Raw genomic sequence first — 57235 nt, forward strand, 5'->3', positions numbered from 1 at the left:
ACCATCCCGCAGGCCGAGTGGGTGATGTTCTCCAAGAACGGCACCGACGCCACCACCCAGGCCCTGATGATCGCCCGGGCCGCCACCGGCCGGACCAAGGTGCTCATGGCCCACGGCTCCTACCACGGGGCCGACCCCTGGTGCACGCCCAGCCTCTCGGGCACCACGCCCAACGAGCGCGCCGACCTGATCGAATACACCTACAACGACCTGGCCAGCGCCGAGGCCGCCGCGGCCCAGGCGGAGGGCGACGTCGCCGCGATCATCGTGACGCCGTTCAAGCATGACTCCTTCGAGGACCAGGAACTCGCCGCCGGCGAGTTCGCCCGGGGCCTGCGGGCCCTGGCCGACCGGATCGGCGCCGCGCTGGTGATCGACGACGTGCGCGGCGGCTGGCGGCTCGACCTCGGCGGCTCCTGGGAGACCCTGGGCGTCCGCCCCGACCTCTACGCCTTCAGCAAGGCCATGGCCAACGGCTATCCGATCGCCGCGGTCACCGGTGTGGACTCCCTCCGGGGCCCGGCCCAGACGATCTACTCCACCGGCTCGTTCTGGTTCAACGCCGCCCCGATGGCCGCCGCCAAGGCCACCATCGAGACCCTGCGCGACATCGGCGGCGTCGCCCTGATGGAGCGCGCGGGCACCCGCCTCAGAGAAGGTCTCGCGGCCCAGGCCGCCTCGCACGGCTTCGTGGTCAACCAGACGGGTCCCGTACAGATCCCGTGGCTCTCCTTCGAGGGTGACGCCACCCTGGAGAAGGCCATGTTCTGGTCCTCGGCCTGCCTGCGGGAGGGCGTCTACCTCCACCCCTGGCACAACTGGTTCCTGTCGGCGGCCCACACCGACGCCGACATCGACCGCGCGCTCCAGGGCACCGACGCCGCCTACGCCAAGCTCAGGGCCGCGTTCGGCGCGGACTGACCCGGGAAGCGGGGGAGACATCCGGTAAGAGCTGCCTGATATCTGCCGGAAGCGTCGGGTTTTCTATGCGCCCCGGTTCCTTGTCGATCCTTGACCGGAACCGGGCGCCGCCGTACGCCGATAACCTTGCGGGCATGGGTTTTCGCAGGCATGGGCCGTTTCAGGCCGGGGATCAGGTTCAGCTCACCGACCCCAAGAACAAGCGTCACACGGTGACGCTGAAGGAAGACGGCGTGTTCCACACGCACAAGGGCGGAATCCCGCACAGTGAGCTGATCGGTCAGCCCGAGGGTTCGGTGGTGCGTTCGTCCGGCGGCACCCAGTATCTCGCGTTCAGGCATCTGCTCTCCGACTACACGCTCTCCATGCCGCGCGGCGCGGCGGTAATCTACCCGAAGGACTCGGCGCAGATCGTCGGAATGGCCGACATCTTCCCCGGCGCGCGCGTCGTGGAGGCGGGGGTCGGCTCCGGGGCTCTCACCTGTTTCCTGCTCCGTGCCGTGGGGTCCGAGGGAACGGTGACCTCCTATGAGCGGCGCGAGGATTTCGCCGAGGTCGCCACCAAGAACGTGGAAAAGTTCTACGGCGGCCCGATGGATCAGTGGCGCCTGGTGGTCGGTGACTTCGTGGAGTCCCTCGACGAGAGCGACGTCGACCGCATCATCCTCGACATGCTGGCTCCGTGGGAGTGCGTCGACGCCGCGTCCAAGGCACTCACTCCGGGTGGTGTTATCTGCTGCTATGTAGCGACCACGACCCAATTGTCCCGTACCGTCGAAACTCTGCGCGAACACGGGAGTTTCACCGAGCCTCATGCGTGGGAGACCCTGGTTCGCGACTGGCATGTCGAAGGGCTTGCGGTGAGACCCGATCACAGGATGGTCGGCCACACCGGGTTTCTCGTCACGGCCCGTCGCATGGCCGACGGGGTGACACCGCCACCCCGCCGTAGGCGTCCGGCTAAGGGGGTACAGGTCGAGGAGTCAACGTCTACGTCCACGCCGCATGATGACGATTCGGCCACGACAGTACGCTGAGGAGTCCACGGGAACAGATTGCCGTGTTCTTATGCTTCTAGGCACTAAACGCACTAAAAGGGATTAATCACTACGCACTTAATGTAGCCATACGAACACCGCTCAGCTAGGTAAGCGAGAGCCCCCAGATGGGTAGGGTTTTAAGTAGTCGGTCTCGACTGGGAAGGAGGTGACGCCGTGGCAGCTCGCGACGACGCTGAGGCTCGAGCCGCGCAGCGCGAACGGGAGGTCGCTGACCTCACAACACAGGTCTCCTTCCTGCAGGAGGAGATCACCGCGTTACGTCGGAAGCTGACGGAGTCTCCCCGGCAGGCCAGGATTCTCGAAGAGCGTCTCCATGACATACAGGCGAATCTCGCGGCCGTCACCGGCCAGAACGAGCGTCTGGTGGCCACCCTCAAGGAGGCCAGGGACCAGATCGTCGCCCTCAAGGAGGAAGTAGACCGGTTGGCGCAGCCGCCGTCCGGGTTCGGTGTGTTCCTTGAAGCCAGAGAAGACGGCACGGTGGAAGTCTTCACCGGTGGCCGCAAACTCCGAGTGAACGTCAGTCCGGCGGTGGATGTCGACTCGCTGAGGCGTGGCCAGGAGGTCATGCTCAACGAGGCGCTCAACGTGGTCGAGGCCCTCGGATTCGAGGAGCTCGGCGAGATCGTGATGCTCAAGGAGCTCCTTGAGGACGGCCAGCGCGCGCTGGTGATCTCGCACGCCGACGAGGAGCGGGTGGTGAAACTGGCCGACTCCCTGATCGGCCAGCCGATCAGGGCCGGCGACTCACTGCTGCTGGAGTCGCGCTCGGGTTACGTCTACGAGCGCATCCCCAAGTCGGAGGTCGAAGAGCTCGTCCTGGAGGAGGTGCCCGACATCTCCTACGAGGAGATCGGTGGCCTCATGCGGCAGATCGAGCAGATCCGGGACGCCATCGAGCTTCCCTACCTGCACGCCGACCTCTTCCGGGAGCACAAGCTTCGCCCGCCCAAGGGGGTCCTGCTGTACGGCCCGCCCGGTTGCGGCAAGACGCTCATCGCCAAGGCCGTCGCCAACTCCCTGGCCAAGCAGGTCGCGGAGAAGACCGGCCAGTCCGGCAAGAGCTTCTTCCTCAACATCAAGGGTCCCGAGCTTCTCAACAAGTACGTCGGTGAGACCGAGCGGCACATCCGCCTGGTCTTCCAGCGGGCTCGGGAGAAGGCCTCCGAGGGCACCCCGGTGATCGTGTTCTTCGACGAGATGGACTCGATCTTCCGGACCCGAGGCTCGGGCGTCTCCTCCGACGTCGAGAACACCATCGTTCCCCAGCTCCTGAGCGAGATCGACGGTGTCGAGGGGCTGGAGAACGTCATCGTCATCGGCGCCTCCAACCGCGAGGACATGATCGACCCGGCGATCCTGCGGCCCGGCCGCCTGGACGTCAAGATCAAGATTGAGCGGCCGGACGCCGAGGCGGCCAGGGACATCTTCTCGAAGTACCTCATCTCGGAGCTCCCGCTCCACCCCGAAGATCTCTCCGAACACGGCGACAGCCGTGAGGGGACCATCGCGGGCATGATCCAGCGGGTCGTCGAGCGGATGTACACCGAGAGCGAGGAGAACCGCTTCCTCGAGGTGACCTACGCCAACGGTGACAAGGAGGTCCTGTACTTCAAGGACTTCAACTCCGGCGCCATGATCCAGAACATCGTGGACCGCGGTAAGAAGATGGCGATCAAGCAGTTCCTCGAGACCGGGCAGAAGGGCCTGCGGATCCAGCATCTGCTGGCGGCCTGCGTGGACGAGTTCTCCGAGAACGAGGACCTGCCCAACACCACCAACCCCGACGACTGGGCTCGGATCTCCGGCAAGAAGGGCGAGCGGATCGTCTACATCCGCACCCTTGTGACGGGCAAGCAGGGCACAGAGGCCGGCCGTTCCATCGACACGGTGGCCAACACCGGTCAGTACCTCTAGCAAGCGCACAGACGGCGTGGTCCCCTCCGTCGAGGAGACCACGCCGTCGGCGTTTTATGGCGTTTATTCCGTTTTCACACCCGTCACAGGAATGAACAGAAGTGAACGGGCGTCACAGGGAACCCAACTGATCGAAATGCCGTCCAAGTGGCGTGCGTGAACATTTCGGCCCGGCACCCAGGTGACCGGCACGGGGCCTCGCGAGGTGGCCCGGGGAAGCGGCCGCCTCGCCGAACTCGACCTCCTGCGTTTTGTCGCCGCCCTGGCGGTGGTCTCCTTCCACTACTTCATCGCCTTCGCCTCGGTGTGGGGGGATCGCCCGGCCAAGCTGTTCCCCGCGATCTCCACGCTGTCCGGGCTCGGCATCCTCGGCGTCGAGCTGTTCTTCATGATCAGCGGCTTCGTCATCCTGATGAGCATCTGGGGCCGGGGGATCGGCGCGTTCGCCCTCTCCCGGCTGGTGCGGCTCTTCCCGGCCTACTGGGTCAGCGTCGCCGCCACCGCCGCCGTCTACGGCCTGACCGCCGCCACGGCCCTGGACCCCAAGCTCAGCCTCGGGGAGTACGGGATCAACCTCACGATGCTCCAGCGGGCCTTCGGCGTCTACGACGCCAACGGGGTCTACTGGTCACTCTGGGCCGAGCTCCGCTTCTATCTGCTGATCTCGGTCCTGGTCCTCGCCGGGGTGACGTTCAACCGCTGCCTGATCTTCATGGGCGTCTGGCTGCTGGCCGCGGGGATCTTCTCGAACAGTGACGCCGCGTGGGTCGACCTCGTGGTGATGCCCAAGTACGCGGCGTACTTCGTCGGCGGCATGGCCTTCTTCCTGATGACGAGGTACGGGCCCAAGCTGATCCTGTGGTGTTTCGCCGGGGTCAGCGGGGGCCTGGCGGTCAATGCGGCGATGGAGCGGGTCGCGGGACGGATCGAACTGGTCGGCTACGCCGCGATGCCCGTGCCCGGCTGGGCCGTCGCCGTCGTCGTGATCGGCTTCTACGTGCTCATGGCGGCGGTGGCGCTCGGCTGGCTGCGCCGGATCCGCTGGCGTGGCCTGACCGTCCTGGGCGCGCTCACCTACCCGCTCTACCTCTTCCACCCCACGGCCGCCGTCCTGATCATTCCCCTCCTCCGGGACACGCTGCCGCCCTGGCTGACCGCCGTGGTCACGGTGCTGGCCGCGATGGCCTTCTCCTACCTCGTGTACCGGGTGGCCGAACGGCCCCTCCAGGAGTTCGTGAAGGCCAGGAGGCGCGGGAGGTCTCCGCTGCCGCCCGTCTCGCCGCCCGCTCCACCAACCGGGACACCCTTCATGAAAGGCGAAAAGGCCTCGGTGCCATAACTGTCTGACCACCGGGCATAGTGAAGGGTCTAGGGTCGGGAATACATACCGAGAAGAGAACAGTCCCGGATGAACAGAGGGTGCGCATGACGGTACGGCGGGTGATGGGCATCGAGACCGAATACGGCATCTCCGTGCCCGGACAGCCGGGGGCCAACGCGATGGTGACCTCCTCCCAGGTTGTGAACGCCTACCTGGCCGCCTCGACGGCCAGGGCGCGGCGCGCGCGATGGGACTTCGAGGAGGAGAATCCTCTGCGTGACGCGCGAGGTTTCGACCTGGCCAGGGAGGTGGCGGACCAGAGTCAGCTCACGGACGAGGACCTGGGTCTGGCCAACGTGATCCTGACCAACGGCGCCCGGCTGTACGTGGACCATGCCCATCCCGAATATTCGACTCCCGAGTGCACCAACCCGCGAGCCGCGGTGATCTGGGACAAGGCGGGGGAGCGGGTCATGCACGACGCCGCGGTCCGCGCCTCGGCGGTGCCGGCCAACGCACCGATCCAGCTCTACAAGAACAACACCGACAACAAGGGCGCCTCCTACGGCTGCCACGAGAACTACCTGATGCGGCGGGCCACGCCGTTCGCCGACATCGTCAGGCACCTGACGCCGTTCTTCGTCTCCCGGCAGGTCGTCACCGGCGCCGGCAAGGTCGGCATCGGCCAGGACTCGCGCAGCGAGGGCTTCCAGATCAGCCAGCGGGCCGACTTCTTCGAGGTCGAGGTGGGCCTGGAGACCACGCTCAAGCGGCCGATCATCAACACCCGGGACGAGCCGCACGCCGACCCGGAGAAGTATCGCCGCCTGCACGTCATCATCGGTGACGCCAACATGTCGGAGATCTCTACTTACCTGAAGCTCGGATCCACCGCGCTGGTCCTCGCCATGATCGAGGACGGTTACTTCACCCGCGATCTCACCGTGGACAACCCGGTCCAGGCCCTGCGGGCGGTCTCCCACGACCCCACGCTCAAATACGAGATCTCGATGCGCGACGGCCGCAAGCTGACGGCCGTCCAGCTCCAGATGGAGTATCTCGAGCTGGCGCGCAAATATGCCGAGGAGCGCAGCGCCAACGGCGTGGACGAACCCACCAAGGACGTCCTCGACCGCTGGGAGTCGGTCCTCACCCGCCTGGCCGAGGACCCGATGCAGCTCTCCAGGGAGCTGGACTGGGTCGCCAAGCTGGAACTGCTGGAGGGTTACCGCACCCGCGACAACCTTCCCTGGTCCCACTCGCGCCTGCAGCTCGTCGACCTCCAGTATTCCGACATCCGGCCCGACCGCGGCCTGTACAACCGGCTGGTCGCCCGGGGCCGGATGCAGCGGCTGGTCACCGAGGAAGAGGTCCAGCGGGCCGTCGAGATCCCGCCCAGCGACACCCGCGCCTACTTCCGCGGCCGCTGCCTGAGCCAGTACAGCGAGTCGGTCGCCGCCGCCTCCTGGGACTCGGTCATCTTCGACATCCCCGGCCGCGAGTCGTTGCAGCGCGTTCCGACCTTGGAGCCGCTGCGCGGCACCAAGGCCCACGTGGGCGAGCTGTTCGACCGCTGCCGGACCGCCGCCGAGCTGGTGACGGCCCTCACCGGCGAGCAGTGACCCTTCAGCTGTAGGGGAGGCGGCCCGATCGGGCCGCCTCCCCTACAGTCATGCCCAATTGGTCGCAGTGTCCGGATTGACGGGGGATAGGTAACCGGGGTACGTTCCGGGGGATTTGTGGCGGTGCGAGGGAAATCCGGTGAAATACCGGTGCGGTCGCGCCACTGTAACCGGCACTTCAGCGCCGGAAGCCAGGTCACTCGACCGCCACCAACCTACGAAAAAGGGACGCGTAAATCCCGAAGGAGGTGCCTGTGAGCCAGATCTCGGCTCCGCAAGCCCAGCCCATCCCCCTGTCCTCGCTCACCTGGTGGCTGCTCGCCGTACCGGTGCTGCTGCTGCTCGCCTACCTGGTCACATTCGACCAGGGAGCGATCTCGCAGACCGGTAACTACCTGCACGAACTCATGCACGACGGGCGCCATCTGCTCGGCGTTCCGTGTCACTGAGCCACAGGTGATCACCAAACTCATCGTCCGGGGACTCCTCGTCGGACTGCTCGCCGGGCTGTTCGCGGCCGCCTTCGCCTACACCGTGGGCGAGCCGCGAATCGACCAGGCCATCGCGATCGAGGAGGCGGCCTCGGCCGCCGCCCCGGCCGCAGAATCCCACTCCGAGGCCGCGGAACCCGCGGCCCACTCCCATGGGGAGGACGAGGCACTGGTCAGCAGGGACGGGCAGCGCTTCGGGCTCTTCCTCGCCCTGGGCCTGTACGGCCTGGCCGTCGGGGGCCTGTTCGCCCTCGTCTACGCGACCCTGCGCGGCCGGGTCGGACCCCGGTCCGAACCGGTGCTGGCGGTAACCCTCGCGGCCGCCGCCTTCAGTGCCATCGTCCTCATTCCCTTCCTGAAATATCCAGCCAACCCACCCGCGGTGGGCGACCCCGAGACGATCAACCAGCGCACCGTGCTCTATCTGGTCGCGGTGCTCATCGGGATCCTCGCCGTCGCCGCGGGCACCGCCGCCTACCGGTATGCCGCAGAGCGTGAGCCCTGGCTGCGGTGGCTGGCGGCGGGTGCTTCGACACTGATCCCCGTGGTGGTGGCCTGGATCCTTCTTCCGGAGATCAACGAGGTGCCCGCGGGCTTCCCCGCCGACCTCCTGTGGAACTTCCGGATCGCGTCCATCGGCACCCAGGCGGTGTTCTGGACCGGCATCGGCGTACTGTTCGCCTTCGCCGCGCGCAGGCGCAGCACGGTGTGATGACCGCCCCCTCGGGGGTCACCCGCCTGCTGCTCGTCTGCCACGCCTCAACCTCGGCGACGGTACGGGCCGCGTTCCCGGGCGACGAACCGCTCGACGGACGCGGCCTGCGCCGGGCCACGGACCTGGCGCGGGAGTTCGGCCACGGCTCGGCGGCCTGCCCCGCCGAGCTGCGCTGCGTCCAGACCGCGGCGGCACTGGGCCTGCGGATCGACCCCGACCCGCTGCTCGCCGACTGCGACTACGGACGATGGAGCGGCCGGACGCTCGGTCAGGTCGAGGCCGCCGAACCCGAGGCCCTCGCGTCCTGGCTCGGCGATCCCGCCGCGGCGCCCCACGGAGGAGAGTCGATCACCGTCCTCCTCGGCAGGGTGGCCGGCTGGCTCGCCGGCCGCGCCCCCGGGCGGCTCGTCGCGATCACCCACCCCCCGATCATCCGCGCCGCGGTCGTCCACGCCCTCGGGGCGCCGGCCGCGGCCTTCTGGCGGATCGACGTCGCACCGCTGGCCCGCGTCGCGCTCACCGGCCGTGGCGGGCGCTGGCAGCTGAGCTACACCCCATGACGACATGCAAGGAGACCTCGAAGGTGCGTGACTCCCGCTATCCCTTCACCGCGGTCGTGGGATCGGAGGACCTGAAGCTCGCGCTGATCCTCAACGCCGTGTCCCCCCGCTCCGGCGGAGTGCTGGTCAGAGGGGAGAAGGGCACGGCCAAGTCCACGATCGTGCGAGCGCTGGCCGCGCTCCTGCCACCCGTCGAGGTGGTGAGCGGTTGCCGCTTCTCCTGCGACCCCGCCGCCCCGGACCCCGAGTGTCCCGACGGGCCGCACGAGGCCCGGACGGAAGCGGTGGAGCCTCCGGCTCCCACGGCCGGTGCCGTACGGCCCGCCCGCCTGGTCGAGCTGCCGGTCGGCGCCTCCGAGGACCGGCTGGTCGGCTCCCTCGACATCGAAAGGGCCCTCACCGAGGGCGTGAAATCCTTCGAACCCGGTCTCCTGGCGGGCGCCCACCGGGGCGTCCTCTACGTGGACGAGGTCAACCTGCTCCATGACCACCTGGTCGACCTGCTGCTCGACGCCGCCGCGCTCGGCACGTGCTACGTCGAGCGTGAAGGCGTGTCGGTACGGCACGCGGCCCGGTTCCTGCTGGTGGGCACGATGAACCCCGAGGAGGGGGAGCTCCGGCCGCAACTGCTCGACCGCTTCGGGCTGACCGTGGAGGTCCGGGCGTCGCGGGAGCCGTCCCAGCGGGCGGAGGTGGTCCGGCGGCGCCTGGCGTTCGAAGCCGATCCGGAGGGGTTCGCCGAGAGGTGGTCCGGCGAGGAGCGGGAGCTGGCGCGGCGGATCGCCGAGGCGCGGGCCCTGCTGCCCCAGGTGGTGCTGCCCGACTCCGCGCTGTGGCAGATCGCCACGATCTGCGCGGCGTTCGAAGTGGACGGGCTCCGGGCCGACCTGGTCACCGCGAGCGCGGCGATCGCCCACGCCGCCTGGCAGGGCCGTACGGAGGTCACCGCCGACGACGTGCGCGAGGCCGCCAGGCTCGCCCTTCCGCACCGCCGCCGCCGTGACCCCTTCGACGCTCCGGGCCTGGACGAGTCCAAGCTGGAAGACCTCCTGAACCAGATCCCCGAGACCCCGGACGGCGCGGGCCCCGAGGACTCGGATCCGGACGACTCTCCTCCGGAGGGTCCGGGGCCCGACGGCTCGGGACCCGATGATCCGGGTCCGGAGGGTCCGGGCGGCGGTGCCCCTGCCGACGCAGCCGACTCCACCGACTCCACAGCCCCCGCGACGCCGGATGTTCCGGGCGCCGGCGCCCCGGACCCCGGCACGCCGGACACACCGGGCACACAGCCCCCCGCCGACTCGAAGCCGGCGACCGGCTCCGGCGGCCGCGAACAGACCTTCGACGCCGATCCCGCGGCGAGGACCAGGCTGTTCACGGTCCCGGGGGTCGGCTCGGGAGCTCCGGGACGGCGGTCCAGGGCCATGACCCCCCTCGGCCGGACCACCGGCGCCCGCGTCCCCGAGGCACGCCCGGGCTCCCTGCATCTCAGGGCGACCGTCGGCGCCGCCGCGCCGTACCAGCGCGAACGCGGCAGGAACGGCCCCGGCCTGGTCCTGAGGCGCGGAGACCTCAGGGAGGCCGTCCGCGAGGGCCGCGAGGGCAACCTGGTCCTGTTCGTCGTCGACGCCAGCGGATCCATGGCCGCCAGGCAGCGCATGCGCGCGGTCAAGACCGCCGTGCTGGGCCTGTTGCTCGACGCCTACCAGCGCCGCGACAAGGTCGGGCTCATCACCTTCCGGGGCACCCGCGCCGACCTCGTCCTGCCGCCCACCTCCTCGGTCGAGGCCGGCGCGGCCCGCCTGCGCGAGCTGCCCGTCGGAGGCCGTACCCCCCTGGCCGCCGGGCTGCTCCGCGCCGCCGAGGTGCTGAGGGTCGAACGCCTGCGCGACCCGGCCAGGCGCCCGCTGCTGGTCCTGGTCACCGACGGGCGGGCCACCTCGGGCACCGTGGAGGAGTCCTACCGCGCGGCGGGACTTCTGGCAGGGATAACGAGCGTGGTGGTGGACTGCGAGGGCGGCCACGTCCGCCTGGGCCTCGCCGGAGCCCTGGCGGGGCGGATGGGCGCCGAGACCGTGCGTCTCGACGACCTCACCGACCTCGCCGGCATGATCCGCGAGCGGCGGAGCGCCGCATGACACGGAGACGTGAGTGCCGCATGGCGCGGAGACCTGAGCGGCGCATGACGCCGAGGCGTGAGCGCCGGAGCGGCGCATGACGTGAAGATGTGAGCGGCGCGCGACGCCGGAACGTGAGCGGCACGTGACGCAGGGATGTGAGCGGCGCGTGACGCCGAGACTTGAGCGGCGGAGCGCCGCATGACGCAGAGAGAGGACTGACGATGCCGCAGGGCAAACCGGTCAGCGTGCCCGAGGACGGCCTCACCACCCGGCAGCGCCGTGCCCGGCCGCTGCTGATCGTCCATACGGGCCCGGGCAAGGGCAAGTCCACCGCCGCCTTCGGCCTGGCCCTGCGCGCCTGGGACCAGGGCTGGCCGATCGGGGTCTTCCAGTTCGTCAAGTCCGCCAAGTGGCGGATCGGCGAGGAACGCGCCCTGCGGGTGCTCGGCGACTCGGGGGAGGGCGGATCGGTCTCCTGGCACAAGATGGGGGAGGGCTGGTCCTGGATCCAGCGTCCCGGCAGCGAGGAGGACCACGCCGCCGACGCCCGCGAGGGCTGGGAGCAGATCAAACGCGACCTCGCCGCCGAGACGTTCCGCCTGTACGTGCTCGACGAGTTCACCTATCCGATGAAATGGGGCTGGATCGACGTCGACGACGTGATCGACACCCTGCGCGCCCGGCCCGGGGCCCAGCATGTTGTCATCACCGGCCGTGACGCCGACCCCCGGCTGCTCGACGCCGCCGACCTCGTGACGGAGATGGGCAAGGTCAAGCACCCCATGGACGCCGGGCAGAAGGGCCAGAAAGGCATCGAATGGTAGCCCGCCTGGTCATCGCGGCCCCGGCCTCGGGAGCGGGCAAGACCACCGTGGCGACCGGGCTGATGGCCGCGTTCACCCGCCGGGGCATGGCGGTCTCCCCGCACAAGGTGGGCCCCGACTACATCGACCCCAGCTACCACGCCCTGGCCACCGGCCGCCCCGGGCGCAACCTCGACCCGTGGCTGGTGGGGGAGGAGCGCATCGCCCCGCTCTTCCGGCACGGCGCCGCCGGGGCCGACCTCGCGGTGGTCGAGGGGGTGATGGGCCTGTACGACGGCGCGGGCGCGAGCGAGTTCGCCTCCACCGCACACGTCGCCAGGCTGCTGGACGCGCCGGTGGTCCTGGTCGTGGACGCGGCCAAGCAGAGCCGGTCGGTGGCCGCGCTCGTGCACGGGTTCGCCTCCTACGACACCCGGATCAGGCTCGGCGGGGTGATCCTCAACCGGATCGGCTCCGAACGGCACGAGAGCATCTGCCGTGAGGCCCTCGCCGAGAGCGGCGTCCCGGTGCTGGGCGCGATCCGCCGCAGCGACGCCGTCGCCACCCCCTCCCGCCACCTGGGCCTCGTCCCCGCCGCCGAGCGCCGCACCCAGGCCGCCCAGGCCATGGACGCCGTCGCGGCGCTGATCGCCGCCTCCTGCGACCTGGAGGAACTCCTGCGGCTGGCTCGTACGGCCCCGCCGCTGCTCGCCGACCCGTGGACCCCCGGCGACCTGGAGGAACTCCCGCGGCTGGCTCGTACGGCTCCGCCGCTGCTCGCCGACCCGTGGACCTCCGGCGACCTGGAGGAGCTCCAGCAGTTCGCTCGCACGCCCGCCGACCCGTGGACCGCGAGCGACCCTGAGGAGCTCCCGCGGCTCACTGCCCCACGGGCTCCCGGTGGCGATGCCCGTACGGCCCCGCCGCCGCTCGCCGGATCACCGGCCCCCGATCCCTCCGCTCCCGGCAGGGTGCGGATCGCGGTCGCGGGCGGTCAGGCGTTCACCTTCGGCTACGCCGAGCAGGCCGAACTCCTGACGGCCGCGGGAGCCGAGGTCGTCCCCTTCGACCCCCTCACCGACGAGACCCTGCCGGAGGGGGCCCGCGGCATCGTCATCGGCGGCGGGTTCCCCGAGGTGTACGCCGCGGAGCTGTCGGCCAACGAGCCGCTGCGCAAGGAGGTCGCCGCGTTCGACGGGCCGATCTCGGCCGAGTGCGCGGGCCTGCTCTACCTCGCCCGGCAGCTGGACGGCAGGCCGATGTGCGGAATCCTCGACATCGAGGCCCGGATGACCGGCGCCCTCACCCTCGGTTACCGTGACGCGGTGGCCGTCCGGGACTCGGTGCTGACCAGGAACGGGGAGCGCTACCGCGGCCACGAGTTCCACCGCACCGCCGTCGATCCCGCGCCCGACCGGCCCCTGTTCCGCTGGCGGGGCGGCGCCGACGGGTTCGGCGACGGCCGGGTGGCCGCCTCCTACCTGCACCTGCACTGGGCGGGAAGCCCTCACCTGGCCCCCCGATTCGTGGAGGCGTGCCGCGCCCGGAGCATTTGATCTACTAAGTAAAGGAGTGGGGGGGTCTCTGCGCCGTGGGCAGCCGCGGCGGCGGCGCGGTCGTCGCCGTGCCCTTCACCCCGGGGATCTCCGACAGCATGCGTACCGCGCGCCTGGCGCTGATGCGGACCGCCGGGTCGCACTGGAGCAGCCCCTCCAGGACCGGGTGGAGCGGCCCGGCCCTCAGCGCCGGCCGCAGATCCCTGGTCGTCTTCATGCCCAGCGCCGCCAGCTCGTCCGTGGCGGAGTACGGTGGCCGGCCCTCCACCGCGAAGTACAGGCTCGCCCCGAGCGACCACAGGTCGCCCGCCGGAGTCGCCGGCAGGCCCCGCAGCCGCTCCGGCGCCATGTAGCCGGGGGTGCAGGTGGCCGGTCCGGTCGTCGAGATGCTCGAATTGCCGTTCAGCGCCGCGAGCCCGAAATCCGACAGCACCACCCGGTCGCCGGTCAGCAGGATGCTGCCGGGGTTGATGTCCCGGTGCAGCACGCCGGCTTCGTGTGCGTGGCGCAGCCCGCCCAGTAGCCGCAACCCGATCCAGGCCGTCCGGCGGACCGACAGATGGCCCAGACGCCGCACCGTCTCCTTCAGCGTGCGGGTCTCCAGCAGCTCCATCACGATCCAGAGCCGCTGGCTCTCCTCCAGCAGGTCGTGCACCGAGATCACCGCCGGATGGTTCAGCCGTCCGGCCGAACGCGCCTCGCGCAGTGCCCGGCGGCGCGCGTCGCGCAGGTCTGCCCCGTGCTCGCGGAACTTCGGCCGGATCTCCTTGATCGCCACATCCCGCCGGAGCAGGGAGTCGTGGGCCCGCCACATCACGTTCGCGCCCTCTTGCTCGACCGGCGAGATCAGCCGGTAGCGACCCCCCAGTAAGCGGCTCTTTCCCCTGCCTGTACCTGTTCCCATGAATCACCCGTCGCCTCTAGAAGCCGGGGCTCTCGACTGATTCATATCTTCACGTGAAATAGCGCACTACGCGATTACATTGGGTGATTATATGTAACGATTCGGTTGCGCGAATATGGAGAGCCTTGCCCTGGTTCTTCCCAATTTCTGATCAAAGAATCAGCCGCGGCACCCGGTGGCGTGGCGAACGCGATGGGGCGCGGGTTCACGTAGCGCCCGCGCCGTCCTCGGATCGCGCTCAGGCCGCGCTGAAACAGCGCGAGTCCGACAGCATCTGCGACGTCCGCTCCGCGCTCAGCCGCGCCTTCGGATCCTTGCGCAACAGCCCGCGCAGCACCGGCTCCAGGGCGCCCGCCCGGCGCGGCGCGCGCGGGGGCTCCTGCAACGCCGCGACCAGGGCCTGCATCGAATCCACCGTACGGAACGGCGTCCTGCCCTCCACCGCCATGTACAGGGTCGCCCCGAACGACCACATGTCCGCCTCGCGGGTCCCGCCCTGGCCGCGCAGCGTCTCCGGCGCGATGAACGCCGGCGTGCCGCGCATCGAGGTGTTGGCCGTGCCTTCCGGCGCGGCGAAGCCGAAGTCGGCCAGCACCACCCGGTCGCCGGTCAGCATGATGTTGGCGGGCTTGATGTCACGATGGATGACCCCGCCGTCGTGGGCGTGCCGCAGGGCGTCCAGCAACCGGCGTCCCATCGCGGCCACCAGGTCCACGGGGAGGGGACCCGCCTGCACGATCGTGTCGTGCAGTGTCAGGGCCTCCAGGAACTCCATCACGATCCAGAGCCGCTCGGCCTCTTCGGCGAGATTGTGCACCGTGACGATCCCCCGGTGGCTCAGTCGCGCGGCCATCCGGGCCTCACGGACCACCCGGCGCCGCTGCTCCGCCGCGGCGGGCCCGGGGGGAAGAGCGATCTCCTTCAACGCCACCTCTCGCTCCAGTAATAAGTCAAAGGCACGCCATACGACACCTGTCGCCCCTTGGCCGACGCGGGAGACGAGTTTGTACCGGCGGGCGATGATGGTGCTCACCACCCAATGATCGCAGTTACGAACGCCCAAGGCCTACCTGGAACGGTCCGAACACGCCCGCGAACGTTCGGCAATCCGGATCCGCGAGGTGAGAGCCCTCAGACGAGACCGATGCCGAGTAGTAATGTCCCCGCGCCCAGGGACACCCCACCGAGGGTGACCAGCCAGATCAGCTTGTTCGGCTTGGTGTCCGAGGGGCGTGCCACGGACAGGAAGAAGCCGAGGGGCATCAGGATCGGCGCCGCCACGATCAGGATCCGGGACAGGTTTCTGAGGCCTTCCGACAGGTCGGCCTGGTCGATGTAGATCATCGCCACGAGGGCGAAGAGCACCAGCACGCCCGCGTGCGCGTGCCCGGCGCGCCACAGGCCGCGCCGTACCGGGTTGTCCAGGTAGCCCGGGATGTTGCGCATGATGTGCGCGAGGAGGGAGATCCCGCCGAAGGCGACGGCGGGCACGGTGATCAGAAGCACTCCGGCGGTGCTCAGTGAGGACGGTGACACGGGGGTCCTTCCATTGGATAGTGGTGCTAGCCAATTATTGGATAGGGAGACTATCTAGTCAAGCGGGCTCGAATTTGCCTTTTGGGGCCGGCGGGGGGTTCTCTGACGTACAGGACTCTCGGAGCGACCTCGGTGACCTCCCGCAAAGATCGCGGGGTGATCCGCGCGCAATGTCTGTCACTTCGGGGAAAGATACGAAGCAGATACGTCCCCCTAAGCGGAGGTGCCACAGATATGGCAAGCAAGGACACTGGTGGACAGAAGCAGACAGGCCGGAGCGACAAGGAGGTGGAGGAGACCGCCGCGGCGGACACCTCTGACGTCCAGGAGCGTCAGGACAAGCTCTCGGACGACGTCGACGCGATCCTCGATGAGATCGACGAGGTTCTTGAGGAGAACGCCGAGGAGTTCGTGAGGTCGTACGTGCAAAAGGGCGGGCAGTAGGGCGCGCGTCCGGATCCACGAACAGGGGCGAGGCCGGATTCGATGACGGGTCCGAACACCTGGCCCCGCCGTGGGGCGGCCGGCCGGTCGCCGGATTCGGGCGGGTGGCGGGCGATCGCGCCCGCTGCCGCGGGGAGCGCCCACGCGGATGCCCGGCCCCGGGACGTCCGGAAGGCCGGTGTCGGGCGGTGAAAGGCCGTCAAGGAACACCCAGGGGTTTCCGGGGGGCGCCGATACCGGCCGGCACGTGAAGGGACCGGGTCACGCGCCGGGTTCGGCCGTGACCGCTTGAAGCTGTGATCTTTTAACGTTGTGAACCTTTGGAATCCGAGGGGATGATCGCCGGCCGCACGCGTCGTCACGCCCGGATGCGCGGACCGGCGATGCCAGGGACCACGCGGCGACCGCCGGCCGCGGGCGCGCCGCGGCGTCATCGAGGCCGGTCGCGAGCCTGTGGCCCGGCCCGTGGCTGCCATGTCACCACATGTCACCCACCGTTACGGGCTCCGCCTTCGACGCCGCCGATGCCCGCGGGCATCGGCGGCCGGATCGGCCGCAGCACGGGAGAACCCCGCCGGAAAGATTGAATGATCCGGACACAGGTGGTTCGCGCTGAGCTGATCGAGGGAAGTGCAAGCAGCACGGCAAGATGAGTAAGGTCGGGCCTTAAAGACCGTACCTTTGGAGGGAGTCGCGTGGGATCGCACAGGGACTTGCCCGCCGGCATGGTGAATCACATTTTTACCGACACCGGAAGCTCCTCGTTCACCGAGTTCGTCAGGTCCCACTCGCCGGACTTGTTGCCCGGCCGTAACGACGTCTTGGCAACTCCGGTCGGCGACCAGATTCCTCACGCCACCACGATCGTCACGGCGATCTGCGCCGGTGGTGTCGTGATGGCTGGAGATCGCCGGGCGACCTCCGGCAACATCATCTCCCAGCGTGACATGGAGAAGGTGTTCCGGACCGACGACTATTCGGGTATGGGCATCGCCGGAGCGGCCAGCACCGGCATCGAGATGGCGCGGCTCTATCGGGTGGAGCTTGAGCACTACGAGAAGAGGGAGGGCCGCACGCTCTCGGTGGCGGGTAAGGCCAACCGGCTCGCCACGATGATTCGCGGCAACCTCCCCATGGCGATGCAGGGGCTGGTGGTCGTGCCGCTGTTCGCCGCCTACGATCCCGACCTCGACGGTGGCCGGATCTTCAGTTACGACGTGGGGGGCGGCCCCTACGAGCAGCACCAGCACCACGCGATCGGCTCCGGCTCGATCTTCGCGCGCGGCGCGCTCAAGAAGCTCTACCGTGAGGGAGCCTCCCCAGACGACACCGTGCTGATGCTCGTCCAGGCTCTCTACGACGCGGCCGACGACGACTCGGCGACCGGTGGCCCCGACCTCGCCCGCAGGATCTGGCCCGTCGTCGCGGTGATCACCGCTGACGGCTACCGCCGGTTGCCCGACGAGGAGGTGGCCGGGTTCGTCCAGACGGTCGTCGACTCCCGGATGACGTCTCCCGACGGCCCGACCGCCCCGCTGCGCTAACACGAGAGGATCACTCCAGGTGTCCATGCCTTTTGGATATGTCTCGCCCGAGCAGCAGATGCGGGACAAGGCGGATTACGCGCGCAAGGGGATCGCGCGGGGCCGTAGTGTCGTCGTCCTGCAGTATGTGGACGGCATCCTGTTCGTCGCGCCCAACCCGTCCCGGGCCCTCCACAAGATCAGTGAGATCTACGACAAGATCGGCTTCGCCGCGGTCGGCCGTTACAACGAGTTCGAGGCACTGCGTCTCGGCGGCATCCGCTACGCCGACATCAACGGCTACACCTACGACCGTGACGACGTCACCGCGCGTGGCCTGGCCAACCTCTACGCGCAGAACCTCGGCCAGATCTTCACCGAGTCGATGAAGCCGTTCGAGGTGGAGCTGGTGGTGGCCGAGGTCGGCGACTCCTCCGACGAGGACCACATCTACCGGCTGACCTTCGACGGCTCGGTGTTCGACGAGTCGGGCCTGGTGGCGATGGGCGGTCAGGCCGAGGCGGTCGCGAACCGGCTCAAGGAGCGCTACCGCGACGGCCTGCCGCTGGCCGAGGCGCTGGAGGCGGCGCTGTTCGCGCTGACCGAACCGGGTGGTGAGCGCTTCCCGGCCAACCAGCTGGAGGTGGCGGTCCTCGACCGCAACCGGCCGCACCGCAGGTTCCTGCGGCTCAACGGCCCGAGGCTGGAGCGCCTGCTGGCCGCGGGTTCCGCCGAGGCCGAGGCCGAGGCGTCCGCCGGAACGCCGGCGGTCCCGCCGGCCCCCGCTCCGGAGAAGGGCGACACCGCTCCGACCGCTCCCGAGGGTGACATCGACACCGGCTCGGACGGCTGATCACACGATGAGAGAACCGCCGTCCCCGCGGGGACGGCGGTTCTCTCATGTCACGCATCCACTCGCCGGGCGCCGCGCCCGCCACACACCGATCGACACCGCAGGGGGAGGCGGCCGGGCTCGCCGCCGAGGAGGGCCGGATCGTCAAGGTCGTCGAGATCTTCTGGCGGGGCGGCGGCTGATCCGGGTCCGGCGCGGGCGGCCCCGTACGGCCCGCACACGGGCGAAGAGCCAGGCACCGGCCGTATCACGCTTAGTCGTACGCCGCCGGGGGCATAAGCCGTACGACCGAAAACCCCCATGATCCCTCCCACGAGAGGGGTTCGGCGAATAGTGTGAGGCAATGGATCGTCGCATCTTCGGGCTTGAGAACGAGTACGGCGTCACCTGCACGTTCAGGGGACAGCGGCGGCTGTCACCCGACGAGGTAGCGCGTTATCTATTCCGCCGCGTCGTTTCCTGGGGCCGATCGAGCAACGTCTTCCTCCGCAACGGAGCGCGTCTCTATCTGGACGTGGGCAGCCATCCCGAATACGCCACCCCCGAGTGTGACAACGTCGTGGAGCTCGTCACCCATGACAAGGCCGGCGAGCGCATCCTCGAGGGGCTTCTGGTCGACGCCGAGAAGCGGCTCCGCGAGGAGGGCATCGCCGGTGACATCTACCTGTTCAAGAACAACACCGACTCGGCCGGAAATTCCTACGGCTGCCACGAGAACTACCTGGTCGGCCGGCACGGGGAGTTCGGCCGCCTGGCCGACGTGCTGATCCCCTTCCTGGTCACCCGGCAGATCATCTGCGGGGCCGGCAAGGTGCTGCAGACCCCGCGCGGCGCCGTCTACTGCGTCTCCCAGCGGGCCGAGCACATCTGGGAGGGCGTCTCCAGCGCCACCACCCGGTCGCGCCCGATCATCAACACCCGTGACGAGCCGCACGCCGACGCCGAGCGGTTCCGCCGCCTGCACGTCATCGTCGGTGACTCCAACATGAGCGAGACGACCACGCTGCTCAAGGTCGGCGCGACCGACCTGGTGCTGCGCATGATCGAGGCGGGCACCGTGATGCGCGACCTGTCCCTGGAGAACCCGATCAGGGCCATCCGGGAGGTCTCCCACGACATGACCGGGCGGCGGCGCGTGCGGCTGGCCAACGGCCGGGAGGCGTCCTCGCTGGAGATCCAGGAGGAATACCTCTCCAAGGCCCGTGACTTCGTCGACCGCCGCGGCGGCGACGAGATCAGCCACCGGGTGCTGGAGCTCTGGGAGCGCACCCTCAACGCCGTCGAGACCGGCAACCTCGACAAGGTCGCCCGTGAGATCGACTGGGTGACCAAATACCAGCTGATCGAGCGGTACCGCAAGAAGTACGATCTCCCGCTGTCGAGCCCCCGGGTCGCCCAGCTCGACCTCGCCTACCACGACGTGCATCGCCGTCGCGGCCTGTTCTACCTGCTGCAGAAGCGCGGTGCGGTGGAGCGGGTGGCCTCCGACCTGAAGATCTTCGAGGCCAAGTCGGTTCCGCCGCAGACCACCCGGGCGCGGCTGCGCGGGGAGTTCATCCGCAAGGCGCAGGAGAAGCGGCGCGACTTCACCGTCGACTGGGTGCACCTGAAGCTCAACGATCAGGCGCAGCGCACCGTGCTGTGCAAGGATCCTTTCCGCAGCGTGGACGAGAGAGTGGACAAGTTGATCGCCGGAATGTGATGGTCACGCTTCGGCAAGATCAGCCGTTGTCTTACCCTTTCTGTATGTGAGGACGGGTAGTGTGGCGCAAACCTGACGTCTGCCTGAGGGATATCTATGCGCCGCCGCAGCTTGGCCGTACTTGCCGCAGTGCCTTTGTTGTTTGCCGCAGCCTGCGGTTCCGGAGGCGGTGAGACCGCAGCCTCGAGCAGTCCCGCGGGAGCCTCCAGCAGTCCCGCGGGAGCCGGGGTCACGGCATTGAAGGTGACGGGAGCTCCCAACGCCAAGCCGACCGTGGCCTTCCCGGCGAAGGTCGTCGAGACCTCCTCCTACCAGGTGCTCACGCCTGGCACCGTCGGCGCGCCCGCCAAGGACGGCAGCAGCGTGGTGGCCAACTTCACCGTCTTCACCTGGGACGGCAAGGAGAACAAGCTGGCCGGCTCGACCTACGACGACGGCGGCCCGCAGGTCGTCACGCTCGACGCGCAGGTCCCGGAGGTCGTGCGCAAGGGCTTCACCGAGACCAAGGGCGGAGGCCGGTTCATGTCGGTCGTCGCCAAGGACGCGCTGCCCGCGGAGCAGCAGGCGCAGGCCCCTCCCGGCCAGTCGCAGGTCTTCGTGGTCGACGTGGTCGGCGTCCCCGAGAGCAAGGCCGCACAGGGCACCGCGACCGACCCCGGCGTCAAGGGCGTCAAGGTGGAGAACCCGGGCGGCGAGGCCGCGCCCAAGCTGACCACCAAGACCAAGGAGAAGGCTCCCAAGGATCTCGTCGTCAAGACGGTGATCAAGGGTACGGGAGCCGAGGTCAAGTCCGGCCAGTCGATCCTGGTGCAGTACGCCGGGAAGATCTGGGGCTCCGACGTCGAGTTCGACAGCAGCTGGGCCCGCGGCGGCGCGCCGATCATGTTCCAGATCGGCACCGGCAAGGTCATCCCCGGCTGGGACAAGGGCCTGGTCGGCGTCCCGCTCGGCAGCCGGGTGCTGCTGACCATCCCGCCGGACCTCGGCTACGGCAAGGCGGGCTCCGGCGACAAGATCAAGGGCACCGACACCCTGGTCTTCCTGGTGGACGTGCTGGCCGCCTACTGACGGTTCGCGCGGAGCCCGGCCCCGTTTCACCCCGGGCCGGGTCCGTTCCGCGCCGAACCTGACGAACCACCGAAGCCCGGTCGTGCGCCCGCACGGCCGGGCTTCGCCGTTTCCCGCGTCGGGCGTGGCCGGCGGCCGGCCACCGTGAACCGCCCGCCGGCCACACGAATGGGGCGAAGGTGCGGACCCGCCCGCCGACGCGGCGCGGGCATGCCTCCACGGTGCGTCGGCGGGCGGGTCTTCGGCCTACAATCCGGGCTGTGAGCAGTGACGACCTCGATACGGTGGCAGCCCTTCAGGACCCGGTTCGCCGGGCGGTCTACGACTACGTGGCCTCTCAGGGGCGTGAGGTGGGGCGCAACGAGGCCGCCGAGGCGGCGGGGGTCCAGCGGACCCTGGCCGCGTTCCATCTGGACAAGCTCGTCGAGGCCGGGTTACTGGAGTCGGGTTTCAGGCGGCTGACGGAGAAGACCGGCCCCGGCAGCGGCCGGCCGGCGAAGGTCTACCGCAGGGCGCCGGGGGAGTGGCAGGTCAGCGTGCCCGCCAGGGACTACCGGACGCTGGCGCTGGCCCTGGCCGAGACGGTGGACCTGCTCGGGGGGGACGAGCGGGCCGAGGAGGCCGCGCGGCGGGCCGGGAGCAGGCTCGCCGAGAGGGGCGAGGATCTCGGCGAGGTGCTGCGCCGGCGCGGCTACGAGCCGTACGAGGAGGGCAGCCGGGTGCGGCTGCGCAACTGCCCGTTCCACCTGATGGCCGAGGAGCATCCGCTCCTGGTCTGCTCGATGAACCTGGAGTTGTGCCGGGGGCTGCTGGAGGGGCTCGGCGAGGATCCGGAGAAGGCGCGGCTGGATGCGCGCCCGGGGGAGTGCTGCGTCAGTTTTTCTAAAACTAACGAACATTGACATAGAAGCATCGCGAATGGTCTGCTGATCTCATGCATCTGGCTCAGCTCAACGTCGCGCACATGCGCGCGCCCATGGACTCCCCGGAACTCGCCGACTTCATGGCGGCCCTCGAACCCATCTACAAGATCTCTGACGCGACACCCGGCTTCGTGTGGCGGCTCAAGGACGGCGACGCCCCCCAGGACCTGATCCAGCACGACTACGGCGACTACCTGGTGGTCAACCTTTCGGTGTGGGAGTCGCGCGACACGCTGTGGGACTTCGTCTACCGCAGCGCGCACCTGGGCGTCATGCAGCGCCGCAGGGAGTGGTTCCTGCGCATTGCGGAGCCGTACACGGTGATGTGGTGGATCCCCGAGGGGCCCGAGCCGACGCTGAAGGAGGGCATGGAACGCCTGGAGCTGCTCAGGGCCGAGGGTCCCACCCCGCGGGCCTTCACCTTCAAGGAGTTCTACGACAGCAACGAGGCCGCGTGGCGGCCGGCGGCGGCCGAGGTCAGGAAGTAGGCCAGGTCCTCGTCCAGGCCCCGGCCCATCGTGGACAGCCGCACCGGCGCGTCGCGCAGCGCCTCGTACAGCCCGTCCACGGGCACCCCGACCAGCTCGTGCCGTACGGACAGCGGCTCGGCCTGCTCGGTCACCCGCCTGCCGAAGTCGCCGGGAAGCTCCGGCACGGCGACCTGGGCCGGGGCCAGCGCGACCCTCCCGTAGGCGGTCAGCGAGTGGTGGGAGACCCCGATGTGGCGCTCGCGCCGGTCACCCTCGCTGACCCGCAGCGCCGCGACGGGGCGGCCCCCGAGGACGGCGGCCGCGTTGACCGCCTCACCGGCCGAGACGCCCGAGAAGCCCCAGCGGGTGCCGGTGCCCAGATTGCCCGGCCCCTGGGTGACGATCGCCACGTCGGCCTCCAGGACGTGCCGGGCCGCCAGCAGGCCCGTGTGCAGCGTCACGGCCTCCACGTCGCCGCCGAAGGCCTGGCCCACCGTGACCACCCCGCACAGCCAGCCGGCCTCCCTGAGCTGGGCGCAGGACATGGAGAACCAGGCGGGCAGCGCGCCCCCGTCGAGCATCACGTAGGCGACGCGCGCGGGCCGGCGCCCGCTGTTTTCCTCCCGGGCCTCCAGCGGCTCCCGCTCGGCGCCTTCGGGACCGGCCGGCCGGGGAGGGGGGTGGGAGCCGTACAGGCCGCAGAGGATCGCGGGCAGGGCCGAGTGCAGGTCAGCGATGATCACGGGCATGCCGTCCAGGGAGTCGGCCTCGCGGAGCACCTCGTGGAAGGGCGAGTCCTGCTCGTCGGCGCCGAGCACGGTGGCCTGCAACGGGGTGTAGCGTGCCTTCACCAGGTGCCCGGGGCCGTGCGGATCTTCCGGCAATCGGTCGGGGATTGCCACCACCATGGCGTAACCTCCCGTACCAAGACCCATTGCGAGCGCGGTCGTGTTGAGCAACACCGCGTCGCCGGGTTCCGGGCGTCCCACCAGGGCGGGATAGGCCAGTGCACGCGCGCTGCCATCCTCGGTGGTGACGTCGAGTTCCACCGCCCCCGGCCACTCGCGCCGGATCCGCACGACTTCGCCCCTGCGCCATCTGATCACGGGGGGAAGAGTAGCGTCACTTGAACAGGGAGGGAGGCCGGATGTCGCGCCGGAAGACCGAGCGACTGCTCAATCTCGTGATCTGCTTGCTGGCCACGCGGCGGCCGCTCAGCGCCGAGCACATCCGCCAGGCGGTGCCGGGCTACGACTCCGAGAACGACGAGGCCTTCCAGCGGATGTTCGAGCGGGACAAGAACGAACTGCGCGAGATCGGCATCCCGATCGAGGTCCACAAGGACCCCTGGGAGGAGGATCCGGGCTACCGGATCGTCCGCCAGGCCTACGAACTGCCGGAGATCACCCTGGAGCCCGACGAGGCGGCCGTGGTGGGCCTGGCGGCCCAGGTGTGGCAGCGGGCCAGCCTGGCCGAGGCGGCCAGCGGGGCGCTGCTCAAGCTGCGCGCGGGCGGGGTGGAGACCGACGAGGCCGGCGGGATGCTCGGCGGGGCTCTGGAGCTGCGGGTGGACACCCGCGACCCGTCCTTTCCCGCGCTGTGGGAGGCCGTGCGCGACCGGCGCGCGGTCCGCTTCGCCTACCGGGGAGCGGCCGGCCAGAGCGTGCTGACGCGCACGGTGGAGCCGTGGGGGGTGGTCAGCCGCCGTGGCCGCTGGTACGTGGTGGGTCATGACCGCGACCGCGACGCGCCCCGGGTGTTCCGGCTCAGCCGGATCAGCGGGACGGTCACCACGATCGGCCGGCCCGGGGCCGTGGTGGTGCCCGAGGGGGTCGACATCAAGTCGATGGTCGGCTACAGCGACGACCTGAACGTCACGGAGCGCGCCGCCCTCATCCGGGTCAGGCAGGGCACCTGCCAGGGGCTGCGCCAGGTCGCCAGGGCCGTACGGCCGGGCGCCGACGGGTGGGACGAGCTGGACGTCGACTTCACCGACCCCGGGCGACTGGCCGGGTGGGTCGTGGGCTTCGCCGCCGACGCCGAGGTGGTCGGGCCGCCGGACGCCCGAGACGCCGTGATCTGCCGCCTGAAGGGGGCACTTCTGTGAGTACGGCCGACCGCCTGCCCAGGTTGCTGGCGCTGATTCCCTATCTGATGTCGCATCCCGGCGCCCAGGTCCCCGAGGTCGCGAAGATCTTCGGGCTGAGCGAGAAGCAGCTCATCGACGACCTGCAGCTGGTCTGGATGTGCGGACTGCCCGGCCACACCCCCGGCGACCTGATCGACGTGTCGTGGGACGGCGGGGAGATCCTCATCGACAACGCCGACACCATCGCGCGCCCGCTGCGACTGGGGGTCGACGAGGCCAGCGCCCTGCTGGTGGCCCTGCGGATGCTCGCGGAGATGCCCGAGTTCGGCGAGCGCGACGCGCTGACCAGGGTCATCGCCAAGTTCGAGCAGGCCTCGGGCGAGGGGGCGGCGGAGGTCAGCAACCAGGTCACGGTCGAGGTGGACGCGACGCCCGACGCGCTGCCCAGCGTCAACGAGGCGCTGCGGCGCGGCAGACGGCTCTCGCTGCGCTACTACGTGCCGGGGCGCGACGAGATCACCCCGCGCGAGGTCGACCCGATGCGGCTGGTCGTGGTGGACGGCCGCTCCTACCTGTCGGGCTGGTGCTACCGGGCCGAGGCGGTGCGGCTGTTCCGGCTGGACCGGATGCTCACCGTCGAGGTGCTCGACGTGGCCGCCGACCCGCCCGCCGACGCCGTGCCCGACGAGGTGACGTCCGGGGTGTTCCGGCCCTCGCCCACCGACGAGCTGGTGGAGCTGGAGCTGACCCCCGCGGGCCGCTGGGTGGCCGAATACTACCCCTGCGAGCAGGTCGAGGAGCTCGGAGAGGGGCGCATGCGGGTGGCGCTGCGGGCACGTGACCAGGGCTGGCTGGTACGGCTGGCGCTGCGCCTGGGCGACACCGGCCGGGTGGTCTCACCGGCCTCTCTGGCCGAGAGCGTACGAGCCGCCGCGACGTCGGCACTTAATCGTTACGAGTCGGTCTCCTGACTTCCGGCGTTAGTTAGGATGTCACCGTATGAGCTGGATCATCGCTGCGGTCGCTGTGGCCTTCGCGGGACTGGTCGTCCTCGGTTTCCTGGGCGTTCGCGTGCTGCGGGCGGCCACGGAGCTTGGCCGAGAGGTGAACAGAACGCGGGAGAGGCTTGAGCCCGCGCAAACCCTGTTCGGGCAAAAGACCGGGACAATACAGGGCCCGAAGGGATGAGTCTGTCCCAGAGCAGCGTACGATCGGGCCAGAGAACGCACGTCAGAATGCACGTCGCTCGGCGTAAGGATGTGTCATGCCCAACCTCGGACCCACTGAACTCATCATCATCGGGCTGATCCTGGTGCTGCTGTTCGGTGCAAAGAAACTGCCGGAAGCCGCTCGTGGCCTCGGCCGTTCCCTGCGCATCTTCAAGTCGGAGACCGCCAAGCTCCGCGATGACGACGAGACGGAGACGGCGACCGCCACGGTCGTCCAGGCCCAGCCCCAGCCCGCCGCCCCGGTCCCGCCGCCGATCACCTCGGCCCCGGCCTCCCCGCTGAGCGCAGAGGAGCAGGCCCGCGCTCTCGAGGAGCAGGCCGCCAGGCTCCGCGCCCAGGCCGGCGCGCCCAAGACACAGTAGGCAGTAGTAGCCTCAAGATCGACCCTGATCATCCGACTCGTCAGACCAGGATTCGCGAATGGCGCTGCTGAAGTGGCCCAAGCCGGGCCGGAACGGGGCGACCCCGCCCGCCGACTCGGCTGAGGGCCGTATGCCCCTCATGGATCATCTCCGTGAGCTGCGTAACCGGTTGGTCATCGCGCTGCTCGGGCTGGTTGTCGGCGTCATCGTCGGTTTCATCTTCTTTGATCCGATCTGGCGGTTCGTCTCGGAGCCGTACTGCGGCCTGCCCCAGGCTCAGGAGTTGCGGCCGGGGCAGTGCACGATGCTGATCCTGGGCGTCTTCGACTCGTTCTTCGTGAACCTCAAGGTCGCGGCGATGTTCGGCCTGGTGGTCTCCTCGCCGATCTGGCTCTGGCAGATCTGGGGTTTTGTCACCCCGGGCCTGTATCGCAACGAGAAGCGCTACTCGGTCCTGTTCATCATCCTGGCCGTCCCGCTGTTCCTCGCGGGTGCGGGCCTGGCCTACTTCGTGATGGACACGGGCCTGTCGATCCTGCTGGGGTTCGCCCCTCCGGGAACGCTGACCGGCATCACCATCGACGAATACCTCAGCTACGCGCTGATCATGCTCGTCATCTTCGGCATCTCCTTCGAGCTGCCGCTGCTGATGGTCTTCCTGAACATCATCGGGGTCCTGCCGCACCGGCTGGTGGCCAAGCACCGCCGCATGGTCATCTTCATCATGTTCGTCTTCGCCGCGCTCGCGACCCCGGGTGGCGACCCGTTCACGATGATCGCGCTGGCCCTGCCGATGGTGGTGCTGTTCGCCCTGGCAGAGGGATTCATGTACCTCCGGGAGAGAAGGCTGCCGAAGGGTGAGGACTTCTCTCACCTGGACGACGACGAGGCCTCTCCCCTGGGTGACGACGGCAATCCGATCGAGGACGTGAGCCCGGTCGATGATCTGACTCCTATCGATTCGGGAACGACGGACCCCGATCCGCGTAAATAGAGGATAAATTCCGGTCTGTGCCCGGAGAGATCGCTGTACTCGTCAACCCCGCCGCCCGTAACGGCCGCTCGCGGGGCCTGCTCGCCCCAGTGCTGAACAGGCTCCGGCAGGGGGGCGCCGAGGTCTCAGTGATCATGGGGGAGTCCGCCGCCGACACCCTGGAACGCGCCTGCACGGTCGTGGCGGAGGATCCCGCCGCGCTGGTGGCCTTCGGCGGGGACGGGCTGGTCCACCTGGCCGTCCAGGTCGTCGCGGGGACCGGCGTGCCGCTGGGCATCATTCCCGTCGGCACCGGCAATGACATCGCCGGCGCCCTCGGCGTCCCGGTGAAGGACACCCTGGCCGCCGCGGACACCGTGCTCGGCGGCAGGATCCGCACGATCGACGCCGCGAGGATCGGCAAGGACGAGTGGTTCGCCGGGGTGGTCTGCTGCGGGTTCGACTCCCGCGTCAACGAGCGGGCCAACCGGATGACATGGCCGTACGGCACGGCGAAGTACCTGGTCGCGCTGGCCGAGGAGCTGCGATCCTTCCGGCCGATCCCGTTCCGGCTGGATCTCGACGGAGAGGTGATCGAGCGTGAGGCCATGCTGGTCGCCGTCGGCAACACCAGCTCCTACGGCGCCGGAATGCGCGTCTGCCCGGGCGCGCTCCCCGACGACGGCCTGCTGGACGTGACGATCCTCGGCGCCATGCCCAAGAGCGAGTTCCTGCGCATCTTTCCCCGCGTTTACAGCGGTTCCCACGTCACCCACCCCTCCATCACGGTCAGACGTGTCCGCCGGGTCACGCTGGAGGCCCCCGGCGTGATCGCCTACGCCGACGGCGAGCGGGTCGGTCCCATCCCGCTGACCTGCGAGATCGAGCCCGGCGCACTGCGGGTCCTCGTCTGACGCCCCCCGGCGTCGTGGCCGGAGCCCGCACCCGGGACCGGATCCGCCTTACGGGCGGGATTCACGGTCTCACGCGGGGGATCCACGGCGGACGGACCGGAATCCTGATATCGGTAGGCTGGAGAACATGACGACCCCAGCGGAACGCTACGCTGCCTTCCGTCAGAGCCAGGCTGAGAGTGGGCCGGCGCTGACCTCGTTCCGTGGTCTGTACGACTTCGAGCTTGACGACTTCCAGCTTGACGCCTGCCGGGCTCTGGAAGCGGGCGACGGAGTCCTCGTGGCGGCACCCACCGGGTCGGGCAAGACCGTCGTGGGTGAGTTCGCGGTGCACCTGGGCCTGCAGGAGGGCCGTAAGTGCTTCTACACCACCCCGATCAAGGCGTTGTCCAACCAGAAGTACAACGACCTGGTCAAGCGGTACGGCGCGTCCAACGTCGGCCTGCTCACCGGCGACAACAGCGTCAACGGTGAGGCTCCGATCGTCGTCATGACGACCGAGGTGCTGCGCAACATGCTCTACGCGGGCTCCGGCACTCTGGCCGGGCTCGGCTTCGTCGTCATGGACGAGGTGCACTACCTGGCCGACCGGTTCCGCGGCGCGGTCTGGGAAGAAGTGATCATCCACCTGCCCGAGTCGGTGCGGCTGGTCGCTCTGTCGGCCACGGTCAGCAACGCCGAGGAGTTCGGCGAGTGGATGGGCGAGGTCCGCGGCGACACGAGCGTCATCGTCGACGAGCACCGCCCGATCCCGCTCTGGCAGCACATGATCGTCGGGCACCGCCTGTACGACCTGTTCGTGACCGACGAGGACGGCCAGCGTCCCCACATCAACCCGAACCTGCTGCGGATCGCCAAGGACGAGGAGCGCCAGGCGTTCGGCAAGGGCCGGCGCGGCTACGCGCGCCCGCGCAGGAACGGCCCGCCCGACCGGGCCGCGGCCATCGAGCGCCTCAACGCCGACTTCCTGCTGCCCGCGATCACCTTCATCTTCTCCAGGGTCGGCTGCGACGCCGCCGTCCTGCAGTGCCTGCAGGCCGGGATCCGGCTCACCACCGACGCCGAACGCCACGAGATCCGGCAGATCGTCGACGAGCGCACCGCGCACCTGCCCGACGAGGACCTGACCGTGCTCGGCTACCTCGAATGGCGTGACGCCCTGGAGCGCGGCCTGGCCGCCCACCACGCGGGCATGCTCCCGGCCTTCAAGGAGGTCGTCGAGGAATTGTTCACCCGAGGCCTGGTCAAGGCCGTGTTCGCCACCGAGACCCTCGCCCTGGGCATCAACATGCCCGCCCGCTCCGTGGTGATCGAGAAGCTCGACAAGTGGAACGGCGAGACCCACGCCGACCTCACGCCCGGCGAATACACCCAGCTCACCGGGCGGGCCGGCCGGCGCGGCATCGACGTGGAGGGCCACGCGGTGGTCCAGTGGCAGCCGGGCACGGACCCCCTGCAGGTCGCCGGCCTGGCCAGCACCCGCACCTACCCGCTGCGCTCCAGTTTCCGCCCCTCCTACAACATGGCGGTCAACCTGGTCGGCCAGGTGGGCAGGGAGCGCGCCAGGACCCTGCTGGAGTCCTCCTTCGCGCAGTTCCAGGCCGATCGGGCCGTGGTGGGCCTCGCCAAGCAGGTGCGCCGCGCCGAGGAGGCGCTGGAGGGTTACCGCGAGGCGATGACCTGCCACCTGGGCGACTTCGAGGAGTACGCCGCGATGCGCAGGGCCCTGTCGGACCGGGAGGCCGAGCTGTCGCGACAGCGCGGCTCGGCCCGCAGGCTGCAGGCGGTGCGCTCGCTGGAGGCGCTGAAGCCCGGTGACATCATCCGTGTCCCCGGCGGCCGCCGTGCCGGTCTGGCGATCGTCCTCGACGCGGGTCTCAACTCCCGCGGCGAGGGCCCGTCCCCGCTGGTGCTGACCATCGGCAAGCAGGTCAAGAAGCTGTCACCGGCCGACTTCCCCGTCCCGGTGGAGCCGGTCGAGCACCTGCGCATCCCGAAGAACTTCAACGCGCGCTCGCCCAAGGAGCGGGCCAACCTGGTCTCCTCCGTGCACGCCAAGATCGGTGACCGCGACTTCGGCAAGCCGGCCAGGGCACGCGACCACGCGGTCGAGGACGACGAGATCCTCCGCCTGCGCAGGGAGATCCGCCAGCACCCCTGCCACGGCTGCGACGAGCGGGAGGACCACGCCCGCTGGGCCGAGCGCTACTACAAGCTGCTGCGCGAGAACGAGGGCCTGCGCCGCCGGGTCGAGGGCCGCTCCCACGTCATCGCCCGCACCTTCGACAAGGTCTGCGGGGTGCTCGACCAGCTCGGCTACCTCGACGGCGAGAGCGTCACCGCCGAGGGCCGCCGCCTGGCCCAGCTCTACACCGAGCTGGACCTGCTCACCGCCGAGTGCCTGCGCGCCGGGCTCTGGAACGACCTGGACCCGGCCGAGCTGGCCGCCAGCGTGTCCTCCCTGGTCTTCGAGTCGCGGCAGGCCGACGACGCCCGCCAGCCGAAGGTCCCCGCCGGCGGGGTGCAGAAGGCGCTGGCGGACATGGTCCGGCTCTGGGGTGAGCTGGAGGCCATCGAGGGCGACCACGGCCTGTCGTTCATCAGGGAGCCCGACTTCGGGTTCGCCTGGGCGGCCTACCGCTGGGCCAAGGGCTACAGCCTGGACGCCGTGCTCCGCGACGGGGTCAACGGCTCCGAGCTGGCCGCCGGTGACTTCGTGCGCTGGACCAAGCAGCTGCTCGACCTGCTCGGCCAGATCTCCGACGCCGCTCCTCCGGGGAGCAAGGTCAAGCAGAACACGGGCAAGGCGATGGACGCCATGCGACGCGGGGTGGTGGCCTACTCGTTCCTGACGTGAGAGTCGAGGGCGATTGGCTGACCGCCCGGTCAATACGTTGTGACGGCTGGTGGGCGGAAAGTAACCTCCGGGACTGTTTTTGGGGTTAACACACCGGAAATCTCCATGGGGAAGCAGTTGATCCCGCACAGGGAGGTAAGGATGTTCGCCCTCATCGCCGCACTGCTCTTCGTGCTCGCCCTGATCTTCCAGATCGCCGGAGTGGCGGTCGGCACCGTCGTGACCGTCGCCACGCTCTCCATCGCCGGGCTGCTCTGCGTCGCGCTGCACCTGATGGGTGTCGGCGCGGGCTGGAGCCTGAAGAGGTAGTTCCCCCCGCAGGTCGAGGTCGCGTCCGGGTTCCGGACGCGACCTCAGTCGTTCGGCCCGTTTGCATCGGGCACGGCGGTCGGATCGGGCCGAAACGGGCCTTCGGCCGCGGTCGTCCGGCACGCTCGTGCTGGATACGGCGACGAAGGTCAACTCAGACTGAAGCGGGCCTTCGGCCGTGGCCGTCCAGCACGTTCGCACCGGGCGTGGCGACGACGGTCAGATCTGGCTGAAACGGACCTCCCGGGTGGCCGGGTCGGCGCGCGTCAGCCGTACCCGGACCGTCTCGCCCAGCGGCAGCCGCTCACCGTCGCAGCGGGCCACCACCGCCGGGTCGGTGATCTGCACCTGAGCCCACGGCCGGTTCTCCTCCACGTCGATCACCACGGCGTCGAACATCTGGCCCACCCGCTCGCGCAGCACGAACGCCTCCACCAGGTCCACGCACGCCCGCTCGACCGCGTTCGCCCGCCGCCCGGTCGCCTGCATGATGTCCGGCAGCTCGCCCATGGCATTCTGGACGTCCTCGGGCACCGGCACGCCCGCCGCGATGGCCAGGCAGATCTCGGTGGCGTAGCGGTCGATGAGGCGGCGCAGCGGCGCCGTCACGTGTGCGTACGGCGCGGCCACCGCGGCGTGATACGCCTGGACGGGCGGCTCGCCGTTGAACGCCACGTATCCGGCTCCGCGCAGCAGCACCGTCGACTCCTGCAGGAACGCGGCCTGCCCGGGGACCTTCGGATCCAGGGCGTGCACGACGTCGCCGTAGGCGGCGCCCTCCGGCCACGGCACTCCGAGAGCGAGGGCCATCCGGCGGACCTGGGCGACCCTCTCCGCGGGGGCGGGCGGCAGCACGCGCAGCAGGCCGATCTCGGCGTCCAGCATCATCGAGGCGGCGGCCATGCCGGTCAGCAGGGAGATCTGAGCGTTCCAGGCCTCGGCGTCCAGCGGGACGCGCAACTCCACCCGGTAGCCGTCCCCGTCGGGGACGACCTCCTGATCGGGGGTGGGCAGAGTGACCCCGCCCCTCTCCCGTTCCAGGGTGAGCCGGAGACGGCCGATCTCGGCCAGCAGCCGCAGGGTCCCGTCGGCGGTGCCGGTGTCGACCGCCGCCTGCACGTAGTCGTAGTCGAGCCGCTCCCTGCTGCAGACAAGAGCGCGGGTCACGTCGGCGCCCACGATCTGGCCGTCGGCGTCCAGGTCGACGCACCACAGCGCGGCCGGCCGGGTCACCCCGGGCAGCAGGCTGGCGGCGCCCTCCGACAGGATCGCCGGATGCAGCGGCACCCGGCCGTCGGGCATGTAGACGGTCTCGCCCCGGTCGCGCGCCTCGGTGTCGATCACTCCGCCGGGCCTGACGAACGCCCCGACGTCGGCGATGGCGTACCAGACGCGGTAGCCGCCGGGCTGCTCCTCCAGGTGCATGGCCTGGTCCAGGTCCATGGAGCCCGGCGGGTCGATGGTGATCAGCGGGAGGTCGGTCCGGTCCAGCTCGGGAAGCGAGGGAACCTCGGAGACCCACTCGGCCTCGTCGGTCACGGCCCGGGGAAACTCCTCCGGAAGCCTCATCTCCCTGCGGATCCGTTCGAAACCATCGTCGAGTCGCGGATGGGACTCTCCGGGCACCCGGATGCTCTTATGAGGCACAGTGAGCCAACCTACCGCTCCTTGCCGTGTGCCTCACAAAAGGGCTTCACCGGCCGCCCGGAGGGCTCCGTGCGGGGCCGCGCCGGAATCGCCGTGAGGGGGCGGAGGACAGGGCGCCATCGTCAGGGGGCCGGGCGGTGCTCCCGGCTACGACGCGGCTTCGAGCACGGCGGACAGGCGGCCCAGGGGGCTGCCGAGGCCGTAGCGCTCGGCCAGCGCGGCCAGGGCCTCCGGATCGCGTGGTTTGACGGGAAGCGTGAGATCGATCGCCGGAATCGGCACGTCGCGGGCGACCTGGACCACCGCCGGGGCGACCCGGAGGTAGTCGCGGGCGGCCGACAGCTTGGCCCGCTGCCCCGAGGTCAGCTCGTCTCCCTCCTCCGCGGCTCTGAGCAGGGCCTCCAGCGAGCCGAACCGGGTGATCAGCGCCGCCGCGGTCTTGTCGCCCACCCCGGGAACGCCGGGAAGGCCGTCGCTGGGGTCGCCGCGCAGGGTGGCGAAGTCGGCGTAGGAGCGCCCGGGGATGCCGTATTTGGCGGCGACCGCGGCCTCGTCGACGAACTGGAGGTTCTTGACCCCTCGCGCGGTGTAGAGGACGCGGACCGGCTGGGCGTCGTCCACCAGCTGGAACAGGTCCCGGTCGCCGGTGACGATGTCGACGTGCCCGCTTGCCCGTACGGCGAGCGTGCCCATCACGTCGTCGGCCTCGTATCCGGCCACGCCGATGCGGGCGATGCCCACCGCGTCGAGCACCTGCTCGATCACCGGCACCTGCGGAGCGAGGGTGTCCGGGGTCTCCTCGGCGTTGCCGGAGACGACCCGGTGCGCCTTGTAGGTCGGGATGGCCGCGACCCGGAAGGCCGGGCGCCAGTCGGCGTCCATGCAGGCGGCGAGCTCGACGGGGGAGTGCTCCCGGACCAGCATGGCGATCATGTCGATGACGCCGCGGATCGCGTTGACGGGCATCCCGTCGGGAGCGGTCATCGACTCCGGAATCCCGTAGAAGGCACGGTAGTAAAGAGACGGGGTGTCGAGAAGCATCAGGCCAGGCATGGCGACCATTTAACCAAGTAACCGAACACGCGGTCGATCAATCACCCCGATCGGCCCGGGTGCGTCGATCGCCCCAGCGGCGATCACCTGAGCAGAGCGGGCATCCCGATCAGCCGAGCACCCCGATCGCCAGCACGCAGGTGTCGTCTTCAGGGTTGGGGCCTCCGATCAGCTCGATGAGGCGGTCCAGCCCGTCGTCCAGATCCCCCCGGAGCAACGCCGCCGCCTCCAGCGTCAGCGCGAGGCCCTCGTCGATGTCGCGGGTGCGCCGCTCGACCAGCCCGTCGGTGAACAGCAGCAGCAGATCTCCCTCCCGCAGCTCCACCCCCGCCAGATCGTACGGTTCGTTGAGGGTGGCGCCGAGCAGCACCCCGTTGGGCGGATCGAGCTGGATGGCCACCCCGTCACGGACCAGTATCGGCGCCGGATGCCCGGCCTGCCCCCAGGTGAACACGCTGGTGGCGGGGTCGAGATGGCCGACCACCGCGGTCGCCGTGGTCTCCACCAGCCGGTGCAGCACCAGGTCGTTGAGCCAGGCCAGCAGCCGGTCGGGGGACTCGCCGGTCATCGCGAGGCCGACCAGCGCGTGCCGGAGCTGGGCCATCCGGGCGATCGCCGGCAGGCCGTGCCCGGACACGTCGCCGATGGCCAGCACCACCCGGCCGTCGGGCAGGGCGATGGCGTCGTACCAGTCGCCGCCCAGACCGGCCTTGGCGCCCGCCGCGACGTAGCGGACGGCGATGCGGGCGTGCGGCAGGTCGATGGTGGCACCCAGCCCGGGCATGATCGCCTCGCGCAGGGCCACGCTCATGTGCCGCTCCTCGGCCGCCTGCTCGCGGACCTCCAGCAGCTGGCTCCGGGACTCCGACATGATCCGCTCGGCCCGGCGCCGGCCGGTGATGTCCTGGATGACGCCGTGCACGGCGGCGCACGCGCCGGTCGCGACGGGGTCGAGCGCGGCGCGCAGATGGCGCACCTCTCCCCGGCGGCGGATGCGGAACTCGACCTCGCCGGATTCGGACCGGTGCACGACGGTCCACAGCAGCTGGTCCAGGCTCGCCTTGTCGACCGGCTCGGCATGGCCGACCAGATCGCGCAGGTGGATCGGACCTTCTCCGGGGTCGCGGCCGAAGATGGCGTAGACCTGGTCGGACCAGATGGACTCTCCTGTCTGGAGATTCCATTCGGCCCAGCCCAGGTCGCCCAGTCGTGCGGCGTGTGCGAGTCGTGCGCTGAGGAGTTGTTGTTCGACGGCCATGTGCTCATCCAGCTCTCCGCGCAACCGCTGCACCATTTCTGCTGCGGTGAACGGGGCCGAATCGGTCACGCGGTCGTTTCGTGGGTGGAGGGGTGGCTGGTGGCCGCCCACTACGCCGACCATGTAGCTCGCTCTCGAGATGTGTGGCCTTACGGATATTTTGCCAACAAAATGTGATCGTACTTCAACGGATTGTAGTGCCGGGTTCGCTTTCCCGGCTGCCGTTCCGGACTTTCGCTCTCCGCTCCTGGGCCGGATGCGATGTCGATCCGCCCCGGATTAGATTGGTCGCTGTGACGATTGATGCGACAACGGAGTCCTCTGATCTTTATCCTGTTACCCGCCTGGCCGCGGCTCGGGAGGCGACGGCCGCCGCCGGGATCGACGCGCTGCTGCTCACGCCCAGCCCCGATCTTCGTTATGTGACCGGCTACGAGGCGCTGCCGCTCGAGCGGCTCACCTGCCTCGTGCTGCCGTCCGCGGGCGAGGCCTTCCTGATGGTGCCCCGCCTGGAGTTGCCCGCCGCCGAGCACTCCCCGGCGTCGCGGCTCGGCATCGAGTTCGTCCCCTGGGACGAGACCGACGACCCCTACGCGGTCGTCGCCGCGCGCCTGGGCAAGGTCGGCAGTGTCGGCAGGGTAGGCCTGGCGGATCGCATGTGGGCGATGCAGTCGCTGCGCTTCCGCGCCGCGATCCCCGGCGCCGAGCAGGTGCTCGCCGGGAGTGTCCTGCGCGACCTGCGCATGCGCAAGAGCCCGGCCGAGACGGCCGCGCTCCGCGAGGCGGGCGCCGCGATCGACGCCGTCCACGCTCAGGTGCCCGGTTTCCTGCGGGCCGGCAGGACCGAGCGCGAGGTCGGCAGGGACATCGCCGAGGCGATCATCGCGGCCGGGCACTCGACGGTCGACTTCGTCATCGTCGCCTCGGGGCCCAACGGCGCCAGCCCGCACCACGAGCTGTCCGACCGGGTCATCGGGGCGGGCGAGCCCGTCGTGGTCGACATCGGCGGCCAGATGCCCAGCGGCTACTGCTCCGACTCGACCCGGGTCTACTGCGTGGGAGAGCCGCCGGCCGACTTCGTGAAGTACTACGACGTGCTCCAGCGCGCCCAGCAGGCCGCCTGCGACGCCGTACGGCCGGGCGTGTCGTGTGAGTCGATCGACGCCGCCGCGCGCGAGATGATCGAGGCCGAGGGCTACGGCCGATACTTCATCCACCGCACCGGCCACGGCATCGGCCTGGAGACCCACGAGGAGCCCTACATCGTCGCGGGGAACACCGAGCCGATGGCGCCGGGCTTCGCCTTCTCCGTCGAGCCGGGCATCTACCTGCCGGGGGTCCACGGCGCCCGCATCGAGGACATCCTCATCTGCACCGAGGACGGCGGCGAGCGGGTCAACCACCGACCTCACGAACTCATCATTGTGTAACAGATGCCACAATCGGGATGACCGGGCACCCCGGTCATCCCTTTTTTGTTGTTCGCACCCATGATCTGGAGAGTGCGGAGATGTCTGTTGAACGCGTTCTGCCGACCGGCGACGCCCACGACCTGCTGGACCTGGTCCGCGACCTGATCGGCAAGGAGGTCGCGCCCCGGGCGGCGGCCGACGAGTCCGCCGGGCGCTTTCCCCGCGAGGTGTTCACCACTCTCGGCCGGGCGGGGCTGCTCGGCCTGCCCTACCCCGAGGAGTACGGCGGCGCGGCGCAGCCGTACGAGGTCTACCTCCAGGTGATCGAGGAGCTCGCGGCCGGCTGGCTGGCGGTCGGTCTCGGCCTGTCGGTCCACACCCTGTCGTGCTTCCCCGTCGCCGCGTACGGCACCGCCGAGCAGCGTGAGGCGCTGCTGCCGGAGATGCTCGGCGGCGACCTGCTCGGCGCCTACTGCCTGTCCGAGCCCCAGTCCGGGTCCGACGCCGCGGCCCTGACCACCCGCGCCGTCGCCGATGCCGACGGCTACACCGTGGACGGCGTCAAGGCGTGGATCACCCATGGGGGCGTCGCCGACTTCTACAGCCTGATGGCGCGCACCTCCGGCACCGGCGGGCGCGGTATCTCCTGCTTCCACGTCCCCTCCTCGACCGCGGGCCTGTCGTTCGGCGAGCCCGAGCGGAAGATGGGCATGAAGGCCTCGCCGACGGCGCAGGTCCGCTTCGACGGGGTACGGCTCCCGTCCGGCGCGCTCCTGGGCGCCGAGGGGGAGGGGTTCCGCATCGCCATGGCCGCCCTGGACGGCGGCAGGCTCGGCATCGCCGCCTGCGCCGTCGGCGTGGCCCAGGCCGCCCTCGACGCCGCCACCGTCTACGCCAAGGAGCGTCACCAGTTCGGCTCGCGCATCGTCGACTTCCAGGGGATCGGCTTCATGCTCGCGGACATGGCCACCCAGGTCGCCGCCGCCCGCGCCCTCTATCTGGACGCCGCCCGGCTGCGCGACGCGGGCAGGCCGTACGGCACGCGGGCGGCGATGGCCAAGCTGTTCGCCACCGACATGTGCATGAAGGTCACCGTCGACGCCGTCCAGGTCCTCGGCGGCTACGGCTACGTCGAGGACTTCCCGGTCGAGCGTTACATGCGGGAGGCCAAGGTCCTGCAGATCGTCGAGGGCACCAACCAGGTCCAGCGCCTGGTGATCAGCCGAGCCCTCGCGAAGTAGGGAGCCCGTGGCGGGGCCGTCCCTCCGGCCCCGCGCCGCTTCCGGCCCCGCCTTCGACGACCCGGGCCCCAGGACGCCACTGGTCAAGCTCGCCGGTCCCGCGGGGGTCGCCCGTCAGGCCCGCGGCGGAGTCCGTCCGGGCTCCGTCGCGGAGCTGCGAGCTCCCGGGCGCTCAGAGCCCGTAGGCCTCCAGCAGCCGCAGCCAGATCTCGCTGACGGTGGGGAAGGACGGCACCGCGTGCCAGAGCCGGTCGAGGGTCACCTCGCCGGTGACGGCGATCGTCGCGGCGTGCAGCAGCTCGGCCACCCCGGGACCGGTGAAGGTCACGCCCAGCAGGACGCGCCGCCGCTCGTCCACGACGGCCTTGGCCCTGCCCCGGTAACCGTCGCCGAGCAGGTAGGCGCCGGTCACCCGCCCCAGGTCGTACTCGACCACGCGCACATCGAACCCCCGCGCGCGGGCCTCGGCCTCGGTCAGGCCGACCGCGCACACCTGCGGGTCGGTGAAGATCACCTGCGGGGCGCCGTGGGCGCCCGCCACGTCGCGCATCGAGGGCAGGTCGTCGCGCTCGCCCTTGGCCCGCGCGGCGATGACGTCGCCGCACACCCGCGCCTGGTACTTGCCCATGTGGGTGAGCAGGTTGCGGCCGTTGACGTCGCCCACGGCGTACAGCCAGCCGTCGGTGATCGCGGTGGCGCGCATGCTGTCGTCGACCTCCACCGGCCGGCCGCCGGTCAGGTCGAAGGCCTCCAGGCCGAGATCGTCGCTCGCGGGGCGCCTGCCGGTGGCCACCAGCAGCTCGTCCGCCTCGATGGGCGGGCCCTCGGACAGGTGGACGGTCACCGGGCCTCCCGGCTGGGGCCGTTCCACCTTCGTCGCCTGCACACCGGTACGCACCACGATGCCGGCCTCGGCGAAGGACTCCGCCACGAACTCCCCGGCGAACGGCTCCATCTTGCCGAGCAGCCCGCCGCGTACCAGCACCGTCGTCTCCTCGGCGCCGAGCCCGTGCATGGCCTGGGCCATCTCGCAGGCCACCACGCCTCCGCCCAGCACGACGAGCCGCCTGGGGACGCTCTTGGCGGCGGTCACCTCGTGGCTCGTCCACGGCGCGGCCTCGGCCAGGCCGGGGATCGGCGGGACGACCGCGTGGCTGCCGGTGGCCAGCACGACCGCGTGCCGGGCGGTCAGCAGCCGGGTCGAGCCGTCGGGCGCGGTCACCAGGACCCGCTTCGGGCCGTCCAGCCGCCCCCTGCCGCGCACGAACTCCGCCGGAACGCTGTCGATCCACCCGACCTGGCCGCTGTCGTCGAAATGCGAGACGGCCTCGTCGCGCCGGGCGAGCACGGCGTCGACGTCGATCGGGCCCAGGGTCAGGCCGGGTATCCGGCCGACCTCGCCCATCAGGTCGATCGGGCGCAGCAGGGCCTTGCTGGGGACGCACGCCCAGTAGGAGCACTCCCCGCCCGCCAGGTTCGCCTCCACGATCGCCGCGGTCAGCCCTCCCCGGACCGCTCGGTCCGCAACGTTCTCCCCGGCGGGACCGGCTCCAATAATGACCACATCGAATTCGTCCGCCACGACTTACCTCCCAGAAAGGACGGGCCACAGACCGTACGCCGGCCCAGGGGCCGGTCATACCAGCTTTGCACCCCCGAGGCAGGCGCAAAGCAATAGGGATGCGGTGAAAGGGTGATCCGTCTGTGCGTCCGTGGCGGCGGGCCGTCCGGTCACTCGCCGGGTGAGGCCTCGCCGCGCAGCTCACGGGCGGCTCGCAGGACGGCCCGCCGGATGTTGACGTAGCCCGTGCACCGGCACAGGTTCGAGGCGAGCGTCTCCTCAAGGCGTCGCTCGTCGTGATCCAGTCTCGGGTCGTTCTCCAGCGCGCCCGCGAAGAGCATGAGGAAACCGGGGGTGCAGAAGCCGCACTGCAGCCCGTGCTCGGCGGCGAACGCCGCCTGCAGCGGATGCAGCTCTCCGTTCACGGCCAGCCCCTCGACCGTGCGGATCGACCGGCCGGAGCACTGCACCGTGAGCAGCAGGCACGAGCGCACGGCCTGGCCGTCGACCAGCACGGTGCATGATCCGCACACGCCGTGCTCGCAGGCGAGGTTGGTCCCGGTGAGGGCGAGGTCGTCACGGAGCGTGTCGGCGAGGCTGTCACGGGGCTCCACGTCGACGCGGTACCGATCACCGTTGACCCAGAGCGTCACCTCCATGCGGCTTACCCCCTTCCCGCAGGTGGTCGCGTGACCTGGGCTGTGGCTGAGCCGAGGGCCTGGCGCAGGCTGCGCCGGACGAGCACCGCGAGCACGTGCCGCCGGTATTCGACCGAGCCGTGCGGTTCGGGCCGCGGATCGGCCTCCCGTGCCGCCGCCGCCCCCGCTTCGCTCACCGCTCCGTCGCAGGAGGCCACGGACTGCCCGGCCAGCGCCCGTTCCGCCGTGGTCGCGCGCACCGGCACCGGTCCGGCGTTGGCCATCGCGATCCTCGCCCAGGCGATGCGGTCCTCGGCGACTCCCACGGCGGCGACGGCGGCCGCGAACGCGAAGCTGCCGTGGGTGCGCCGGTGCTCGGCGAAGCCGATCCCCGTCCCCGCGCCGAGCAGCGGCAGCCGTACCTCCGTGACCAGCTCCTGGGCGGTGCGATCCGTTCTGTGCGGTCCGTGGAACCACTCCGCGGCGGCCACCACGCGTCTCCCCGACGGTCCGTGGAGCCCGATCTCGGCGTCCAGCGCGACCGCGACCGCGCACCACTCGGCGGCCGGATGCGCCCAGGCGAGGCTGCCGGCGAAGGTGCCGCGCGCCCGGATCGGCGGGTGCGCCACGTAGGGGGCGATACGTGCCAGCAGCGCGCCGACCGGGTCCTCGACCACCGGCCGCTCCAGGTCGGCGTGGCGTACGAGCGCGCCCAGGACCAGATGCCCGTCCTCGACGCCGTGTCCCACCAGCTCCTCCACGCCGTTGACGTCGACGAGCAGGGCGGGACGGGTCCGCCGGTAGTGCAGGTCGAGCATCAGGCTCTGCCCGCCGGCGAGCACCTTCGCGGCCGATCCGTGCTCGTCGAGCGACGCGACGGCCTCGTCCACGGAGCGGGCTGCCTGGTAGGCGAACGGAGCCGGCTTCACCGACTGGCCCCCGATCGCCGGGGTATGGACATATTTGAGTCCTACCAGGTCAGGGGGCCGCTAAACATGACGTACATCGGTAGCCGAGTGCCTCGCCGAGAGGATCACGATCTTCTTACCGGCAGGGCGGTCACCGTCGCCGACCTGCGTGAACCCGGCACGGTCGAGGTGGCCTTCGCCCGCAGCCCCGTGGCGCACGGGCGGTTGCGTGAGGCCCGCGTCTCCGCCGCCCGTGAGGTGCCCGGCGTCGTCGGAGCGTGGTCCGCCGCCGACCTGCCCGATCTGCCGGCCCTGCCCGCGCCGCCGGACGGGCCGCGACGGGAGGCGGCGCTGGACCGGCCCGCCCTCGCCAGGGGCATCGTGCGTTACGCCGGCGAGCCGATCGCCGTGGTGGCGGCGGAGCGGCGGGCGCAGGCCGAGGACGGCGTGGAGCGGATCGGCCTCGAGGTGGACCCCCTGCCGCCGCTGACCGACGCGGCCCAGGCCCTGGACGACGACGCCCCCTGGCTGTTTCCCGACCGCGATCGCCGTCCCGGCGACGGGCACGCCAACCTCGCGCGGGAGGAGGACTTCGGCGAGCCCGCCGACGACGTGTTCGCCGGAGCCCCGGTCGTCGTCGAGGCCGAATACCGGCAGCAACTGCTGTTGCCCACGTCACTGGAGGCACGGGCGGTGCTCGTGCGCCCCGAGACCGGCGGCGGGCTGACCGTGTGGGCGTCCCACCAGGCCCAGCATCGCCTCCGTGCCGACCTGGCCGGGACGTTCGGACTGGAACCCGACGAGGTGCGGGTGGTGGTGCCCTCGGTGGGCGGCGCGTTCGGGGCCAAAAGCCAGATCTACCCCGAATACGTGGTCGTCGCCTATCTCGCCCGGCTGCTGGACCGGCCGGTGCGCTGGGTCGAGGACCGGAACGAGGCGATGCTGGCCGCCACCCGCGGGCGCGGGCAGCGGCAGCGGGTACGGCTGGCCGCCGACACCGACGGGACGTTCCTCGCCTACGAGCTGAAGATCGATGCCGGGGTCGGCGCCTATCCGCACTCGGGCGCGTTCGTGCCCGCGATGACGGCGGCGATGAGCGGGGGCCCCTACCGTACGCCGCGCGTGCACGCCCATCTCCGCTCGGTGCTCACCACGACGGCCCCCACCGCCGCCTACCGCGGCGCGGGCCGCCCCGAGGCGGCGTACGCCATCGAACGGACCGTGGACCTGATGGCGCGCCGGCTGGGCATGGATCCCGCGGAGCTGCGGCGGCGCAACCTCCTGCGCCCCGACCAGTTCCCTTACCGGACGCCGACGGGCCGTCTCTACGACTCCGGCGACTACGCCAGGGCACTCGACCTGGCGCTGGACGTCGCCGGTTACGCCGACGTGCGCGCGGAACAGGCCCGGCGCCGCGCCGGGGGCGGGCCGCCGCTCGGCATCGGCATGGCCGTCTACGTCGAGCGGTCCGGCGGGGCGCCCGACACCGACGAGTACGGCAGCGTGGAGGTCTGCGCCGACGGCACGGTGGTGGCCCGCTGCGGCTCCACCCCCACCGGGCAGGGCCATCTGACCTCCTTCGCCCAGGTCGTCGCGTCCGCGCTCGGCCTCGGCATCGAGCGCGTACGGGTGATCGAGGGCGACACCCGTGAGGTGCCCTACGGAGTCGGCAGCTTCGGCAGCCGGTCCATGCAGGTCGGCGGGGGCGCGCTGTGGCGGTCGGCGGAGAGCCTGATCGCGGAGGCGCGCGAGCGCTTCGCCGACATCTGGGGCATCGACGTCTCGCACGTCGACTACCACGAAGGAACACTGATCGCGGGCGAATGGTCGACGACGCTGGAGGATCTGGTCGGCCGGACGGGCCCGCTCCGCACCGAGGAGCGCTTCCGTCCCCCGCAGGCGTTCCCGTTCGGCGCCTACGTCGCCGTCGTCGAGATCGATCCCGAGCTGGGCACCGTCGGCGTGCGGCGGCTGGTGGCCGTGGACGACTACGGGGTCGTGGTCAACCCCATGATCGTGGAGGGGCAGGGGCAGGGCTCGATCGCGCAGGGACTCGGCCAGGTGCTGTACGAGGACGCCCTCCACGACGCGGACGGCACGCCGTTCGCCCGCACGCTGCTGGACTACCTGCTGCCCACCGCCGCCGACATGCCGCCCCTCACGCTTGAGGAGACCCGGACGCCCAACCCCAACGGTCCCTTCGGGGCGAAGGGCGCGGGGGAGGCCGGCTGCATCGGAACGCCTCCGGCCGTGGTCAACGCGGTGTGTGACGCCCTCGACGTCGACCACATCGACATGCCGCTCACCCCGGAGGCGGTCTGGCGCGCCATGACCGGCGCGACCGCGTGATCAGGTGGCATCCCCCCGCGCGCGGGGCCTCAGCGGCGGTGGGGCGCGCCACCGGCCTGACCACGGGCGAATCCGCGGAGAGGAAGTCGTAGCGGGCCCCGGACCCGTGCTCGCGGGGTCTCAGCGACGGCGCCCGCGAGGCTTCATCGGGACCGCGGGGAGCTCCGGCGCGCGCAGCGGGGGGTCGTTCACGCCCGTCACCGTGCCGAACTCGTCACCCTCCATCCACTCCCGCCTGAACCTGGTGATCTCCTCGTGGCTGCGCCCGACGAAGTTCCACCACATGACGATCTCCTCCTCGAACGGCTCGCCGCCCAGGAGCAGGACCCGGCCCGGCCGCTCGGCCCGCAGGCTGAGCCCGGAGCGGCCGGTGCCGAGGTAGAGCAGCGGCCCGGGACCGAGATCGGTCCCGTCGACCCGAACCTCGCCGGACAGGGTCAGCGCGGCGTATTCGAAGTCCGGGCGGAGCGGGAGCAGGATCTCGCCTCCCGCGTCGAGGGTCACCTCGGCCCCGACCAGGGGACTGTAGATCCGGGCCGGGGAGACGGCCCCGCCGAGCTCACCCATGATGACGGTCACCCTGACGCCGGGCGCGGTCAGCGTGGGCAGCGCGGCATGGTGTTCGAAGGCCGGGGCCACCTCGCGGTCGGCGGAGGGAAGCGCCACCCACAGCTGGACCCCGTGCAGATCGACCCCGGAGGGAGACTCCTCCGAGTGGGAGATGGCACGGCCCGCGGTCATCAGGTTGAGCTGGCCCGGCCGGATCAGCTGCTCGCTGCCGACGCTGTCACGGTGCAGGACCTCTCCCTCCAGGAGCCAGCTGACGGTCTGGAGGCCGGTGTGGGGGTGCGGCGCGACGCGCATGGTCGCCTTCTCCGGCCCGTAGTGGTCCACAAAGCACCACGCGCCCACCATGCGGATATCCCGGTTCGGGAGGGTCCTGGTGACCTTCATGCCTCGCGGGCCGCCCAGTACCACGTCGCGGCCGATCAGCAGCTCGCTCACCGGTTCCGTCGCCACGTCGGCGAGGCCGCCGCACACCGACTCCTGCGGGTCCTGCTCCAGATTGCTCATCCCAGGACTTTACGACCCGGCCTCGTGAGGAGAGCGCGCGGCCCGGACGGGAGAATGTCCGTATCGTCGACGAGGTTGACTCGTTCCGGTATCTTGCGTCAACCGCCGGGTTTCGCCGTTCCGGCGAGATCGGTCTTCTGCGAGACGAGCGTTCTGTGAGATGAGGAAATGATCACCGAGACACCTCCTTCCGGATCTCGGCAGAGCCGCTGGAGCGCCCAGACGTGGTTCCACGTCGTGCTGCTCGCCATGGCCGTGCTGCTCGCCGTGTCCGCGGTCGTCGGCGCCATGGCCCTGGAGAACGCGGCGAACGCGTCCAACCGCCTGATCGACGAGATCTCGGTGGGCAGGATCCAGGCGGAGCGCCTGCAGACGACCCTGGTGAACCAGGAGACCGGGATGCGAGGCTTTGTTCTCACGAGGAAGGAGGAGTTCCTCGAGCCGTACACGGTCGGCCGTCGCGACGAACTCGTCACGTCGGGACAGATCAGGGCACTGAGACCGGCGACGGCCCTGCTGCGCAGACTCGACGACGTGGAGCGGCTGACCGGCGAATGGCGCTCCCGATACGCGGAACCGATGATCGCGGACGTCAGGAGCTCCGGGCCGGAGGCGGTCAGCGCGGATCAGACCGAGGAGAGCAAGCGGGCCTTCGACCTGGTCAGAAAGGCGCTCGGAGCCCAGAACGCCGCCTGGTCCCAGGCCAGGGAGAGCGCGCACGCCGAGCTGACGGACGCCCGCCGGACGCGGGACGTGACCTTCTTCGCCATCCTGCTCGCCTTCTTGATCACCATCGTGACGGTGGCCGTGCTGCTGCGGATCGCGGTGTTCGGCCCCCTGGCCCGTCTGAGGGAGGCGTCGCGCCGGGTGACCAGCGGGGACTTCGAGTATCACGTCGACACCGGCGGGCCCGCCGACCTCGCGGAGCTGGCCCGCGACATGGAGGCGATGCGCAGGCGGATCGTCACCGAGCTCGAGGAGACCCGTGTCTCCCGGCAGCGGCTCGCCACGCAGGCCGAGGAGTTGAAACGCTCCAACGCCGAGCTGGAGCAGTTCGCCTACGTGGCCTCCCACGACCTGCAGGAGCCGCTGCGCAAGGTCGCCTCCTTCTGCCAGATGCTGCAGCAGCGCTACGCCTCCCAGCTCGACGACAGGGCCAACACCTACATCGACTTCGCCGTCGACGGGGCCAAGCGCATGCAGGTGCTCATCAACGAGTTGCTCACCTTCTCCCGGGTGGGCCGGGTCAACCAGGATCCCGTCGAGACGGATCTGAACGACGTGGTCAAGCGGGCCCTGGCCAACCTCTCGGCCGCGATGGAGGAGTCCGAGGCGGAGGTCGAGGTCGGAGACCTGCCCGTGGTGGTCGGTGACCGGACCAAGTTCGTGATGCTCTGGCAGAACCTGATCGGCAACTCCCTGAAGTTCCGCAGTCCCGGTCGTGCGCCCCGCGTCCGGATCGAGGCCGAGGAGCGCGACGGGGAGTGGTGGATGACCGTGACCGACAACGGGATCGGCATCCCGCCCAACTTCGCCGACAAGATCTTCGTGATCTTCCAGCGGTTGCATCAGCGGGACGCCTACGAGGGCACGGGAATCGGCCTGGCACTCTGCCGGAAGATCGTGGAACACCACCACGGCAAGATCTGGCTGGACACCGAGTTCGAGGGCGGGACCCGCTTTGTCATCACCCTGCCCGTCACGGCCGGCCCGCCGCGGGCGGAGGTTCCCGGAGAGACCGTGGCGGCCTCCGGGGGCATCGCCTGACATCCGCTCGTGCGGGCCTGTTCGCACGGGCGGAACGCCGGTCCCACCGGGGACCGAACGCGGTTTGGGACCATGCCGTGACCATGGGGCGGCACGTATGACCTCCGGGTGCCGTTACCGTTGATCGAGTGGAGGAGATCGACCGCCAAATCGTGACATTACTGGCCAGGGATGGCCGGATGAGCTTTACCGATCTTGCCAGGGAGACCGGGCTGTCGGTGTCGGCGGTGCATCAGCGAGTGCGTCGGCTGGAGAAGCGCGGGGTGCTGCGGGGTTATGCCGCGCTGGTGGACTACGACGCGATCGGGCTCTCGCTCACCGCGTTCGTGTCCATCAAGCCGATCGACCCGGCCGCCGCCGACGACGCCCCCGACCGGCTGGCCCATCTGAGCGCCATCGAGGCCTGCCACAGTGTGGCCGGGGACGAGAGCTACATCCTCAAGGTCCGGGTGGCCTCGCCGATCGGGCTGGAGGAGCTGCTCAACCAGATCCGCACCGCGGCCAACGTCTCCACCCGCACGACGGTCGTGCTCAGCACGCCGTACGAGCACCGCCCCCCGGAGCTGGCGGGTCCGGACGCCGTCAAGCCGGACGAGCGCGCCTGACCGGCCGTCATTTCTGATTTGCCGGTTATGGGCCAATTGCTCCAAGCTGAACGGATGCTCCCCCGAAAGATCGTCATCGACTGTGACCCGGGAATCGACGACGCGCTGGCGATCGTCCTCGCCCACGGGAGCCCCGACCTGGAGATCCTGGGAATCACCACGGTCGGCGGCAACGTCGATCTGGCAGGGACCACCGACAACGCGTTGCGGCTCCGCGAGTTCCTGGGGTTCGCCGACGTCCCGATCGCGGCGGGCAGCGCGGGCGCCCTGCTGCGCCCCCGGGTGAACGCGGCCGAGGTTCACGGCGCCTCGGGCCTCGGTGGTGCGCTGCTGCCCCCGGCGACGCTTCCGGTGACCGGCGGGCACGCCGTGGACTTCATCATCGAGACGCTCAGGGCCGACCCCGGCGAGGTGACCCTGGTCGCCATCGGCCCGCTGACCAACGTGGCGCTCGCCGTGCTCAAGGAGCCGAGGATCGTCGACTGGGCGCGAGGGCTCACGATCCTCGGCGGGTCCTACACCCGGGGCAACTTCTCTCCCGCCGCCGAGTTCAACATCGCCGCCGACCCGGAGGCCGCCGCGATCGTCTTCGGCGCCGGCTGGACGGTGACCATGATCGGTCTTGACGTGAGCCGCAGTGCCGTGACCACGGAGGCGGTGGCCGACCGCATGCGGGCCATGGGCAGGCTCGGCGCCGACCTGCTCATCCCGTGCGTGGAGTTCTACGGCGTGATCACCGCGGACGGCGGGCCCGCGATCCATGACGCCTGCGCGGTCGCGTACCTGATCGACCCGTCGCTGATCACGGTCGAGCCCGCCGTCGTCGACGTGGAGACGGCGGGACGCTTCACCTCCGGCATGACCGTGACCGACTTCCGGCTCGGAGGCCGTACACCCAACGCCCTGGTCGGCACCTCCCTCGACACCGGCCGCTTCTGGGACCTCCTCCTGGCCACCTACGCCCAGGTCGCGAGGACGATCGAAGACCAGAGCCCGGACCTGGCACGCCTCCCGTCACCGTCCTCCTGACCGGCGGCGGGGCATCGGCCGGATCAGGGGATGATCCTGCGCCGGCGGAGGTCGCCGAGGATGTCCAGGAACATCGCCTCGGTGTCGACGTACTCGTGGAAGCCGAAGCGGCGGGCCTTCGAGCCGTCGGCGAACATGTCGTAGTCCCAGGAGAACACGAAGTCACCGAATCCCCAGGACGACACGTCCTCGTACGGGTGCGGCTCCAGCCCGTACTTCTCGGTCATGGCGTTCCAGAGCGGGCCCTTGTCGGCCATGACGACGTCGAGGGACATCGGCAGCGGGTCGGCCACCTCCAGGTCGAAGAAGCGGGCGATCTTCGGCCACATCTCGTTCCAGCGGAAGAGGTCGCCGTTGTTGATGTTGAACGCCTGGTTGGCGCATCGCTCGTCGGTCGCCGCCCAGACGGTCGCCTTGGCCAGCAGGCCCGCGTCGGTCATCTCCAGCAGCTTGTCGTAGGCCCCGGGCCTGCCGGGGAAGCGCAGCGGCAGGCCGAGCTCCTTGGAGATCGCGCCGTAGACCGCGATCACCATGGCCAGGTTCATCGGGTTGCCGAGGGCGAAACCGCACACCACGGACGGGCGGATCGCCGACCACGTCCACTCCGCGCCCCTCTGCCGCTCTTCGAGGAAGGTCTGCTGGTCGACGTTGAACTCCGGCGGCATGTGGTGCGGGTCGCTCTCGCGGGCCGGCGTCTTGAAGGGGCCGAGGTGCGCGCCGTAGACCTTGTATCCCTGCATGAGGCTGATGTGACGCAGGCCGTTCGCCACCGGCTCGACCGCGTCGACGACGTTGACCAGCATGGCGAGGTTGGGCGGCACGAGCTCGGCCCAGGTGGGCCGTTCCTGGTAGGCGGCGTAGAAGATGTGGGTCACCTCGGTGAGCGCGCCGAGCCTCCTGGCGCAGTCGTCCGGGTCGAGGAGGTCGACCGACACGTACCGGACCCGTCCCGTGGCCTCTCCGCCGCGGCGCGACAGCCCGATCACGTCCCAGTCGCCGAGCGCCACGAGATGGTCGACCAGGTTGCGGCCGATGACCCCGTGGGCACCGACGACGAGGGCGACCTTGGACTGGGTGCTCATCGAAACTCCTTGGGCGCGGAGAGCCCGGGCCTCAGCCGTGGAGAGGAGGCCGGGGACGTCTCCTGATCTGTGCGGATTGGTCCGCCGAACGGCCGGGGCGCGGTTCGGCGACGGGGGGAGCCGTGACCGGCGGCGTGAGGTCGATTCTCCGGCAACGCGCTCTCATGCGTCCAAGTCATCCTTTGTATGCTTCTGATAAATTTTGTGCATGGTAAGCCTGAGGCAGCTCGAGTATCTGGTGACGGTCGTCGACCAGGGCTCCTTCACGCGGGCCGCCGAGATCCTCCACGTCACGCAGCCGGCTCTCTCCCACCAGGTCAGGGCGCTGGAGCGGTCGGTCGGCTCGCCCCTGCTCGAGCGGCTGCCCCGGGCCGTTCACCTCACGGCGGCCGGCCGCGCGATGCTGCCCCACGCGCGGGCCGCCCTGGCCGACGCGGCCGGCGCCGTCTCGGCCGTACGTCAGGCGATCGGGCTGACCGGGGGAGAGCTGCGGCTGGCGACGGTCTACTCGGTCAGTCTCGGCGTGCTGCCCGCCGCGCTGAAGGCCTGGAGCCGGCTCCATCCCGGGGTCGACGTCAGGCTCTTCGAACACCGGCACGCGGACGAGCTCGCGGAGGCGATGGCGAGCGGGCAGGCCGACCTCGCCATCGGCCCCAGGCCCGGGACCTGGGCGGGACCGGTGCGCACGATCGGCGTCGAGGAGTTCGTCGTGGCGGTCCCCTCCGACGACCCCGCCGCGGCAGGGCAGGCGACCGAGGTGGATCTGGGGGCCCTCCGCGACCGCCGCTGGGTCCACTACGCGCCGGACAACGGCCTGGCCGACATCCTGGACCGCGCGTGTGCGGAGGCCGGGTTCCAGCCGAGGATCGCGGTCCGCACCGAGCAGACGGCGTCGGCCCCGATCCTCGCCGCCGCAGGCCTCGGACCCGCGCTGATTCCCGCCAACATCGTCCCGAAGGGGTACGAGGGCCGCACCCTCAGGCTCAGGCCCCCCATCACGAGGGTTCTCTTCGCCTACGCCCGCACGGAGCTCGACGCCGTCAGCGGGGCCTTCCTCGCCCTGCTCGGCGAGAACGTGGCCGGGAAGCTCCTCCGCCCGCAGGACGCGCACCCCGCTCCCTGACCGCGCCCGCCACGGCCGGTGGGGACGCCGCGCGCTTCCTGCCCGCCGTTCCCGCACCGGCGGCCGTTCACGGTGAGCACACGTTCATCTGAACGGTGACGGGGTGGGATCGGGCGGCGTGCTCCGGTTCTCACACTTCCATCAGCTCGCCCGCCGTCGCCGGCCGGACGTGGCCGGCGGCGAGCAGCTCCGCCTCGGTCGCGGTGTGGCTGCCGATCTGGAGCAGCACGTCGCCGTGCCTCATGAACAGGGCTGAGGGCCTGCCGTGACTGATCAGCAGCACGCGGCCGTCGGACAGCGTCCGGCAGGTGCGGTCGCGGCCCCAGGCGTAGTGCGGATACGGCGCGGCGCACGCCTGGCCGGGGGTCGTCGCGGTGGCACGGATGAACACCTGCACCTCCGACCAGTCGGGTCCGGCGCCGAGCGTGCCCCGGTGATAGGTGAGCTGGACCGCCTGGCCTCCGTCCTCTGGAGGGAACCGCCAGATTTCCGTCCGGGTGTGCCGGTGGCCGGGGACGTCCAGGACGACCAGCGGCACTCCCAGGGCGGCCAGACCCCGGACCTGGTGCCAGTGCCGTACGCGATCCGAGATCTGGCCGGCGCCGGCCGAAAACGCGATCATCGCTCCCACGAGGAGGATCCGCGGCAGGGCGGCGGCGAGGAGGGTCCGCGACAGGCCGGCCGTGAGGAGGGCCCGCGGGATGACGATCCAGCCCACCGCGGCGTACCCCGCCGCGCCGGCCAGGGGGAAGACGACTCCGGTGAGTGTCTCGGGCAGACCGTAGTCGTTGGGGAGGGGAGCAAACGCGGACAGTCCATTGGCCAGCATTCCGAAGGCCACGGATCCGGCGAGTGCCACCAGCCACCACCGGGAGATTCCGGCCGACCGTGCCAGGATCCCGCTGAGCGGAACCGGGATCGCGATCATCGCGATGCCGCTGAAGACGCCGTCCAGGCCTCGGTGGTTCATCGCGGCTTCGGCCCAGATGACACCGACGACCACACCGACGGCCAGCCCTGTCAGGGCGCACCTGGTGAGGACGGCCCGATCCGATAATTCGTTCATAACTGCGACTATCGATCGCGTGCGGCGGCGCGCCAACCGTACGGATACTCATCCCGGGTGAGTACGAACCCGGTGTCCTCCACCGTTCGACACGAGTGCTCCGCCGCAAGCTCGCTTCCCTGCCCGGCAGGGAAGCGAGCTTGCCGGCGTGAACTCGACGCCCCGGTGACATGGACCGCACCCGTGCGGCCATGTCACCGGGGCTCATGCCGGGGCGTGAGCCCCGGGTGTCACGTCAGGGTGTGAAAGTAGGCGCGCAGGTGGGCCTTGGCCTCCTCGGTGGCGCCGAGGGCGTCCAGGCCGAGCAGCGCGGCGCCCATGATGGGCGGGACGTCGGCGACGATCAGCTTGGCCTGGGGGGCCTGCTCGGCGAAGCGCCGCTCGATCAGCTCGCTCAGCAACGGGTCGCGGGCGGTCAGCACGCCGCCGCCCAGGACCACCTCCATCGGGGTGTCCAGCAGGTCCAGGCGGCGCAGCGCGACCACCGCCATCACGGTGACCTCGTCGGCCATCCGCACCAGGATCGAGCGGGCCACCGCGTCACCGGTGGCCGCGACGGCCATCAGCACCGGCACCAGCTCGTTCAGCCTGAAGCCGGGCAGGTCGCCGAAGTGGATGCCCAGGGCGACGTCCTCGACGGTGCGGGCGCCGAAGTGCTCGCGGACGGCGCGGTCCAGCGCGGTGGCCGGGCCCCGGCCGTCCTCGGCCCGTACGGCGTGCCAGAGCGTCTCCTCGCCGAGCCCCATCCCGCCGCCCCAGTCACCGGTGAGCCTTCCCAGGGCCGGGTATCTGGCCACCTCGCCGGTGGGGGAGACCCCGACGGCGTTGATGCCCGCCCCGCACACCACGGCCACGCCCGCGGGCCCTGAGGCCCCGGCGCGCAGCAGCGCGAAGGTGTCGTTGCCGACCACCACGTCCCTGCCGTACTCCCGGGCGGCGATCTCGTCGCGGATGGCCTCCTCCTCGACGGGGAGGTCGGCGCCCGCCAGGTAGGCGGCCACGTGGTCGGCGAACGGGGGCGTCAGGTCCGGGTCGAGCAGCCGCAGGGCATCGCCGATCACGTCGACCGCGGCGCCCACCCCCACGCTCTGCGGTTCGAAGGCGGCGCCGCGGCCCTCCGCCAGGACGGAGCCGTCCTCGCCGACCAGCGCGACATCGGTCTTGCTGTTGCCGCCGTCGACGGCCAGCACGGTTCTCACACGTTCGCCCAGGGCAGGTACCGGCGGTTGGCGTCGATGAGGCGCTGGGCCAGGTCCTCCGACAGCGAGGCCTGACCGATCAGCGGGTGGGCCAGCAGCGCGTCCGCGACGCGCTCCCTGCCGCCGTGCAGCGCGGCCTCCAGCGCGAGCGTCTCGTAGGCGGTGACGTGGGCGATGAGCCCGGCGAAGAGCGGCTGGACCTCCTCCACCGGCAGCGCCGTCGCACCCGTGGCGGTGATCGTGGCGGGAACCTCGATGACCGCCTCGTCGCCCAGGAACGGCAGCGTGCCGTTGTTGCGCAGGTTGACCACCTGGGTGTCGCCGCGGTCGCCGAGCAGCGAGGCGATCAGCGCCACCGCGGCCTCGGAGTAGAACGCCCCGCCGCGCTTGCCCAGCAGTTCCGGCTTGGTGTTCACCGACGGGTCGGCGTACATCTCGAGCAGAGTGGTCTCCATCGCCGCGACCTCGGCGGCGCGCGACGGCTTGCTCCTCTGCTCCTCCACCACGAGGTCGTGCTCGTAGAAGTAGCGCAGGTAGTAGGAGGGCACCACACCGAGGTGGCGGATCAGTCCCGCGGACAGGCCGACGTCCTGGGCGATCTCCTCGGCGTGGTTCTCCAGCAGCCGCGGGAGCACGTCCACCCCGTCCAGGAGAACGGAACGTTCCCAGGTGAGGTGGTTCAGGCCGACGTGGCCCAGGGAGATCCGGTCGGCGGTGACGCCCAGGTTCGCGGCGAAGCGGCGCTGGAAGCCGATGGCCACGTTGCACAGGCCGATGGCCCGGTGGCCCGCCTCCAGCAGCGCCCTGGTGACGATGCCCACCGGGTTGGTGAAGTCGATGATCCAGGCGTCGGGCGCGTGTGTGCGGATCTTCTCGGCGATGTCCAGCACCACCGGGACCGTGCGCAGCGCCTTGGCCAGCCCGCCCGCGCCGGTCGTCTCCTGGCCGACGCAACCACACTCCAGGGGCAGCGTCTCGTCCACGTTGCGCGCCGCCTGGCCGCCGATGCGCAACTGCAGCATGACCGCCTGAGCCCCGGCGACGCCCTCCTCGACCGAGGTGGTCGCGAGGACCGTGGCCGGGTGCCCGGCGTGGGCCAGCATCCGGCGGGCCATCCCCGCGACCAGCTCCAGCCGGTGGACGTCCGGATCGACCAGTGCGATCTCGGTGAGGGGAAGCTCGTCGCGCAACCGTGCGAATCCGTCGATCAGCTCCGGCGTATACGTCGAGCCGCCCCCGACAACGGCGATTTTCACCCTTTTACTCCTGTCAGCGTTACGCCCTCGATGAAGACCTTCTGGGCGAAGAAGAACACAATGATCACGGGTGCCGTGACGAGCAGGGTCGCCGCCATGGTGAGGTTCCACTGCACACTGTGCAGTGCCCGGAAGGACGCCAGCCCGATGGAGAGCGTCCAGTTTGCCTCGTTTGTCTGGGCGTAGAGCAGCGGGCCGTAGTAATCGTTCCAGCAGTAGAAGAACTGGAACAGTGCCACCGCCGCTATAGCCGGCCGTGCCATCGGCAGGATCACCCGCAGGAGGGTCATGAAGTCCGAGCAGCCGTCCACGCGGGCGGCCTCGGTGTACTCCCTGGGAATCGTGATCAAAAACTGCCGGAGCAGGAAGATGGAGAAGGCGTCACCGAGGAGCATCGGCAGGATCAGCGGCCACAGCGTGCCGGTGAGCCCCATGCGTGCCCAGATGAGGTAGACGGGGACGGCGATGACCTGCGGGGGCAGCATCATCACCGTGATCACCGCCAGGAAGGCCAGCTTGCGCCCCCGGAAGCGGAAGCGGGCCATCGCGTAGGCCACCGGGATCGACGACAGCAGCATGAACGCGGTGCCGAGCGCGGCGTACATGAACGTGTTGGCCGTCCAGGTCAGCAGGTGCGACCTGGCGAACACGTCGGCGAAGTTGCCCCAGTTCCAGGTGTCGGGCCACAGCTCGCCGGTGAGCGCCTGGTTGTCGCTCATCAGCGCGGTCAGCGTCACGAACACCAGCGGGCCGAGGAACATCAGTGACAGCGCCACGGCGACGGCGTGCCGGGCGATCCAGTAGAGGGTCTTCCGGACGCGGCTGCCGCGCCGGCTCGCCTGACGGACGGGGGCGGTGGCGGTGGGCCTCGCGGCGAGAGTCGTCACCTGTTGCCTCCATCGTCGTCGGTGAACACGCGGAACTGCCGGAGCAGGATGAGGGTGAAGATCATGGACGCCAGGAACAGCACCAGGGCCAGCACGCAGGCGTAGCCCATGCTGTAGTCGCGGAAACCGGAGTGGAAGAGCCACTCGGGCAGCGTCAGCGTGGACAGCTCCGGATAGCCGGGCACGAACGTGCTGCCGGCGGAGTCGGTGACCCCTGAGGCGACCCGGGCGGCGATCATCGCCTGGGAGAAGTACTGCAGGGCGTAGATGACACCGGTGACCGCGGAGAACATCAGCACCGGCGAGATCATCGGCAGCGTGATGCTCCGGAACTGCCGCCACGCGCCCGCCCCGTCGATGGCCGCGGCCTCGTACAGGTGCTTGGGCACGTCCAGCAGCGCCGCAAGGAAGATCATCATCGTGTTGCCGATGCCCCACATGGCGAGCAGGGTCAGGCCGGGTTTGGCCCAGTCCTTGTCGCCGAACCAGTCGGGTGCGGCGATCCCGAAGAACTCGAGGACCTGGTTGAGCGGGCCCGCGGGGTTCAGCAGGAAGACGAAGGCGACGGTTCCGGCCACCACCGGCACCAGGGACGGCAGGTAGAACACCGTCCGGAAGAAACCGGCGCCCGCCTTCAGACGGGTGAGCAGCTGCGCCACGCCCAGGCCGAAGATCAGCTGGGCGGGGACCATGAAGACCACCAGCCACAGCGTGTTCTGGATGGAGATCCAGGCCCGGTCGTCGTGGAAGAAGTAGCGGTAGTTGTCCAGGCCGATGAACTGCAGCGTGAACAGGTCGTACCGGTAGAAGGAGAAGTAGACGGTCGCCACCAGGGGGTAGGCGAAGAAGACCGCGAACCCGATCAGCCAGGGCGACATCCAGAGGAGGGCCTTGAGGCCCTCGCCGCGCCGCCAGCGAGGCGGCGCGGCGTAGGTGGTGCTGCTCATCGAGGCTCAGCCCCCGGAAAGCTTCAGCTTGTCGTCGATGCGCTTGTCGACCTCCGCCAGCCCGGCGTCGAGGTCCTTGACGGACCCCTTCTCCCACCGGACGAAGAACTCCTGCAGCGTGTCCTGGTTGAAGGCGCTGTTGACGTTGGAGGGCATCGTGCTCGTCTTCGGGTGGGCGAAGACGTCGAGGAAGGTCTGGAAGTTCGCGTCCTTCTCCAGGGCCGGCGACTCCATCGAGGCCTTGGTGGTCGGCACGTTGCGCAGCGCGTTGGAGAGGGTGACCAGCGCGTCGGTGTCGGTGGTCAGATACTTCACCAGCTCCCAGGCGGCCTGCGGGTTCTTCGCACCCTTGGGCACGCCGATCACGGTGCCCGCGGTGAAGCCGCTGCCGTAGAGGTCGGGCTTGTCGTCGGCGACCGGGAGCGGCGCGGTGCCGTAGTCGAGGCCCTTGGCCTCGTTGCCGATCATGGCGTTGCGCCACTCGCCGTCCAGGGCCATGGCGACCTTGCCCTTGTAGAACGGGTTGGCGGCCGACCACTCCTGCCCCAGGCTCTTGCGGAACTTCTCCAGATTGTCGTAGCCGTACCAGTCGACGAGCTCCTTCTGCCACTGCAGGAGCTGCTTCCAGGCCGGGTCGGAGCCGATCGCCGAGGTGCCGTCCGGCTTCTCCCAGGTCGCGCCGACCATCGGCGCGAGGTGGGAGGGGACGTTCTCGTAGTACTGGAAGCTCGGGATGAATCCGGCGACCTTGATGGTGCCGTCCGCGTCGCGGACCGTGAGCTTCTTGGCGAGGGCGGTCAGCTCCGACAGCGTCTTGGGCGGGGCGTTGCCCTTCATCAGGGCCTTGTTGTAGTAGAGCCCGTAGGAGTCGGCGAGCAGCGGCATCACGCAGCGCTTGCCCTCGAACTCGGTGTAGGAGCGCGAGGCCGCCGACAGCACGGACAGGTCGATGCCGTCCTGCTTGATCACCGGGGTGAGGTCCTGGAACACCCCGCTCCTGCACCACTGGGCCACGTTGTCGGTGGTGAAGGAGGAGGCGACGTCCGGTGCCGTCCCGCCGCGCACGGCCTGGGTGATCTGGTCGTCTTCAACTCCCTTGACCAGCTTGACGGTGATCTGCGGGAACTTCTTGCGGAATCCGGCGATGGCGTCCTCGAACGCCTTCACCTCGCCGGGCGCCGAGAACCCGTGCCACAGCTCGATGGTGGCGGCCGGGAGGGCGGCGGAGGCGGAGCCTGAGGGCTTGGGCTGGGATCCGAGGGCGGGCGCGCCGCTGGTGCCCGCGGTGCAGGCGGTCAGGGTCGTGGCGGTCAGGGCGGCTATGGCGAAGGTGAGAGAGCGTCGATGCACGACGGCTGCCTCCTCTGTGAGGTGATCAGGAGGGGGTGGGGGCGGATCAGGAGGGATCAGGAGGGAACGGTGGAGCCGAAGACCTCGTCGCGGGTGGCCCTGAGGGCGAGGTCGAGTGCGCCGGCGAGGACGGGATTGCCCTCGACGGTTGACAGCAGCAGCGGTGGCCGCGGGATGGTCAGCGCGTGCAGCTCGTGTTCGACGAGCTCACGCAGGGTGTCACCGCCGGCGAGCAGGGTTCCGCCGGTCAGCACGATGAGCTCGGGGTCGACGACGGAGGTGATCGAGGCCAGCCCGACGGCGAGCCGCGCGGCGATGTCGCGGAGCCCGGCGCGCGCGTCGTCGGCGCGCTTGGCCGCCGCGGTTGTGGTCGTGGTGTTCCCGGCGGCCTGCACGGCGTTCCGTACGGCCTGCGCGGAGGTGGCGCCGCGCAGGCCGTACGACCTCAGGATCTTCAGTACGGCGGGGCCGCCGGTGAGAGCCTGGTAGCCGTGGTTGGCGTAGCGCCCGGCCTCCCTGGCCGTCGGCGCGCCGGGGGCG

53 protein-coding genes and 1 riboswitch (2 of these 54 running past the window's edge) are annotated in these 57235 nt (G+C 70.2%); of the genes, 34 read left to right on the forward strand and 19 right to left on the reverse strand.

The genetic code is table 11. The features are described 5' to 3' along the window. The 11 genes from DKM19_RS15930 to DKM19_RS15980 all read left to right on the forward strand — a co-directional run. Positions 1-921: the 3' portion of an aminotransferase class III-fold pyridoxal phosphate-dependent enzyme gene (locus DKM19_RS15930; RefSeq protein ID WP_089205518.1), read on the forward strand. The gene continues 303 nt to the left of window position 1, outside the view; 921 of the gene's 1224 nt are visible here — the last part of the coding sequence; its start codon lies off the left edge, out of view; its stop codon occupies positions 919-921. Between the two features lie 134 nt (positions 922-1055). Beyond that, positions 1056-1958 (forward strand): tRNA (adenine-N1)-methyltransferase, encoded by a 903-nt coding sequence (locus DKM19_RS15935; protein WP_239514449.1) that lies wholly within the window; start codon positions 1056-1058, stop codon positions 1956-1958. A 177-nt stretch (positions 1959-2135) separates the two neighbouring features. Next, on the forward strand, positions 2136-3899 hold the full coding sequence (gene arc, locus DKM19_RS15940; RefSeq protein WP_110696361.1) for a proteasome ATPase: 1764 nt from the start codon (positions 2136-2138) through the stop codon (positions 3897-3899). A 205-nt stretch (positions 3900-4104) separates the two neighbouring features. Then, positions 4105-5238, forward strand: a complete 1134-nt coding sequence (locus DKM19_RS15945) for an acyltransferase (RefSeq protein WP_239514275.1) — start codon at positions 4105-4107, stop codon at positions 5236-5238. 86 nt (positions 5239-5324) lie between these two features. Beyond that, a complete protein-coding gene (gene dop / locus DKM19_RS15950; protein ID WP_089205521.1) occupies positions 5325-6842 on the forward strand; it encodes a depupylase/deamidase Dop in 1518 nt (505 codons plus the stop codon). 117 nt (positions 6843-6959) lie between these two features. Beyond that, positions 6960-7053, forward strand: a riboswitch (adenosylcobalamin (AdoCbl) riboswitch). Positions 7054-7096: 43 nt separating this feature from the next. After that, a complete protein-coding gene (locus tag DKM19_RS15955) occupies positions 7097-7291 on the forward strand; it encodes a CbtB domain-containing protein (protein WP_179281851.1) in 195 nt (64 codons plus the stop codon). Between the two features lie 7 nt (positions 7292-7298). Then, positions 7299-8045 carry a CbtA family protein gene (locus DKM19_RS15960; RefSeq protein WP_110696363.1) on the forward strand — a complete coding sequence of 249 codons (747 nt, stop codon included), beginning with the start codon at positions 7299-7301 and terminating at the stop codon, positions 8043-8045. After that, positions 8045-8608, forward strand: a complete 564-nt coding sequence (locus DKM19_RS15965) for a histidine phosphatase family protein (protein ID WP_110696364.1) — start codon at positions 8045-8047, stop codon at positions 8606-8608. Before DKM19_RS15960 ends, DKM19_RS15965 begins: the two co-directional genes overlap by 1 nt. After that, the gene (locus DKM19_RS15970; protein ID WP_110696365.1) at positions 8605-10746 is read left to right on the forward strand and encodes a putative cobaltochelatase; all 2142 of its coding nucleotides are present in this window, start codon (positions 8605-8607) and stop codon (positions 10744-10746) included. Before DKM19_RS15965 ends, DKM19_RS15970 begins: the two co-directional genes overlap by 4 nt. Positions 10747-10949: 203 nt before the next feature. Beyond that, positions 10950-11552, forward strand: a complete 603-nt coding sequence (cobO, locus tag DKM19_RS15975) for a cob(I)yrinic acid a,c-diamide adenosyltransferase (protein ID WP_110696366.1) — start codon at positions 10950-10952, stop codon at positions 11550-11552. Further along, complete coding sequence (locus DKM19_RS15980) at positions 11546-13087, forward strand: cobyrinate a,c-diamide synthase (protein WP_110696367.1); 1542 nt, start codon at positions 11546-11548, stop codon at positions 13085-13087. The genes cobO and DKM19_RS15980 overlap by 7 nt, the downstream gene beginning before the upstream one ends. Positions 13088-13091: 4 nt before the next feature. Here the strand turns inward: DKM19_RS15980 and DKM19_RS15985 are convergent, their stop codons facing one another. The 3 genes from DKM19_RS15985 to DKM19_RS15995 form a co-directional block, all read right to left on the reverse strand. Then, positions 13092-13991 (reverse strand): serine/threonine-protein kinase, encoded by a 900-nt coding sequence (locus DKM19_RS15985; RefSeq protein WP_110696368.1) that lies wholly within the window; start codon positions 13989-13991, stop codon positions 13092-13094. 238 nt (positions 13992-14229) lie between these two features. After that, positions 14230-15027, reverse strand: coding sequence for a serine/threonine-protein kinase (locus DKM19_RS15990; RefSeq protein ID WP_369989008.1), 798 nt, complete (start codon positions 15025-15027; stop codon positions 14230-14232). 95 nt (positions 15028-15122) lie between these two features. After that, positions 15123-15527, reverse strand: a complete 405-nt coding sequence (locus DKM19_RS15995) for a hypothetical protein (RefSeq protein WP_110696369.1) — start codon at positions 15525-15527, stop codon at positions 15123-15125. Between the two features lie 234 nt (positions 15528-15761). Between DKM19_RS15995 and DKM19_RS16000 the strand changes: the two genes are divergently transcribed. The 8 genes from DKM19_RS16000 to DKM19_RS16030 all read left to right on the forward strand — a co-directional run bounded on the left by DKM19_RS16000 (position 15762) and on the right by DKM19_RS16030 (position 22528). Next, positions 15762-15971: a ubiquitin-like protein Pup gene (locus DKM19_RS16000; protein ID WP_089205529.1), complete on the forward strand. Its 210-nt coding sequence runs from the start codon at positions 15762-15764 to the stop codon at positions 15969-15971. Between the two features lie 725 nt (positions 15972-16696). After that, positions 16697-17515: a proteasome subunit beta gene (gene prcB / locus DKM19_RS16005; RefSeq protein ID WP_110705750.1), complete on the forward strand. Its 819-nt coding sequence runs from the start codon at positions 16697-16699 to the stop codon at positions 17513-17515. A gap of 25 nt (positions 17516-17540) precedes the next feature. Then, on the forward strand, positions 17541-18347 hold the full coding sequence (gene prcA, locus DKM19_RS16010; RefSeq protein WP_110705751.1) for a proteasome subunit alpha: 807 nt from the start codon (positions 17541-17543) through the stop codon (positions 18345-18347). 47 nt (positions 18348-18394) lie between these two features. After that, positions 18395-18529: a hypothetical protein gene (locus DKM19_RS52510; protein ID WP_255415522.1), complete on the forward strand. Its 135-nt coding sequence runs from the start codon at positions 18395-18397 to the stop codon at positions 18527-18529. A gap of 161 nt (positions 18530-18690) precedes the next feature. Then, complete coding sequence (gene pafA, locus DKM19_RS16015) at positions 18691-20049, forward strand: Pup--protein ligase (RefSeq protein ID WP_089205531.1); 1359 nt, start codon at positions 18691-18693, stop codon at positions 20047-20049. A gap of 243 nt (positions 20050-20292) precedes the next feature. Further along, positions 20293-21117, forward strand: a complete 825-nt coding sequence (locus DKM19_RS16020) for an FKBP-type peptidyl-prolyl cis-trans isomerase (protein ID WP_239514450.1) — start codon at positions 20293-20295, stop codon at positions 21115-21117. Between the two features lie 260 nt (positions 21118-21377). Beyond that, a complete protein-coding gene (locus DKM19_RS16025; RefSeq protein ID WP_110696371.1) occupies positions 21378-22019 on the forward strand; it encodes a metalloregulator ArsR/SmtB family transcription factor in 642 nt (213 codons plus the stop codon). A 32-nt stretch (positions 22020-22051) separates the two neighbouring features. Beyond that, entirely contained in the window at positions 22052-22528 is a 477-nt protein-coding gene (locus DKM19_RS16030) for a DUF3291 domain-containing protein (protein ID WP_110696372.1), read from the forward strand. On the opposite strand, the gene DKM19_RS16035 is transcribed toward DKM19_RS16030, so the two are convergent. After that, positions 22474-23616 (reverse strand): DUF3866 family protein, encoded by a 1143-nt coding sequence (locus DKM19_RS16035; protein WP_110696373.1) that lies wholly within the window; start codon positions 23614-23616, stop codon positions 22474-22476. The genes DKM19_RS16030 and DKM19_RS16035 overlap by 55 nt on opposite strands. Positions 23617-23657: 41 nt before the next feature. Here DKM19_RS16035 and DKM19_RS16040 point away from each other — a divergent pair, with 41 nt between their 5' ends. The 8 genes from DKM19_RS16040 to DKM19_RS50650 all read left to right on the forward strand — a co-directional run bounded on the left by DKM19_RS16040 (position 23658) and on the right by DKM19_RS50650 (position 31243). Then, entirely contained in the window at positions 23658-24617 is a 960-nt protein-coding gene (locus tag DKM19_RS16040) for a YafY family protein (protein WP_110696374.1), read from the forward strand. After that, entirely contained in the window at positions 24614-25570 is a 957-nt protein-coding gene (locus DKM19_RS16045) for a YafY family protein (RefSeq protein WP_110696375.1), read from the forward strand. The genes DKM19_RS16040 and DKM19_RS16045 overlap by 4 nt, the downstream gene beginning before the upstream one ends. Positions 25571-25598: 28 nt before the next feature. Beyond that, on the forward strand, positions 25599-25787 hold the full coding sequence (locus DKM19_RS16050) for a hypothetical protein (protein WP_110696376.1): 189 nt from the start codon (positions 25599-25601) through the stop codon (positions 25785-25787). 76 nt (positions 25788-25863) lie between these two features. After that, positions 25864-26190: a Sec-independent protein translocase subunit TatA gene (gene tatA, locus DKM19_RS16055; RefSeq protein WP_110696377.1), complete on the forward strand. Its 327-nt coding sequence runs from the start codon at positions 25864-25866 to the stop codon at positions 26188-26190. Between the two features lie 58 nt (positions 26191-26248). After that, on the forward strand, positions 26249-27184 hold the full coding sequence (tatC, locus tag DKM19_RS16060; protein ID WP_110696378.1) for a twin-arginine translocase subunit TatC: 936 nt from the start codon (positions 26249-26251) through the stop codon (positions 27182-27184). 17 nt (positions 27185-27201) lie between these two features. Then, a complete protein-coding gene (locus DKM19_RS16065) occupies positions 27202-28077 on the forward strand; it encodes a YegS/Rv2252/BmrU family lipid kinase (protein ID WP_110696379.1) in 876 nt (291 codons plus the stop codon). 127 nt (positions 28078-28204) lie between these two features. Further along, positions 28205-30934, forward strand: coding sequence for an RNA helicase (locus DKM19_RS16070; RefSeq protein WP_110696380.1), 2730 nt, complete (start codon positions 28205-28207; stop codon positions 30932-30934). 141 nt (positions 30935-31075) lie between these two features. Next, positions 31076-31243, forward strand: coding sequence for a hypothetical protein (locus tag DKM19_RS50650; RefSeq protein WP_204358813.1), 168 nt, complete (start codon positions 31076-31078; stop codon positions 31241-31243). A 219-nt stretch (positions 31244-31462) separates the two neighbouring features. Here the strand turns inward: DKM19_RS50650 and DKM19_RS16075 are convergent, their stop codons facing one another. The 3 genes from DKM19_RS16075 to DKM19_RS16085 all read right to left on the reverse strand — a co-directional run bounded on the left by DKM19_RS16075 (position 31463) and on the right by DKM19_RS16085 (position 35270). Continuing rightward, complete coding sequence (locus DKM19_RS16075; protein ID WP_110696381.1) at positions 31463-32890, reverse strand: RNB domain-containing ribonuclease; 1428 nt, start codon at positions 32888-32890, stop codon at positions 31463-31465. Between the two features lie 147 nt (positions 32891-33037). Further along, positions 33038-33943, reverse strand: a complete 906-nt coding sequence (locus tag DKM19_RS16080) for a 5'-3' exonuclease H3TH domain-containing protein (protein ID WP_239514276.1) — start codon at positions 33941-33943, stop codon at positions 33038-33040. 109 nt (positions 33944-34052) lie between these two features. Then, entirely contained in the window at positions 34053-35270 is a 1218-nt protein-coding gene (locus DKM19_RS16085) for a PP2C family protein-serine/threonine phosphatase (protein ID WP_239514277.1), read from the reverse strand. A gap of 224 nt (positions 35271-35494) precedes the next feature. Here DKM19_RS16085 and DKM19_RS16090 point away from each other — a divergent pair, with 224 nt between their 5' ends. Next, positions 35495-36631 carry a Xaa-Pro peptidase family protein gene (locus DKM19_RS16090; RefSeq protein WP_239514278.1) on the forward strand — a complete coding sequence of 379 codons (1137 nt, stop codon included), beginning with the start codon at positions 35495-35497 and terminating at the stop codon, positions 36629-36631. 80 nt (positions 36632-36711) lie between these two features. Next, entirely contained in the window at positions 36712-37854 is a 1143-nt protein-coding gene (locus DKM19_RS16095) for an acyl-CoA dehydrogenase family protein (RefSeq protein ID WP_110696384.1), read from the forward strand. Between the two features lie 172 nt (positions 37855-38026). Here the strand turns inward: DKM19_RS16095 and DKM19_RS16100 are convergent, their stop codons facing one another. From DKM19_RS16100 to DKM19_RS16110, 3 genes are all read right to left on the reverse strand, one after another. After that, entirely contained in the window at positions 38027-39436 is a 1410-nt protein-coding gene (locus tag DKM19_RS16100; protein ID WP_110696385.1) for an NAD(P)/FAD-dependent oxidoreductase, read from the reverse strand. Positions 39437-39585: 149 nt separating this feature from the next. Continuing rightward, positions 39586-40074: a (2Fe-2S)-binding protein gene (locus DKM19_RS16105; RefSeq protein WP_110696386.1), complete on the reverse strand. Its 489-nt coding sequence runs from the start codon at positions 40072-40074 to the stop codon at positions 39586-39588. Positions 40075-40079: 5 nt separating this feature from the next. Then, positions 40080-40982, reverse strand: a complete 903-nt coding sequence (locus tag DKM19_RS16110; RefSeq protein WP_110696387.1) for a xanthine dehydrogenase family protein subunit M — start codon at positions 40980-40982, stop codon at positions 40080-40082. Positions 40983-41048: 66 nt separating this feature from the next. Here DKM19_RS16110 and DKM19_RS16115 point away from each other — a divergent pair, with 66 nt between their 5' ends. After that, positions 41049-43310: a xanthine dehydrogenase family protein molybdopterin-binding subunit gene (locus DKM19_RS16115; RefSeq protein ID WP_110696388.1), complete on the forward strand. Its 2262-nt coding sequence runs from the start codon at positions 41049-41051 to the stop codon at positions 43308-43310. Positions 43311-43430: 120 nt separating this feature from the next. On the opposite strand, the gene DKM19_RS16120 is transcribed toward DKM19_RS16115, so the two are convergent. Next, positions 43431-44384: a pirin family protein gene (locus DKM19_RS16120; protein ID WP_110696389.1), complete on the reverse strand. Its 954-nt coding sequence runs from the start codon at positions 44382-44384 to the stop codon at positions 43431-43433. 168 nt (positions 44385-44552) lie between these two features. Here DKM19_RS16120 and DKM19_RS16125 point away from each other — a divergent pair, with 168 nt between their 5' ends. The 3 genes from DKM19_RS16125 (at position 44553) to DKM19_RS16135 (ending at position 47785) form a co-directional block, all read left to right on the forward strand. Continuing rightward, positions 44553-46151 (forward strand): ATP-binding protein, encoded by a 1599-nt coding sequence (locus DKM19_RS16125; protein WP_110696390.1) that lies wholly within the window; start codon positions 44553-44555, stop codon positions 46149-46151. A gap of 128 nt (positions 46152-46279) precedes the next feature. Then, positions 46280-46756 carry an Lrp/AsnC family transcriptional regulator gene (locus DKM19_RS16130; protein ID WP_110696391.1) on the forward strand — a complete coding sequence of 159 codons (477 nt, stop codon included), beginning with the start codon at positions 46280-46282 and terminating at the stop codon, positions 46754-46756. A gap of 54 nt (positions 46757-46810) precedes the next feature. Further along, entirely contained in the window at positions 46811-47785 is a 975-nt protein-coding gene (locus DKM19_RS16135) for a nucleoside hydrolase (RefSeq protein WP_110696392.1), read from the forward strand. Positions 47786-47808: 23 nt separating this feature from the next. Here the strand turns inward: DKM19_RS16135 and DKM19_RS16140 are convergent, their stop codons facing one another. After that, entirely contained in the window at positions 47809-48867 is a 1059-nt protein-coding gene (locus DKM19_RS16140) for an SDR family oxidoreductase (RefSeq protein WP_110696393.1), read from the reverse strand. Positions 48868-49075: 208 nt separating this feature from the next. Here DKM19_RS16140 and DKM19_RS16145 point away from each other — a divergent pair, with 208 nt between their 5' ends. After that, positions 49076-49990: a LysR family transcriptional regulator gene (locus DKM19_RS16145; RefSeq protein ID WP_110696394.1), complete on the forward strand. Its 915-nt coding sequence runs from the start codon at positions 49076-49078 to the stop codon at positions 49988-49990. Positions 49991-50120: 130 nt separating this feature from the next. Here DKM19_RS16145 and DKM19_RS16150 read toward each other — a convergent pair whose 3' ends face one another. The 7 genes from DKM19_RS16150 to DKM19_RS16180 all read right to left on the reverse strand — a co-directional run. Beyond that, entirely contained in the window at positions 50121-51056 is a 936-nt protein-coding gene (locus tag DKM19_RS16150) for a hypothetical protein (RefSeq protein ID WP_110696395.1), read from the reverse strand. 230 nt (positions 51057-51286) lie between these two features. Next, on the reverse strand, positions 51287-52255 hold the full coding sequence (locus tag DKM19_RS16155) for an N-acetylglucosamine kinase (protein WP_204358814.1): 969 nt from the start codon (positions 52253-52255) through the stop codon (positions 51287-51289). Further along, positions 52252-53511 (reverse strand): 6-phospho-beta-glucosidase, encoded by a 1260-nt coding sequence (locus DKM19_RS16160; RefSeq protein ID WP_110696397.1) that lies wholly within the window; start codon positions 53509-53511, stop codon positions 52252-52254. The genes DKM19_RS16155 and DKM19_RS16160 overlap by 4 nt, the downstream gene beginning before the upstream one ends. Further along, positions 53508-54398 (reverse strand): carbohydrate ABC transporter permease, encoded by an 891-nt coding sequence (locus DKM19_RS16165; RefSeq protein WP_110696398.1) that lies wholly within the window; start codon positions 54396-54398, stop codon positions 53508-53510. The genes DKM19_RS16160 and DKM19_RS16165 overlap by 4 nt, the downstream gene beginning before the upstream one ends. Continuing rightward, positions 54395-55345 carry a carbohydrate ABC transporter permease gene (locus tag DKM19_RS16170; RefSeq protein ID WP_110696399.1) on the reverse strand — a complete coding sequence of 317 codons (951 nt, stop codon included), beginning with the start codon at positions 55343-55345 and terminating at the stop codon, positions 54395-54397. Before DKM19_RS16170 ends, DKM19_RS16165 begins: the two co-directional genes overlap by 4 nt. A 6-nt stretch (positions 55346-55351) precedes the next feature. After that, the gene (locus DKM19_RS16175; protein ID WP_110696400.1) at positions 55352-56695 is read right to left on the reverse strand and encodes an ABC transporter substrate-binding protein; all 1344 of its coding nucleotides are present in this window, start codon (positions 56693-56695) and stop codon (positions 55352-55354) included. A gap of 56 nt (positions 56696-56751) precedes the next feature. Further along, a protein-coding gene (locus tag DKM19_RS16180; protein ID WP_110696401.1) for an ROK family transcriptional regulator crosses the window boundary here: on the reverse strand, positions 56752-57235 show its final stretch. It continues 731 nt past the right edge of the window; 484 of the gene's 1215 nt are visible here — the last part of the coding sequence; the start codon falls outside the window, past its right edge; the stop codon is at positions 56752-56754.

Source organism: Streptosporangium sp. 'caverna' (assembly GCF_003203775.1).
Taxonomy (GTDB): domain Bacteria; phylum Actinomycetota; class Actinomycetes; order Streptosporangiales; family Streptosporangiaceae; genus Streptosporangium; species Streptosporangium subroseum.

What these genes read in the sequence shown, in the direction of transcription:
- prcA (WP_110705751.1), top strand. Translation starts at nt 17,541, where the DNA reads ATGCCTTTTGGATATGTCTCGCCCGAGCAGCAGATGCGGGACAAGGCG.
- DKM19_RS15970 (WP_110696365.1), top strand. Translation starts at nt 8,605, where the DNA reads ATGACGACATGCAAGGAGACCTCGAAGGTGCGTGACTCCCGCTATCCC.
- DKM19_RS15965 (WP_110696364.1), top strand. Translation starts at nt 8,045, where the DNA reads ATGACCGCCCCCTCGGGGGTCACCCGCCTGCTGCTCGTCTGCCACGCC.
- DKM19_RS50650 (WP_204358813.1), top strand. Translation starts at nt 31,076, where the DNA reads ATGTTCGCCCTCATCGCCGCACTGCTCTTCGTGCTCGCCCTGATCTTC.
- DKM19_RS16050 (WP_110696376.1), top strand. Translation starts at nt 25,599, where the DNA reads ATGAGCTGGATCATCGCTGCGGTCGCTGTGGCCTTCGCGGGACTGGTC.
- DKM19_RS16140 (WP_110696393.1), bottom strand. Translation starts at nt 48,867, where the DNA reads ATGAGCACCCAGTCCAAGGTCGCCCTCGTCGTCGGTGCCCACGGGGTC.
- DKM19_RS16150 (WP_110696395.1), bottom strand. Translation starts at nt 51,056, where the DNA reads ATGAACGAATTATCGGATCGGGCCGTCCTCACCAGGTGCGCCCTGACA.
- tatC (WP_110696378.1), top strand. Translation starts at nt 26,249, where the DNA reads ATGGCGCTGCTGAAGTGGCCCAAGCCGGGCCGGAACGGGGCGACCCCG.
- DKM19_RS16095 (WP_110696384.1), top strand. Translation starts at nt 36,712, where the DNA reads ATGTCTGTTGAACGCGTTCTGCCGACCGGCGACGCCCACGACCTGCTG.
- dop (WP_089205521.1), top strand. Translation starts at nt 5,325, where the DNA reads ATGACGGTACGGCGGGTGATGGGCATCGAGACCGAATACGGCATCTCC.
- DKM19_RS16115 (WP_110696388.1), top strand. Translation starts at nt 41,049, where the DNA reads ATGACGTACATCGGTAGCCGAGTGCCTCGCCGAGAGGATCACGATCTT.
- DKM19_RS16030 (WP_110696372.1), top strand. Translation starts at nt 22,052, where the DNA reads ATGCATCTGGCTCAGCTCAACGTCGCGCACATGCGCGCGCCCATGGAC.
- DKM19_RS16120 (WP_110696389.1), bottom strand. Translation starts at nt 44,384, where the DNA reads ATGAGCAATCTGGAGCAGGACCCGCAGGAGTCGGTGTGCGGCGGCCTC.
- tatA (WP_110696377.1), top strand. Translation starts at nt 25,864, where the DNA reads ATGCCCAACCTCGGACCCACTGAACTCATCATCATCGGGCTGATCCTG.
- pafA (WP_089205531.1), top strand. Translation starts at nt 18,691, where the DNA reads ATGGATCGTCGCATCTTCGGGCTTGAGAACGAGTACGGCGTCACCTGC.
- DKM19_RS16145 (WP_110696394.1), top strand. Translation starts at nt 49,076, where the DNA reads ATGGTAAGCCTGAGGCAGCTCGAGTATCTGGTGACGGTCGTCGACCAG.
- cobO (WP_110696366.1), top strand. Translation starts at nt 10,950, where the DNA reads ATGCCGCAGGGCAAACCGGTCAGCGTGCCCGAGGACGGCCTCACCACC.
- DKM19_RS16170 (WP_110696399.1), bottom strand. Translation starts at nt 55,345, where the DNA reads ATGAGCAGCACCACCTACGCCGCGCCGCCTCGCTGGCGGCGCGGCGAG.
- DKM19_RS15985 (WP_110696368.1), bottom strand. Translation starts at nt 13,991, where the DNA reads ATGGGAACAGGTACAGGCAGGGGAAAGAGCCGCTTACTGGGGGGTCGC.
- DKM19_RS16000 (WP_089205529.1), top strand. Translation starts at nt 15,762, where the DNA reads ATGGCAAGCAAGGACACTGGTGGACAGAAGCAGACAGGCCGGAGCGAC.
- DKM19_RS16080 (WP_239514276.1), bottom strand. Translation starts at nt 33,943, where the DNA reads ATGCCTGGCCTGATGCTTCTCGACACCCCGTCTCTTTACTACCGTGCC.
- DKM19_RS15980 (WP_110696367.1), top strand. Translation starts at nt 11,546, where the DNA reads ATGGTAGCCCGCCTGGTCATCGCGGCCCCGGCCTCGGGAGCGGGCAAG.
- DKM19_RS16040 (WP_110696374.1), top strand. Translation starts at nt 23,658, where the DNA reads ATGTCGCGCCGGAAGACCGAGCGACTGCTCAATCTCGTGATCTGCTTG.
- DKM19_RS16135 (WP_110696392.1), top strand. Translation starts at nt 46,811, where the DNA reads ATGCTCCCCCGAAAGATCGTCATCGACTGTGACCCGGGAATCGACGAC.
- DKM19_RS16105 (WP_110696386.1), bottom strand. Translation starts at nt 40,074, where the DNA reads ATGGAGGTGACGCTCTGGGTCAACGGTGATCGGTACCGCGTCGACGTG.
- DKM19_RS15935 (WP_239514449.1), top strand. Translation starts at nt 1,056, where the DNA reads ATGGGTTTTCGCAGGCATGGGCCGTTTCAGGCCGGGGATCAGGTTCAG.
- DKM19_RS16070 (WP_110696380.1), top strand. Translation starts at nt 28,205, where the DNA reads ATGACGACCCCAGCGGAACGCTACGCTGCCTTCCGTCAGAGCCAGGCT.
- prcB (WP_110705750.1), top strand. Translation starts at nt 16,697, where the DNA reads ATGGTGAATCACATTTTTACCGACACCGGAAGCTCCTCGTTCACCGAG.
- DKM19_RS52510 (WP_255415522.1), top strand. Translation starts at nt 18,395, where the DNA reads ATGTCACGCATCCACTCGCCGGGCGCCGCGCCCGCCACACACCGATCG.
- DKM19_RS16125 (WP_110696390.1), top strand. Translation starts at nt 44,553, where the DNA reads ATGATCACCGAGACACCTCCTTCCGGATCTCGGCAGAGCCGCTGGAGC.